This is a genomic window from Kribbella sp. NBC_01245, from assembly GCF_036226525.1.
GTDB lineage: Bacteria > Actinomycetota > Actinomycetes > Propionibacteriales > Kribbellaceae > Kribbella.
Window position 1 is genome coordinate 7,436,699 of the sequence record NZ_CP108487.1, and the last position, 56,268, is coordinate 7,492,966.

General features: G+C 67.7%; 56 protein-coding genes (2 of these 56 only partly in view). 42 read left to right on the forward strand and 14 right to left on the reverse strand.

What is annotated here, in order from left to right:
• From OG394_RS34065 to katG, 5 genes are all read left to right on the forward strand, one after another.
• On the forward strand, positions 1–247 hold the 3' portion of the coding sequence (locus OG394_RS34065; RefSeq protein ID WP_328991296.1) for a RidA family protein. Its footprint begins 191 nt before the window's first position; the window shows 247 of its 438 coding nt (coding positions 192–438); the start codon falls outside the window, past its left edge; the stop codon is at positions 245–247.
• A 177-nt stretch (positions 248–424) separates the two neighbouring features.
• Entirely contained in the window at positions 425–1,459 is a 1,035-nt protein-coding gene (locus tag OG394_RS34070; RefSeq protein ID WP_328991298.1) for a squalene cyclase, read from the forward strand.
• Between the two features lie 189 nt (positions 1,460–1,648).
• Positions 1,649–2,107: an SMI1/KNR4 family protein gene (locus OG394_RS34075; RefSeq protein WP_328991299.1), complete on the forward strand. Its 459-nt coding sequence runs from the start codon at positions 1,649–1,651 to the stop codon at positions 2,105–2,107.
• A 64-nt stretch (positions 2,108–2,171) separates the two neighbouring features.
• Positions 2,172–2,576, forward strand: a complete 405-nt coding sequence (locus OG394_RS34080; protein ID WP_328996896.1) for a Fur family transcriptional regulator — start codon at positions 2,172–2,174, stop codon at positions 2,574–2,576.
• Between the two features lie 25 nt (positions 2,577–2,601).
• A complete protein-coding gene (gene katG, locus OG394_RS34085) occupies positions 2,602–4,851 on the forward strand; it encodes a catalase/peroxidase HPI (RefSeq protein ID WP_328991301.1) in 2,250 nt (749 codons plus the stop codon).
• Positions 4,852–4,909: 58 nt separating this feature from the next.
• Here katG and OG394_RS34090 read toward each other — a convergent pair whose 3' ends face one another.
• Positions 4,910–5,398: a quercetin 2,3-dioxygenase gene (locus OG394_RS34090; protein WP_328991302.1), complete on the reverse strand. Its 489-nt coding sequence runs from the start codon at positions 5,396–5,398 to the stop codon at positions 4,910–4,912.
• A 62-nt stretch (positions 5,399–5,460) separates the two neighbouring features.
• On the opposite strand from OG394_RS34090, the gene OG394_RS34095 reads away from it, so the two are divergent.
• Positions 5,461–6,069, forward strand: a complete 609-nt coding sequence (locus OG394_RS34095) for a TetR/AcrR family transcriptional regulator (RefSeq protein WP_328991303.1) — start codon at positions 5,461–5,463, stop codon at positions 6,067–6,069.
• Here the strand turns inward: OG394_RS34095 and OG394_RS34100 are convergent.
• Positions 6,039–6,635, reverse strand: coding sequence for a hypothetical protein (locus OG394_RS34100; RefSeq protein WP_328991304.1), 597 nt, complete (start codon positions 6,633–6,635; stop codon positions 6,039–6,041). The genes OG394_RS34095 and OG394_RS34100 overlap by 31 nt on opposite strands.
• A 112-nt stretch (positions 6,636–6,747) precedes the next feature.
• Here OG394_RS34100 and OG394_RS34105 point away from each other — a divergent pair, with 112 nt between their 5' ends.
• The 6 genes from OG394_RS34105 (at position 6,748) to OG394_RS34130 (ending at position 13,314) form a co-directional block, all read left to right on the forward strand.
• On the forward strand, positions 6,748–7,299 hold the full coding sequence (locus OG394_RS34105; RefSeq protein ID WP_328991306.1) for a TetR/AcrR family transcriptional regulator: 552 nt from the start codon (positions 6,748–6,750) through the stop codon (positions 7,297–7,299).
• Positions 7,296–7,655: a hypothetical protein gene (locus OG394_RS34110; protein ID WP_328991308.1), complete on the forward strand. Its 360-nt coding sequence runs from the start codon at positions 7,296–7,298 to the stop codon at positions 7,653–7,655. Before OG394_RS34105 ends, OG394_RS34110 begins: the two co-directional genes overlap by 4 nt.
• A gap of 48 nt (positions 7,656–7,703) precedes the next feature.
• Positions 7,704–9,140, forward strand: coding sequence for a GuaB1 family IMP dehydrogenase-related protein (locus tag OG394_RS34115; protein ID WP_328991309.1), 1,437 nt, complete (start codon positions 7,704–7,706; stop codon positions 9,138–9,140).
• Positions 9,141–9,197: 57 nt separating this feature from the next.
• Entirely contained in the window at positions 9,198–11,465 is a 2,268-nt protein-coding gene (locus OG394_RS34120) for a hypothetical protein (RefSeq protein ID WP_328991310.1), read from the forward strand.
• A 152-nt stretch (positions 11,466–11,617) separates the two neighbouring features.
• Positions 11,618–12,490, forward strand: coding sequence for an ABC transporter ATP-binding protein (locus tag OG394_RS34125; protein ID WP_328991311.1), 873 nt, complete (start codon positions 11,618–11,620; stop codon positions 12,488–12,490).
• Complete coding sequence (locus OG394_RS34130) at positions 12,487–13,314, forward strand: ABC transporter permease (protein ID WP_328991312.1); 828 nt, start codon at positions 12,487–12,489, stop codon at positions 13,312–13,314. The genes OG394_RS34125 and OG394_RS34130 overlap by 4 nt, the downstream gene beginning before the upstream one ends.
• Here the strand turns inward: OG394_RS34130 and OG394_RS34135 are convergent.
• Positions 13,297–14,145 carry an alpha/beta fold hydrolase gene (locus OG394_RS34135; RefSeq protein WP_328991313.1) on the reverse strand — a complete coding sequence of 283 codons (849 nt, stop codon included), beginning with the start codon at positions 14,143–14,145 and terminating at the stop codon, positions 13,297–13,299. The genes OG394_RS34130 and OG394_RS34135 overlap by 18 nt on opposite strands.
• Positions 14,146–14,209: 64 nt before the next feature.
• Here OG394_RS34135 and OG394_RS34140 point away from each other — a divergent pair, with 64 nt between their 5' ends.
• The gene (locus tag OG394_RS34140) at positions 14,210–15,019 is read left to right on the forward strand and encodes a TetR/AcrR family transcriptional regulator C-terminal domain-containing protein (RefSeq protein WP_328991314.1); all 810 of its coding nucleotides are present in this window, start codon (positions 14,210–14,212) and stop codon (positions 15,017–15,019) included.
• Between the two features lie 8 nt (positions 15,020–15,027).
• Here OG394_RS34140 and OG394_RS34145 read toward each other — a convergent pair whose 3' ends face one another.
• The 3 genes from OG394_RS34145 to OG394_RS34155 form a co-directional block, all read right to left on the reverse strand.
• Positions 15,028–15,711, reverse strand: a complete 684-nt coding sequence (locus tag OG394_RS34145) for a pentapeptide repeat-containing protein (protein ID WP_328991315.1) — start codon at positions 15,709–15,711, stop codon at positions 15,028–15,030.
• A gap of 234 nt (positions 15,712–15,945) precedes the next feature.
• A complete protein-coding gene (locus OG394_RS34150; protein WP_328991316.1) occupies positions 15,946–16,830 on the reverse strand; it encodes an ROK family protein in 885 nt (294 codons plus the stop codon).
• Between the two features lie 18 nt (positions 16,831–16,848).
• The gene (locus OG394_RS34155; protein ID WP_328991317.1) at positions 16,849–17,700 is read right to left on the reverse strand and encodes an SDR family oxidoreductase; all 852 of its coding nucleotides are present in this window, start codon (positions 17,698–17,700) and stop codon (positions 16,849–16,851) included.
• 118 nt (positions 17,701–17,818) lie between these two features.
• Here OG394_RS34155 and OG394_RS34160 point away from each other — a divergent pair, with 118 nt between their 5' ends.
• Positions 17,819–18,211: a winged helix-turn-helix transcriptional regulator gene (locus OG394_RS34160; RefSeq protein ID WP_328991318.1), complete on the forward strand. Its 393-nt coding sequence runs from the start codon at positions 17,819–17,821 to the stop codon at positions 18,209–18,211.
• Here the strand turns inward: OG394_RS34160 and OG394_RS34165 are convergent.
• Positions 18,208–19,167, reverse strand: coding sequence for a helix-turn-helix transcriptional regulator (locus OG394_RS34165; protein WP_328991319.1), 960 nt, complete (start codon positions 19,165–19,167; stop codon positions 18,208–18,210). The two genes, OG394_RS34160 and OG394_RS34165, sit on opposite strands and share 4 nt — an antisense overlap.
• 60 nt (positions 19,168–19,227) lie before the next feature.
• Between OG394_RS34165 and OG394_RS34170 the strand changes: the two genes are divergently transcribed.
• The 5 genes from OG394_RS34170 to OG394_RS34190 all read left to right on the forward strand — a co-directional run bounded on the left by OG394_RS34170 (position 19,228) and on the right by OG394_RS34190 (position 23,712).
• Entirely contained in the window at positions 19,228–20,364 is a 1,137-nt protein-coding gene (locus OG394_RS34170) for an epoxide hydrolase family protein (protein WP_328991320.1), read from the forward strand.
• Positions 20,365–20,595: 231 nt separating this feature from the next.
• The gene (locus OG394_RS34175) at positions 20,596–21,078 is read left to right on the forward strand and encodes a MarR family winged helix-turn-helix transcriptional regulator (RefSeq protein ID WP_328991321.1); all 483 of its coding nucleotides are present in this window, start codon (positions 20,596–20,598) and stop codon (positions 21,076–21,078) included.
• Between the two features lie 116 nt (positions 21,079–21,194).
• A complete protein-coding gene (locus OG394_RS34180; RefSeq protein WP_328991322.1) occupies positions 21,195–22,133 on the forward strand; it encodes an ATP-binding cassette domain-containing protein in 939 nt (312 codons plus the stop codon).
• On the forward strand, positions 22,130–22,879 hold the full coding sequence (locus OG394_RS34185) for an ABC transporter permease (protein ID WP_328991324.1): 750 nt from the start codon (positions 22,130–22,132) through the stop codon (positions 22,877–22,879). The genes OG394_RS34180 and OG394_RS34185 overlap by 4 nt, the downstream gene beginning before the upstream one ends.
• Positions 22,876–23,712, forward strand: coding sequence for a DUF4097 family beta strand repeat-containing protein (locus OG394_RS34190; protein WP_328991325.1), 837 nt, complete (start codon positions 22,876–22,878; stop codon positions 23,710–23,712). Before OG394_RS34185 ends, OG394_RS34190 begins: the two co-directional genes overlap by 4 nt.
• 3 nt (positions 23,713–23,715) lie before the next feature.
• Here OG394_RS34190 and OG394_RS34195 read toward each other — a convergent pair whose 3' ends face one another.
• Entirely contained in the window at positions 23,716–26,850 is a 3,135-nt protein-coding gene (locus OG394_RS34195) for a BTAD domain-containing putative transcriptional regulator (protein WP_328991326.1), read from the reverse strand.
• Positions 26,851–27,309: 459 nt separating this feature from the next.
• Positions 27,310–28,296 carry a DUF5937 family protein gene (locus OG394_RS34200; protein WP_328991327.1) on the reverse strand — a complete coding sequence of 329 codons (987 nt, stop codon included), beginning with the start codon at positions 28,294–28,296 and terminating at the stop codon, positions 27,310–27,312.
• Positions 28,297–28,530: 234 nt separating this feature from the next.
• On the opposite strand from OG394_RS34200, the gene OG394_RS34205 reads away from it, so the two are divergent.
• The 9 genes from OG394_RS34205 (at position 28,531) to OG394_RS34245 (ending at position 38,173) form a co-directional block, all read left to right on the forward strand.
• Entirely contained in the window at positions 28,531–30,075 is a 1,545-nt protein-coding gene (locus tag OG394_RS34205; RefSeq protein ID WP_328991328.1) for an ABC transporter substrate-binding protein, read from the forward strand.
• Between the two features lie 2 nt (positions 30,076–30,077).
• Complete coding sequence (locus OG394_RS34210; protein ID WP_328991329.1) at positions 30,078–31,025, forward strand: ABC transporter permease; 948 nt, start codon at positions 30,078–30,080, stop codon at positions 31,023–31,025.
• A complete protein-coding gene (locus OG394_RS34215; RefSeq protein ID WP_328991330.1) occupies positions 31,022–31,834 on the forward strand; it encodes an ABC transporter permease in 813 nt (270 codons plus the stop codon). Before OG394_RS34210 ends, OG394_RS34215 begins: the two co-directional genes overlap by 4 nt.
• Positions 31,831–33,336, forward strand: coding sequence for an ABC transporter ATP-binding protein (locus OG394_RS34220; RefSeq protein ID WP_328991331.1), 1,506 nt, complete (start codon positions 31,831–31,833; stop codon positions 33,334–33,336). The genes OG394_RS34215 and OG394_RS34220 overlap by 4 nt, the downstream gene beginning before the upstream one ends.
• Positions 33,337–33,418: 82 nt before the next feature.
• Positions 33,419–34,123 carry a methyltransferase gene (locus OG394_RS34225; RefSeq protein WP_328991332.1) on the forward strand — a complete coding sequence of 235 codons (705 nt, stop codon included), beginning with the start codon at positions 33,419–33,421 and terminating at the stop codon, positions 34,121–34,123.
• Positions 34,120–35,175, forward strand: a complete 1,056-nt coding sequence (locus tag OG394_RS34230) for a pyridoxal-phosphate dependent enzyme (RefSeq protein ID WP_328991333.1) — start codon at positions 34,120–34,122, stop codon at positions 35,173–35,175. The genes OG394_RS34225 and OG394_RS34230 overlap by 4 nt, the downstream gene beginning before the upstream one ends.
• 188 nt (positions 35,176–35,363) lie before the next feature.
• The gene (locus OG394_RS34235; protein WP_442914245.1) at positions 35,364–36,122 is read left to right on the forward strand and encodes a phytanoyl-CoA dioxygenase family protein; all 759 of its coding nucleotides are present in this window, start codon (positions 35,364–35,366) and stop codon (positions 36,120–36,122) included.
• Positions 36,119–36,925 carry a Rossmann-like domain-containing protein gene (locus OG394_RS34240; protein ID WP_328991336.1) on the forward strand — a complete coding sequence of 269 codons (807 nt, stop codon included), beginning with the start codon at positions 36,119–36,121 and terminating at the stop codon, positions 36,923–36,925. The genes OG394_RS34235 and OG394_RS34240 overlap by 4 nt, the downstream gene beginning before the upstream one ends.
• Positions 36,926–36,943: 18 nt before the next feature.
• A complete protein-coding gene (locus OG394_RS34245) occupies positions 36,944–38,173 on the forward strand; it encodes an MFS transporter (protein WP_328991337.1) in 1,230 nt (409 codons plus the stop codon).
• On the opposite strand, the gene OG394_RS34250 is transcribed toward OG394_RS34245, so the two are convergent.
• Positions 38,121–39,380 (reverse strand): RNA polymerase sigma factor, encoded by a 1,260-nt coding sequence (locus OG394_RS34250; RefSeq protein ID WP_328991338.1) that lies wholly within the window; start codon positions 39,378–39,380, stop codon positions 38,121–38,123. The genes OG394_RS34245 and OG394_RS34250 overlap by 53 nt on opposite strands.
• The gene (locus OG394_RS34255; protein WP_328991339.1) at positions 39,377–39,745 is read right to left on the reverse strand and encodes a YciI family protein; all 369 of its coding nucleotides are present in this window, start codon (positions 39,743–39,745) and stop codon (positions 39,377–39,379) included. The genes OG394_RS34250 and OG394_RS34255 overlap by 4 nt, the downstream gene beginning before the upstream one ends.
• Before the next feature lie 205 nt (positions 39,746–39,950).
• Between OG394_RS34255 and OG394_RS34260 the strand changes: the two genes are divergently transcribed.
• Positions 39,951–40,631, forward strand: a complete 681-nt coding sequence (locus tag OG394_RS34260) for a DUF1707 SHOCT-like domain-containing protein (protein ID WP_328991340.1) — start codon at positions 39,951–39,953, stop codon at positions 40,629–40,631.
• 67 nt (positions 40,632–40,698) lie between these two features.
• Here the strand turns inward: OG394_RS34260 and OG394_RS34265 are convergent, their stop codons facing one another.
• Positions 40,699–41,847 (reverse strand): epoxide hydrolase family protein, encoded by a 1,149-nt coding sequence (locus OG394_RS34265; protein WP_328991341.1) that lies wholly within the window; start codon positions 41,845–41,847, stop codon positions 40,699–40,701.
• Positions 41,848–41,910: 63 nt separating this feature from the next.
• Between OG394_RS34265 and OG394_RS34270 the strand changes: the two genes are divergently transcribed.
• Positions 41,911–42,864: a helix-turn-helix transcriptional regulator gene (locus OG394_RS34270; RefSeq protein ID WP_328991343.1), complete on the forward strand. Its 954-nt coding sequence runs from the start codon at positions 41,911–41,913 to the stop codon at positions 42,862–42,864.
• An 82-nt stretch (positions 42,865–42,946) separates the two neighbouring features.
• Entirely contained in the window at positions 42,947–43,399 is a 453-nt protein-coding gene (locus OG394_RS34275) for an SRPBCC family protein (protein ID WP_328991344.1), read from the forward strand.
• Positions 43,400–43,637: 238 nt separating this feature from the next.
• Here the strand turns inward: OG394_RS34275 and OG394_RS34280 are convergent, their stop codons facing one another.
• A complete protein-coding gene (locus OG394_RS34280) occupies positions 43,638–44,294 on the reverse strand; it encodes a type 1 glutamine amidotransferase domain-containing protein (RefSeq protein WP_328991345.1) in 657 nt (218 codons plus the stop codon).
• Positions 44,295–44,366: 72 nt separating this feature from the next.
• On the opposite strand from OG394_RS34280, the gene OG394_RS34285 reads away from it, so the two are divergent.
• Both OG394_RS34285 and OG394_RS34290 read left to right on the forward strand, forming a co-directional pair.
• Positions 44,367–45,242: a LysR family transcriptional regulator gene (locus OG394_RS34285; RefSeq protein WP_328991346.1), complete on the forward strand. Its 876-nt coding sequence runs from the start codon at positions 44,367–44,369 to the stop codon at positions 45,240–45,242.
• A gap of 21 nt (positions 45,243–45,263) precedes the next feature.
• Positions 45,264–45,800: a hypothetical protein gene (locus OG394_RS34290; protein WP_328991347.1), complete on the forward strand. Its 537-nt coding sequence runs from the start codon at positions 45,264–45,266 to the stop codon at positions 45,798–45,800.
• A 13-nt stretch (positions 45,801–45,813) separates the two neighbouring features.
• Here OG394_RS34290 and OG394_RS34295 read toward each other — a convergent pair whose 3' ends face one another.
• Complete coding sequence (locus tag OG394_RS34295; protein ID WP_328991348.1) at positions 45,814–47,517, reverse strand: dolichyl-phosphate-mannose--protein mannosyltransferase; 1,704 nt, start codon at positions 47,515–47,517, stop codon at positions 45,814–45,816.
• A 487-nt stretch (positions 47,518–48,004) separates the two neighbouring features.
• Here OG394_RS34295 and rsmI point away from each other — a divergent pair, with 487 nt between their 5' ends.
• From rsmI to OG394_RS34340, 9 genes are all read left to right on the forward strand, one after another.
• Complete coding sequence (rsmI, locus tag OG394_RS34300; RefSeq protein WP_328991349.1) at positions 48,005–48,871, forward strand: 16S rRNA (cytidine(1402)-2'-O)-methyltransferase; 867 nt, start codon at positions 48,005–48,007, stop codon at positions 48,869–48,871.
• A 32-nt stretch (positions 48,872–48,903) separates the two neighbouring features.
• Positions 48,904–50,466 (forward strand): methionine--tRNA ligase, encoded by a 1,563-nt coding sequence (gene metG, locus OG394_RS34305; RefSeq protein WP_328991351.1) that lies wholly within the window; start codon positions 48,904–48,906, stop codon positions 50,464–50,466.
• 198 nt (positions 50,467–50,664) lie between these two features.
• Positions 50,665–51,258: a TIGR03086 family metal-binding protein gene (locus tag OG394_RS34310; protein ID WP_328991353.1), complete on the forward strand. Its 594-nt coding sequence runs from the start codon at positions 50,665–50,667 to the stop codon at positions 51,256–51,258.
• 184 nt (positions 51,259–51,442) lie between these two features.
• Positions 51,443–52,357, forward strand: a complete 915-nt coding sequence (locus tag OG394_RS34315; protein ID WP_328991354.1) for a TatD family hydrolase — start codon at positions 51,443–51,445, stop codon at positions 52,355–52,357.
• 1 nt (position 52,358) lies between these two features.
• Positions 52,359–53,285 carry a hypothetical protein gene (locus tag OG394_RS34320; protein ID WP_328991355.1) on the forward strand — a complete coding sequence of 309 codons (927 nt, stop codon included), beginning with the start codon at positions 52,359–52,361 and terminating at the stop codon, positions 53,283–53,285.
• The gene (locus OG394_RS34325; RefSeq protein ID WP_328991356.1) at positions 53,272–53,880 is read left to right on the forward strand and encodes a nitroreductase family protein; all 609 of its coding nucleotides are present in this window, start codon (positions 53,272–53,274) and stop codon (positions 53,878–53,880) included. Before OG394_RS34320 ends, OG394_RS34325 begins: the two co-directional genes overlap by 14 nt.
• A 233-nt stretch (positions 53,881–54,113) precedes the next feature.
• A complete protein-coding gene (locus tag OG394_RS34330) occupies positions 54,114–55,217 on the forward strand; it encodes a ubiquitin-like domain-containing protein (RefSeq protein WP_328991357.1) in 1,104 nt (367 codons plus the stop codon).
• A gap of 38 nt (positions 55,218–55,255) precedes the next feature.
• A complete protein-coding gene (rsmA, locus tag OG394_RS34335; RefSeq protein WP_328991358.1) occupies positions 55,256–56,161 on the forward strand; it encodes a 16S rRNA (adenine(1518)-N(6)/adenine(1519)-N(6))-dimethyltransferase RsmA in 906 nt (301 codons plus the stop codon).
• 3 nt (positions 56,162–56,164) lie between these two features.
• Positions 56,165–56,268: the beginning of a 4-(cytidine 5'-diphospho)-2-C-methyl-D-erythritol kinase gene (locus OG394_RS34340; protein ID WP_328991359.1), read on the forward strand. The gene runs 829 nt beyond the window's last position; 104 of the gene's 933 nt are visible here — the first part of the coding sequence; it begins with the start codon at positions 56,165–56,167; its stop codon lies beyond the right edge, outside the window.

A 56,268-nucleotide genomic window follows, 5' to 3' on the forward strand; every position in this document is an offset into this window, starting at 1 on the left:
CCTGGCAGAGGTCGGCGGCACGCTCGCCGACATCGTCAGCATGACCATCTACTTCCTGGATCGCGGCGACCTGCCCGCCATCCAGGAAGTGCGTGCCCGCCACTTCCCAGCGGCTACCGCTCCGGCGAGCATCCTGATCCAGGCCGCGGGGCTGGTCGCGCCCGAGTTGCTGGTCGAAGTCGTGCCGATCGCAGTTGTACCGCTGTCGCGATTCCGCGAACCCCAAGCAGGCGGCCGGCTCTCGTAAGGCATTCGGACGCGCGGACGTCCAGGTCCACGCGGTGACAGCTTTTGGCTTCGTTCGGCCTGTTTCGGCCATCGTGTGGACCTGGCGGTCCGTCCGACATGTCCCTTCACATCGCAGTCTGAGCACGGGATGGTCGGACAAACCTGTGGAGGGGCGGTTCGCCAGTAGCCTGGGGGTATGGGGCTTGATCAGGCGTTGGTCGACTGGTTGCTTGATAGCGATCCGGCGTTGCGATGGCAGGTGGAGCGCGACGTTGTGAGGGCACCGCGGCCGGCGTGGGAGGCGACACGGGCCCGGATCGCGACGGAGGGTTTCGGGGCGAAACTGCTTGCACTGCAGGATCCCGACGGGCAGTGGGCCGGTGGAGCGTACTTCCCAGGTAGTTCCGACGGCCCCGATGCGGCGGAGGCAACTCACGACCCCGAGACGACCGAGGCGACCGAGGCGGCGGGGGAGGAGGGGCAGCCTTGGACGGCGACGACGTGGACGCTGAATACCCTGCGCGACTGGGGCCTCGACGCGACCGCGCTCGCCGGCACGGCCGAGCTGCTAGCGGCGAATAGCCGGTGGGAGTACGACGACCTGCCGTATTGGGATGGCGAGGTCGATTGCTGCATCAACGCGTACACGCTTGCCAACGGCGCCTGGCTCGGAGCGGACGTCTCGGGCATCGCCCAGTGGTTCGTCGACCATCGTCTCCAAGATGGCGGCTGGAATTGCGAATGGGTGGAAGGCTCGACCCGCTCCTCGTTCCATTCCACGCTAAACGCCCTGAAGGGCTTGCTGTACTACGAAAACGCGACCGGCGGAAGCGACGCGTTGCGGGAGGCCCGTAGAGCCGGCGAGGAGTACTTGCTGGAGCGCCGCCTCCTCCACGCCCGGTCGACGGGGGAGCTCGTCGGGCCGTGGGTGACGCGGTTCGTCTACCCGTTCCGCTGGTTCTACAGCGTGCTGAACGCGGCGGACTACTTCCGCGAAGCAGCGCTGTACGACGGCATCACGCCCGATCCCCGCCTGGCGCAAGCGATCGAGGTGATCCGGGCCGCCCGCCTCCCCGACGGCACCTGGCTCCAGGAAGGGCGCCACCCGGGACGCGCCTGGTTCGAGATCGACGTACCGCCGGGCGAGCCTTCCAGGTGGCTCACGTTCTACGGCACGCGCGTGCTCACGTGGTGGGACGGCCAATTGCGCGTTAGTCCCATTCCCAAGTGATGCCGATGACGCCGGGGTCGGTGGAGGGGGCGACGACGTGGACGCGGCCGTCGGGGCTCATCATCAGTTCGCGGTTGACGGTGTCGGGGGCGCTCGTCCTCCGCCAAAGAAGGCGCACCACCTAGCCGGGCGCGAAGAGGCCCTTTCGACGAACCCGGGAAGGGCCTCTCTGTGCGCTATATAAGACGTGTGGCCAGTCATGAGCGCGTGCGGGAACTCGTCTATGGGGCGGTTCGGAGTCCTGATGAGCCAGGCATTCGGGGTGCCACGGCGCGGGAGTTGGTTGAGTTGGAGGCGCGTCTTGGTAGGGCGTTGCCGGCGGAGTTGGTGGAGTTTCTGGGCATTTGCCGGGGTGCCGTGATCGGGCCTGGCGGCGTGTTCGGTCATCGGCCGGATAAGTCGTACGTCGATCTCCCGGCCGTCCGCACGCTCTATCCCGAATGGCAGGCCGGCGACTGGTTGCCCATTGCCGGCGACGGGTGCGGCAACTACTACATGCTGCTCGCGGACGGAGCGGTCGGATTCGTTGACACGATGGCGGACCCGGGCGTGATCGAGGAAGTTGCGGCTCCCGATCTCTTCACGTTCATCGAAGGCCTACTGGCAAACGACCAGGCGCCGGAAGACCCCGCGACACACCCGGGTTAATCTTGACTCATTCCAGAAAACAGGTAAGACTTCGAAGGTGCCCACCACCCCGGAGTTAGAGCAGATGCTGCGCGGGGCCGCCATGCGGGTGACGCGTCCGCGGCTGGCTGTGCTGACCGCGGTGTACGCCAATCCGCACGCCGATACGGACTCCCTCATCGGCGCCGTGCGGACGGAGTTGCCCGCGGTTTCGCATCAGGCCGTGTACGACTGCCTGCACGCGTTGACCGCCGCGGGGTTGGTAAGGCGCATCCAGCCATCCGGTTCCGTGGCCCGCTACGAGTCGCGGGTCGGCGACAACCATCACCACGTCATGTGCCGGTCGTGCGGCGTCATCGCCGATGTCGACTGCGCTGTCGGTCATGCCCCGTGCCTGACCGCGTCCGGCGACCACGGCTTCGAGATCGACGAGGCCGAGGTCATCTACTGGGGCCTCTGCGCCAACTGTTCCAACGCAAGTACCCCCTGACCTGCCAATTCCCGGAAGGATCCTGATGTCTGAGAACCACCAGCCGCTGCCAGCCGAAGCCAGCGAGGAGAGCCGAGGCGAGGAGAACAACGCGAGCCAGGGCGGTTGCCCGGTCGCACACGGCGCCGGCGCGACGCACCCGACCAGGGGCAGCGCCAACCGGGGCTGGTGGCCGAACCAGCTCAACCTGAAGATCCTCGCCAAGAACCCCGCCGTGGCGAACCCGCTGGGCGAGACGTTCGACTACGCCGAGGAGTTCAAGACCCTCGACCTCCCCGCCGTGAAGCGGGACATCGCCGAGGTGCTGACCACCTCGCAGGACTGGTGGCCGGCGGACTTCGGCCACTACGGCCCGTTCATGATCCGGATGGCGTGGCACAGCGCCGGCACCTACCGGATCACCGACGGCCGGGGTGGCGCCGGTGCCGGGCAGCAGCGGTTCGCGCCGCTCAACAGCTGGCCGGACAACGGCAACCTCGACAAGGCCCGTCGGCTGCTCTGGCCGGTCAAGAAGAAGTACGGCCAGAAGCTCTCCTGGGCCGACCTGATGATCCTCACCGGCAACGTCGCGCTGGAGTCGATGGGCTTCAAGACCTTCGGTTTCGCCGGCGGTCGTCCGGATGTCTGGGAGCCGGACGAGGACGTCTACTGGGGTCCGGAGACCACCTGGCTCGACGACGAGCGCTACAGCGGTGACCGCGAGCTGGAGAAGCCCCTCGGCGCGGTTCAGATGGGCCTCATCTACGTGAACCCGGAAGGTCCGAACGGCAACCCGGACCCGCTGGCGGCGGCTCGCGACATCCGCGAGACCTTCCGCCGGATGGCGATGAACGACGAGGAGACCGTCGCGCTGATCGCCGGTGGGCACACGTTCGGCAAGACCCACGGCGCGGCCGACCCGGAGAAGTACGTCGGCGCCGAGCCCGAAGGCGCGCCCCTGGAGGAGCAGGGCCTCGGCTGGAAGAACAGCTTCGGCACCGGCAAGGGTGGCGACACGATCACCAGTGGTCTGGAGGGAATCTGGACGAACACCCCGATCGAATGGGACAACAGCTTCTTCGAGATCCTCTTCGGCTACGAGTGGGAGCTGTTCAAGAGCCCGGCCGGTGCGAACCAGTGGCGGCCGAAGGACGGCGCCGGCGCGGGCTCCGTGCCCGACGCCCACGACCCGTCGAAGCGGGTTGCGCCGACTATGCTGACCACCGACCTCTCGCTGCGCTTCGACCCGATCTACGAGCCGATCTCGCGCCGCTTCCTGGAGAACCCGGCCGAGCTCGCGGATGCCTTCGCGCGGGCCTGGTTCAAGCTGACGCACCGCGACATGGGCCCGATCCAGCGCTACCTCGGTCCGGAGGTGCCGGCCGAGACGCTGATCTGGCAGGACCCGCTGCCCGCGCGGACGCACGAGGTCATCGGTGACGCCGAGATCGACGCGCTCAAGGCGCAGCTGCTCGCGTCCGGCCTTTCCATCTCCCAGCTGGTCTCGACCGCGTGGGCGTCGGCATCGTCGTTCCGCGGCAGTGACAAGCGTGGTGGCGCCAACGGTGCGCGCATTCGCCTCGAGCCGCAGAACGGCTGGGAGGTCAACAACCCGGACGAGCTGCGTACGGTGCTGAGCACGCTCGAGGGCATCCAGACGTCCTTCAACGCCGGCGGCAAGCACGTTTCGCTCGCCGACTTGATCGTGCTCGGCGGCTCCGCTGCTGTCGAGGCGGCTGCCGGCAAGGCTGGGTACGACGTGGTGGTGCCGTTCACGCCGGGCCGGGTGGACGCGTCGCAGGAGCAGACGGACGTCGAGTCGTTCGTACCGCTCGAGCCGGCCGCGGACGGGTTCCGCAACTACCTCGGCAAGGGCAACCGCCTGCCGGCCGAGTATCTCCTTCTCGACAAGGCGAACCTGCTGACCCTGAGCGCGCCCGAGATGTCGGTTCTCGTCGGCGGTCTGCGCGTACTGGGTGCGAACTACCAGCACTCGCACGTGGGCGTTCTCACCGACAACCCCGGGTCGTTGACCAACGACTTCTTCGTCAACCTGCTCGACCTCGGCATCGAGTGGACGCCGACGTCCAAGGACGCGGAGACCTTCGAGGGCCGCGATCTCGCGACTGGTGACGTGAAGTGGACCGGCAGCCGGGTCGACCTGGTCTTCGGTTCGAACTCCGAGCTGCGTGCGCTCGCCGAGGTTTACGCGAGCGACGACGCGAAGGGAAAGTTCGTACAGGACTTCGTCGCGGCGTGGACCAAGGTGATGGAGCTCGACCGCTTCGACATCTGATCCCCGTAGTCAGATAGGAGAGGCCCTTCCCGAGCGAATCGGGGAGGGCCTCTTTGCGCTATTGATGCTGCGGGAACGGCGGCGGTCCGAGGATCTCGATCGCGCCGGTCTCGATCGCGGCCGCGCGAATCCGATCGAAGTCGACGGGTGCGGGCGGACCGCCGGCCACGAAGGGCTCACTCGCCATCCGGTAGAACGCCTCGTTGTTCCCGGGCGTCTGGAAGGCCAGCATCCGCGCCGTGGGTGACGTGACCATGAAGGCGTGCGGGATACCTCGCGGAATCGCCGCGATACTGCCGGTGCCGAGAGTTCGCTGGTCGCCATCGACGTCCAGCAGGACCTCGCCGTCGAGCAGGTAGAACGTCTCGTCGGTCTCGGGATGGAGGTGCATCGGCGTCACTTTGCCGAACTCCATCTCGTCCTCGAGGACGAGGAACATCCCGCCGCTTTCTTCGGCCGTCACCTTCCAGGTGAACAACCCGCCGCCGCAGAACCAGGCCCGCTCACCTTCGCCGCTCGCGCGCACCGTTACCGCAAGTGTTTTCATGTCAGCCCCCTTAGCTTAATGGGACTGGAGTCCCATAACGAAACTACGGTACCATCTGGAGTGTGTCAACGTCTTACGAGCAGTCGGGCCGAGTCCAGCAGAAGACGCGTACCCGCAATGAGCTGATCGCGGCAGCGCGTGAGCTCATTGCGCGCGGTGGCGCGACGCCGACGGTCGAGGAGGCGGCCGCCGCGGCGTCGATCTCCAGGACGACCGCCTATCGGTATTTCCCGAGCCAGAAGGCGTTGCTCGCCGCGGCCCATCCGGAGACCGAGGCGACTTCCCTGCTGCCGGAAGGTATTGGCGACGACCCGGCGGTCCGGCTCGATGCCGCGGTCGCGACGTTCGTACGATCGGTGATCGAGTCCGAGCGCCAGCAGCGGACGATGTTGCGGCTCTCGCTCGACACGGACACCGCGCCGCACGAACTGCCGTTGCGCAAGGGCCGGGCGATCGCCTGGTTCGAGGATGCCCTCAGTCCGCTGGTGCCGCGGTTGACCGCCGAGGGTGTGCACCGGCTTGCCGTCGCGCTACGCAGCGCGACTGGTATCGAGTCTCTGGTCTGGCTCACCGACGTCGGCGGCCTCAGTCGCGATGAGGCCGCCGAGACAATGAAGTGGACCGCTCAAGCCTTACTGCATCACGCGCTGACGGTCGCCCCGCCCGCATAAGTTGCCTGGTGCGACGTGCTCCAGAGCCAGACGGACAGCCAGCCGACCGCGAGGGCCAGGAGCAGCAGGCCGGCTTGCAGGGCTTCCTCCGGTACGGCGGCCCGCAGTGATACCGGCACGACGCCGACGGCCCACATGACCAGGGCTGCGCGCGGCGGGCCGTCCCGGTGCCAGAGCGACGCGGTGAACAGCCAGGTGCTGACCAGGAACAAGAGCGAGGTCACGGTGAGCGCGATGCCAAGAGGGCCTGCGCGGAGTTCGGTAACCGTGGCGCCGTCCAGCCGCGGGAAGACGAGATTGAGCACGAACTCGACTCCAACCAGCAGCGCGACCGCGGTGAAGTTCAGGCCGAACGCCACCGCGCCGAAGTGACCGCTGCGCCGGCCGACCCGGACGAAGAGGGCCATCACCAGCCCCAGCGCGAGGACTTGTGCCAGGGGAGCGACGAGTTGGGTCGCCGGACTCACCGGGATCACGCCTGCGCGTTTCGCGGTGTTGACCGTGATCACCAGCCCGCTCAGCAGGCCCGCGATCGCGGCTGTCCGGTAGAGCGTTGATGAAGTCATCTGGGTTCCGCCTCTCTGAATAACGTGCGTTATGGATAACGCTTGTTATAGTCAGCGCATCGGGTCTCGACCGCAAGGGCCGTGACCGGAACGTGTTGTGAACGGGAGTCCCATGCCGCGCAGTGACCAGCCCGATATCCGCGAGCGCCTGCTGATCGGTGCGGCCGACGTGTTGGTGGCAGACGGGATCGAAGGTCTGACCGTGCGCCGGGTGGCGGAGGCGGCTGGGCGTTCGACGATGTGCGTTTACACCAAGTTCGGCAGTCGGCGTGGATTGATGCACGAGGTCTTCGCCCAGGCCGAGACGAGTCTGGCGGCCGCGATGGAGAAGGCCAGACCGGTCGACGGTGATGCCGCACTCGGCCTGGCCGCGGCGTACCGGCGATTCGCCAAGCGCAACCCCGCGGCGTACGCCCTGCTCTTCGAACACCCCCTACCTACCCTCGACATCGACGAGTCCCTCCGCCGCGACGCGATCGCCCGCATCGTCACCCTTATCGGCCAGTCCAGCGCGGGGTTCGACGAGCAGTCGGCCGTCGCCATCTGGGCCCTGATGCACGGCCTCATCGCCGCCGAACGAACCCAACCAGCACCACCGGGCGGCTGGGAGTCCTACTACCTGACCTCGATCGGCAACGCGAACGGATCCGGAGTGCGAGCATGAAACTGACACGGGCCTGGATCTACGGCGGCGGTATCTACGTACTCGGCATCACCCTGTTGATGGCGATATCGACCTACTCCGACAGCCCGTCGCTCTACGTATGGGCGCTCCTGGCATCGCTGCCGCTAGGGGTAGTCGCGTACGTGCTCAGTTACTTCGCGTTCGTCGCTGTAATGCTGCTCGGCGTCGACCCGACGAGCAGCAGCCCGCTCTGGCTATCACCGGTACCCCTCTGGACGATCGCTGCCGCGGGCAACGTTGTGCTCGGGTGGCTGGCTTGGTCGGGTCTCAAGTCGTCCTGCCTGCCCCGCCTCCTGTCGTCTCGCTGGTGCCGGTCGGGTTTGCGGGTGTCGTAGTCTCGGGGTGTCCGTTGTGGTTGCCGGTCTGTGGTTGTGAGGTTTGACGTGCGCTTTCATCACGATCGGGTCCCTCAGCAGGACCTTGCGTTCAGTGACGTGTTCCTGGTGCCGAACCGTTCGGGGATCGCGTCCCGGCTGGACGTGGACCTCTCGACCAACGACGGCAGTGGTACAACGATCCCGGTCGTCGCGGCGAACATGACGGCGGTTTCCGGGCGGCGGATGGCCGAGACGATCGCCCGTTGCGGTGGACTGGCCGTCATCCCGCAGGACATCCCGGTCGACGTGGTCGCCGACGTCGTGGCGTGGGTCAAGGAACGGCACACGGTGTACGACACTCCGCTGACGATGTCGCCCAACGGCACCGTCGGCGAGGCGCTGAACCTGTTGCCCAAGCGCGGCCATGGCGCCGTCATCGTCGTCGACCAAGGCCGTGCGGTCGGCGTGGTGACCGAAGCCGACTGCCAGGGCGTCGATCGGTACACCCAGCTCGACGCTGTCATGTCCCGCGACCTGCTCGCGCTTCCCGATGGCATCGCCGCCGAGGATGCGTTCGGTCAGTTGTACGACGGTCGCCATCGCCTCGCGCCCGTCGTCGACGAAGGCGGCCGCATCGCCGGGATCCTCACCCGCCAACGCGCCCTCCGCTCGACCCTGTACCGGCCAGCCGTCGACGCGGCAGGCAAGCTCCGGGTCGGCGCGGCCATCGGTATCAACGGAGACGCCGAGCAAAAGGCGAAGGCCCTGCTCGACGCCGGTATCGACCTCATCGTGATCGACACCGCGCACGGTCACCAGGAGCGCATGCTCGACGTATTGCGCATCGTCCGATCCCTTGACCCGCAGGTGCCGGTCGTCGCGGGCAACGTGGCCACGGCCGAAGGCGTTGTCGACCTCGTGGCCGCCGGCGCCGACATCGTGAAGGTGGGCGTTGGTCCCGGAGCCATGTGCACCACGCGTATGCAGACGGCGGTCGGTCGCCCGCAGTTCTCCGCCGTACTCGAGTGTGCGACCAAGGCGCGAGAGCTCGGCAAACACGTCTGGGCCGACGGCGGCGTCCGGCATCCCCGGGACGTCGCGCTGGCCCTGGCCGCGGGGGCGTCGAACGTGATGATCGGGTCTTGGTTCGCCGGCACGTACGAGTCGCCCGGTGACCCGCAGCGTGACGGCGACGGGCGCATCTACAAGGAAAGCTTCGGCATGGCGTCGGCGCGCGCGGTGCATCTCCGTACGTCGGACGAGACGCCGTTCCAGCGTGCGCGCAAGGGGTTCTTCAGCGAAGGCATCTCCACGGCCCGGATGTACCTCGATCCCGATCGCCCGAGCGTCGAAGACCTGCTCGACTCCATCGTCTCCGGCATCCGCAGCTCCTCCAGCTACGTGGGCGCCACCACGCTCGCCGAATTCCACGACCGCGCTGTTGTCGGCATCCAAAGCGCCGCCGGCTACTCCGAAGGCATGCCCGTCGGCACGAGTTGGTAAAGGCCTAACTTTCCGGCTCCGCGCTGCATCGTGGGGAGTGAGGGAAGGGGCGGAGCCATGAGGCTTGTCGGCGTACTGGCGGTTGTCGGGCTGGGGCTTGCGGTGGCGGTGCCCGCGCAGGCTGATCCGGTGGGGTCGGTCGACCTGGATCGGGTGGCGAGCGAGCCGCCGGTCATCAGCGTGCTGGGGGCGTCCGCGGCCGGGGTGCTCTACCGCATCCAGACCATGGATCAGGACGTCCTTCGCGACGGGACGACCTGGGTGAAGCCCGCCGGGGCTGCGCCGTACCGGGTCGACAACAAGTTCAACCGGCTCTCCGGCAACAAGGTCTTCGGGCGGTTGGGCGTGGGGTATCCCGTCCAGTACCAGATCATCGGGACGCCGACGACGCTCCGGTGTGACGCCAGTCCGCAGCCGGCCAGTCCACTCGGCACCGTGTCGGACGTCTATGCGCCGTGGGGCTGGATCAGCGACGACGGCCACCGGGTCGAGGCGAGTGCCACCGGCTGCCAGATCACCGCGAAGTATGCCCAGCTCAGTTCGCGGAGTCTTGCCGCGGCCGACGACCAGGGCTTCGTGACGTTCGAGCCCGTCAACAACGTCAAGAAGATCGTCTATCGCACGTACGCCGACCCGACCACGCTCCACGTCGTAGCTGATGGCGGCAAGGCGCCCATGTACCCGCAGGGCTTTGCGTTGTCCGGTAAGACCGTGACGTGGAGCCAGCTCGACTACGACACTGTGCCGATCAAGGACACGTCGTTCGTCATCCGGTCGACCGTCGACGGCAGTGCCGCTCCCGTGGTGACGTTCCTGGACCGATTGGCCACGAGTACGTCGATCCTGGGGGACAAGACAGGTTGGGCCGGTTGCTACGACGGCTACAACTACCCACCGGCACGTTGCAGCGCTGGGACCTTGCTTGCCGACGGCAGCCGCACGGAGTCGCCTCTAGCCCGTACGGCGGTCTCTGACGGCAGCAGGTTCCTCTTCGACACGTACGGCGCTTCGCCCGGGATAGACGCCGGTACGACGATCAACGCCACCACGCGAACTAGGGTCATCACGGTCGGCCTAGTCGCCCCCGAGGCGTACGCCGTCGCACTAGGTGCCTCTGGCGTGGCGTACGTCGATACGCAAGGCCCGAGTGTCTCCGTAACCCGTCGGGCGTACAGCCGATCGGGTAGTTCCGTAGGCCTCTACCCGCAGGTGCAGGTAGTTCCCGAGACAGTGCAGCGTGACGTGGGCCGGGATGGCCGCAGGACGGCGTACGTCGACAAGAGCTTCAACGTCTGGGTAGTGACCGACGACGGCGTACGGACCAGGGTGTTCGCGGCAGCCGACGGAGTGGCTCGGGCGTCGACTGGTCTGACGTTGTCGGGTAGTCGACTCCTTTGGGCTAAGGCGAAGTACACGGGCATCCAGTGCGACCCGTCGCCCGTGTGCGGTCCGACGTACCACGACGTGGTCCTGATGCTGACGGATCTCCGCACCAACACGAGCACGCAGCTCGCCATGAACGCGTATGGCTCGCGCACCAGCTTGTGGGGCAGCTATCTGGCCTGGCGTGACAACAACAACGCCATCTACCGCAAGGACCTCTCGTCTGGGCAGGTGCTGCAGGTCAAGGCCGGCGGAGGCGTTGGAGTCAACAGCTTGGACGTCCACGGCGACTACGTCGGCTGGTCGACCTGTGACAACTCCTGGCCGTGTGGAAGCTCGGTGATCGCCTATCGCAACATGGCGACGCGTACGGCGGCAGTGGTTCTCGCGAGCTCTGGGACGAGCCGGGTGAAGTTGTCCGACGGACACCTCGCGTACGACGTTCAGACCGCGGGAACGCTTACTGCCACGCTGAAGGTGCTCCGGTTGGGAACACGTACTACCGGCGTCGTAGGCCCGATCTACATGGACAAGCCGTTCGACGTGTTCGACGAGACGTTGGCCTGGATCAACCCGGACGGCATCGCGCGGATCGGCCCCAACTCGCCGTACGTCGCTCCGCCCAGGTATCTCGGCAACGCGACGGGCGCCTCGACCTTCCGGCCGAGCGCGGGCCGGAGCTGGCAGCCGGAGTTCGCGATCAGCAAGGCCCTCCCGACCTGCGCGATCACCATCAAGTCAGGCACGACGGTACGGCGAACGCTGTCGTGCGCCACCTCGGTCGGCTCCGCCCGCGTCGTCTGGAACGGCCGGGACTCGTCGGGCCGCCTCTTGCCCGCGGGCAAGTACGCCTGGACCCTGACCGGCCGGGACGCCGACGGCACCCTGCGCTGGTGGAACGGCAACACGGCCCCCATCGCCGGCACGGTCACGATCAGCTAAGCATTCACCCTCATCTCATTGCAACAGGCCGTTTGCATTCACCGTCAAAGCCATTGCAATCGCCAACAAAACAAGGCGAATCAGCGTTTGACGCACACTCGAATGGCCCGTAGCCTTCAAGAAATTCTGAACGCTTGAAGGTGGGGTCGACAGTGAGAGTGCTGGACGTCGAGGGACTGCGAATGCGGTACGGCACGACGGATGTGCTGCATGACGTGACGTTCCAGGTCGAACGAGGAGAGGTGCTGGCATTACTCGGGCCGAACGGCGCGGGTAAGACCACCACGATCGAGATCCTCGAGGGATTCCGGATGCGCTCGGCCGGTCGCGTCGACGTACTCGGCACCGATCCGGCGTACGGCGACGAGCGGTGGCGGGCGGGCGTTGGCGTCGTACTGCAGTCGTGGCGGGATCACGGCAAGTGGCGCGTGCGGGAGCTCCTCGATCACCTCGGGTCGTACTACCGGGCGTACGCCAGTGCGACGGTCCAGCGGCCGTGGAACGCCGATGAGCTGATCGAGGCCGTCGGTCTGACTTCGCAGGCGAAGCAGAAGGTGAAGTTCCTGTCGGGTGGGCAGCGGCGACGGCTGGATGTTGCCATCGGCATCGTTGGCCGACCGGAGGTCTTGTTCCTGGACGAGCCGACGACCGGGTTCGACCCGGCCGCACGGCATGACTTCCATGACCTGGTGCAGCGCCTGGCTCGTGAGCAGGGCACGACGATCCTGCTCACCACGCATGACCTCGACGAGGCGGAGCGGCTGGCCGATCGCATCGTCATCCTGGCCGGCGGTCGCATCATCGCGGACGGCTCGTCCGACGAGCTCGCGCGCCGGATCGCCGGGCAGGACGAGGTCCGCTGGACTCGCGATGGCCAGGCGTTCCAGCAAAGGACGGGTGAGTCCACCGCGTTCGTGCGCGAATTGTTCAACCAGTACGGCGAATTGATCGGTGACCTCGAGGTCCGGCGGGCATCGCTGGAGGCCACCTATCTCAGCCTCGTCCAGGAGAGTGAGACCCGATGAACCTCAGGATCGGCTGGCGGCGCGGCCTGATCGAGCTGCGGCAGTCCTTCACCAACAGCGCGGACCTGGTCAGCCACTTTCTCTGGCCGACGATGATGCTGGTCGTCATGTTCTTCCTGCGGGACAACGACTTCGGCGATACCGGCTTCCTGCTCGGAACCCTTGCCCTGCCGAGCATTCTCGGGATGAACGCGGCACTCGGCATGGTCAGCATGAGCCAGCAGCTCACGGCCGAGCGCGAGGACGGAACGTTGCTGAGGGCAAAGGCCACGCCGGGTGGAATGCAGGGCTATCTCGTCGGCAAGGTGGTGTCCGTGGCCGGCTCGACGATCGCGGATCTGGCCATTCTGCTGATTCCCGCGCTGTTCATCGTCGAAGGGCTTTCGCTACAAGGCGGCTGGCTGACCTTCGTGTGGGTGCTGGTGCTCGGTCTGGTCGCGACGCTGCCGATCGGCGCGGTGCTCGGGTCGCTCTTCACCAGCGCGCGGGCGCAGGGCCTGGTGCAACTGCCCGTGCTCGCATTGATGGGGATCTCGGGCATCTTCTACCCGATCACCGCGCTGCCGGAGTGGGCGCAGTGGATCGCCCAAGGGACGCCGATCTACTGGCTGGGTCTCGGGATGCGCTCGGCCTTTCTCCCCGACAGTGCGGCCGCGATCGAGATCGGCGAGTCCTGGCGGCACCTCGAAACCCTTGGCGTACTTGGGGTTTGGGCGATCCTCGGTCTGCTGATCGCGCCGGTGGTGTTGCGCCGGATGGCTCGCCGCGAATCGGGTTCGACCGTCGCCAGTCGTCGCGAAAGAGCCTTACAGCGCGTCGGTTGAGCCCAGGTTTGTCTGCAGCCAAGGCGTGATGACGGGGAGGATCGTCTTGGCCTGCATGGTTTGCATGTGATCGAGGCCTGGCAGGATCTCGACCTGCCAGCCGAGTCGTTCCAGCTCCGCGCGGTTGGCGATGACCGGCGTGCCGATGGCGACGTGGGCGTTGCCCCAGCGCGGGCCGTAATCGATGTTGTCCGCCTCGCCGACCACGCAAAGCCGCGGACAGGTGATGCGGTCCTGGACGGCTCGATCGTCGAAGTCTCGCAGCGACTCGTACAGCGTGACGAACTGGCGAGTCTGCTCCTCGCTCAAAACCATGGTGGCGCTATCCCAATCACCCGGTACGGCCTCCGCCTGTTCCGCGGGCGGGTTCTTCGCCTGCTCGTAGGTGGCGAGCGTGACCTTCAGCATCGCGTCGTACGGCCCGTCGATCGGGGGATAGCCGCCCATCACCAAGGCGTTCAGCCGGTCGGTCCGGATGGCGAGTTGCAGTCCGGCGAGCGCCAGCCAGGAATAGCCGTAGTACGCGAAGTCGTCACATCCGGCGGCGTCGGCCACGGCCAGGAAGTCGTTCGCGATGGCCTCGGCGGTCAGCGTGTCGGCCTTCGGGTGCGCCTGGACGTGCCCCTCGTAGTCGAAGGCGATGACCCGGAAGTGCTCGACCAGGGTGTGCGTCAGCGTATGGCCGAGGGCCGGATCGGCACCCCAGGCACGCATTTGCTCGGCGGCTGGTCCTTCCTCCGCCGGGGCCGGGTTGACCGGCAGTAGTAGATCCGGGCCGGCGCCGTGGACCTCGAACTCGAGTTCGGCTCCATCGTGCAGAACGGCGATCACGTCACTCCAATCTCTTTACGCTGTAAACCGTTATACCCTAACACTTTACGACGTAAGGAGAAAGATGCCCGAGTACGCCGGCCAGGGTGATCCCGCCCGCACGCTTGCCCTGCTCTGGGGCCGGCCTGTCCCGGGCGCGCCATCGGGCGCATCGGGCGCATCGGGTTCATCGGGCAAGACGGCGGGCAGGCGCGGGCCGAGTCAGGGGTCGAGTGTTGCCGAGATCGTCGCGACCGCTATCCGGGTCGCCGATCGCGACGGCCTGTCCGGGCTCTCGATGCGGGCCGTCGGGCGGGAGCTGGGCCGGACCGCGATGTCGCTCTACACGTACGTGCCGAGCCGGGCCGAACTGCTCGATCTCATGTACGACGACGTGCACGGTTCGCTTGCCCTGGGCAACCACAAGCCGTGGCGCAAAGCGGCCCTCGAGTGGTGCCGTTCCCTGCGGGCCATCTACGTCGAGCATCCCTGGGTGTTGCAGGTGTCGTGGGCCCGGCCGGTGCTCGGGCCGAACGAGCAGACCGTTCTGGAGGCGTTGCTGCGGATTCTCGCGGCAGCCGGTTGCCCGATCGAGGCGCGTCCGGCGGCGACGAGCGCGCTGTTCAGCATCGTGCGAGGCGCTGCCCAGCAGGCGGCCGAGGCGAGTCGTGCCGCTGACGCGACGGGCCAGTCGGATCCGCAATGGTGGGCCGCGCGGGCTGCTGCCTTCCAGGAGGTCGCGCCGGATTTCGCCGAGAGGTTCCCCGAGTCGACCGCGATCGCCGCCCACCAGGCCAAGGGCGGCGGCGACGAGCCCTGGGTGCGGGCGGCCGAGCTCGCCTTCGAGGGCGCGGTATCACTGGTCCTCGACGGCATCACCAAACTCAAGCCGTGACACCGCGGCTAGAGGGCGTCCGGGTGGGCGAGGGTGATCTGGAGGGCTGACGCCATCGCGGCCGCGACGGCGAGGTGGTCGGTGGGGGAGGTGTTGGCGATCGTCGCGCCGCCGAGGCTGCCGATCCCGCGCGTACCTTCCCACTGGCACTCGACGAAGACGGCCTTGTTGGCAGTAGCGTTCGAGAATTCGGCACCACTCAGATCGCAACCGCGAAACACCGTGCCGCCGAGCTCGGCCGAGACGAAGTCCGCGTTGGTCAGCCGGCAGTCGATGAACTCGACCCGGCTGAACTTCGCGAACCGCCAAGAGCTCAGATCCAGAATCGAGTCCCGAATCGTCACGTGCTGCAGGGACATCGTCGGCGCGGACATACCGGTCAACCGGCAAGAGAGGAACTCCGTGCGCACCGCGGACGAGTCGGCCCAGCGCGCGTTCGCGAGATCGCAGTGGTCGAAGACGGTGTCCGAGATCGTCAGCTTCTCCAGCTCGGACCCGGCCAGCCGGCACTGCGTCCACCGGCAGCCGGTCATATCGACCAACCGCCCGGACGCCGCGCCAAGGTCCAGCTCGGTCAAGGCGAGATCCTCGAGAAACGCCTCATCGCCCAGCTCGTCAACCGACAACGCGACCGCCCTCAGCCCATCCCGCAACCTCGGCGCCGCCACCTTAACCACCCGTCGAGAAGCCATCGCCGACATCTTTGCATTCATTCGTCGGAATCCGCCCTCCAGCCAAGGCATGCCTGTGCAGGTCCGCCGGCGGAGGAGGGCGGATTCCGACGAATGAATGCAAAGTGTGGTGGGCGCTCGCCCTTTGGTCACAAGGGACCGATGAACCGCGACGCGCCGCGTCACAAGGGACCGATGAACGGTATACCGGCGCGCCGGCGCGCCGGTGGCCGGTGGCCGGTGGCGGGTGGCGGGTTAGCGGGCGGCGCCGACTATGGCGGAGTGTTCGGTGTTGGCGGTGACGGTGATCGGGATGGGGATGCCGAGGGCCGCTTCGAAGGCTGGGCGGGTTAGGTCGAAGGCGCCTGAGATTGCGCCTCCGAGGACGACTGCCTCCGCGCCGAAGGACTTGAGCCAGGGCGAAAGGGCTTCGGCTAGAGCGATGAAGGCCGTGTTGAGTACGTCGATCGCCTGCCGCTGGCCGGATTCCGCGCGCTCGGCGATCTCGCGCACGCCCGGCAGCTCCTCGCCGGTTGCCCGCTCGTATGCCGCCACGATGGCCCGATGTGACATGTGGTCCTCGATCGGTGGCGTTACCCGGAACAGCTCGCCGTTGGGCGGTACGTCGGACCCGGCGCGGATCGCCTTTCCCTCGCGGAGAAAGGCAGACCCGACGCCGGTGCCGAGTGTCACGCCCACGCACGACGTACGGCCTCGCGTTGTTCCGGCGGTCCACTCGCCGACGGCGAAGGCCTCGGCGTCGTTGACGAAGCGCAACGCCGTACCGGGTAGGTCGAGGGCTTCGGCGAGGCGCGCGCGGAGGTCAACGCCGTACAGCGCGTCGAACTTCTGCACCCCCTGGTACCAGGCGACGCCCGCCGTGTAGTCGAACGGTCCGGGCATCGCCAGCCGCAGCCCGTCGGTCAGCACCGCCCGCCCGGCCGCGGCCAGGTCGGCGACGAGCTGGTCGGCCGGCGCGTGTGGATCGAGCGACGAGCGCGCGACGATCTCGACGGACCAGTCGGACTGCCGGACCCGGGCGGCGGTGACATGACTGCCGCCGATCTCCAGCACGCCGACGGGAAGTCCGACTGGAACACCGACGGGAGCACCGGTGGAGGCTTCGGTAGTGAGGGGCACCAGGTAACTATTGCCGATCTACACGAGTAGATCTGCCACCGTGCCGGCGAGCGGCGTGGTCGGACGGCCGATCAACCGGCTGAGCTCGCCGCTGGTGTCGGCCAGGTCGCCAGTCGAGATGCCCTGATCCCAGCCGGCCAGCATCGCCGCGACCTCCGCGGGAAGGCCGAAACCGACCAGGGTCTCCTTGTGCGCGTCAAGCGTGAGGTTGTCGTACCGGACCTCGCGACCAGACGCCTTCGTCACCGCGGCGGCGAGGTCGGCCAGGGTGAAGCCGTTGTCGCCCGCGAGCTCGTAGACCTTGTTCTCGTGGTCCGTGCCGGTCAGCACCTCGACGGCCGCCGCGGCGTAGTCCTTCCGGGCGGCGCCGTAAATCTGGCCGTCACCCGCGCTGCCGATGATCACGCCGGTCTCGACGGACTGAGTGACGGGCTGGCCGTAGTTCTCGGTGTACCAGCCGTTGCGCAGGATCGTGCTGGTCAGACCGGAAGCCTGCAGGACCTTCTCGGTGGCGAGATGCTCCACCGCCAGGCTGAGCGTGCTGGTGTCGGCGTGCAGCACGCTGGTGTAGACGAGGTGGCCGACGTTCGCCGCCTTCGCCGCCTCGATCGCGTTCGTGTGCTGGGCGACGCGCTGACCGACCTCGCTGCCGGAGATCAGCAGCACCTTGTCGGCGCCCTTGAACGCAAGCGCCAGGCTCTCGGAGTCGGTGTAGTCGGCTTGGCGTACATCGACGCCCTTCGCGGCCAGGTCGGCGGCCTTGGCGGGATCGCGGACGGCGGCGACGAGCTGGTTCGCGGGCACGCGCTCCAGCAGGCCGTCGATGACAAGGCGGCCCAGCTGGCCGGTGGCTGCGGTGACGACGATCATTGGTGGCTCCTCATTCAAGGGGGTACTTGCTTCTAGACTGCACTAACTTTTAGAAAGTACAACCCATGAGTGAGCAGTGTCACAACCAGGGGTACGGCGGAAGGGGTACCGTGGATACATGGCCAAGACGAAGGAAACGACCGAACACGACGAGCTCGTGTTCGACGTCTTCGCCCGTGCCTGCACGTCGCGAGCGACGCTGGAGCACATCACCGGTCGTTGGGGCACGCTGGCGATGGTCGCGTTGCTCGAAGGCTCGCTGCGGTTCAACGCATTGCGCCGCCGCGTCGACGGCGTCAGCGAGAAGATGCTCGCGCAGACCCTGCACGCGCTCGAGCGGGACGGCTTCGTCTTGCGCGAGGCGCAGGCCACGATCCCGCCGCGCGTCGACTACAGCCTCACGCCCGAAGGCATTCGGGTCGCGAGCAAGCTGATGGAACTGATCGAGCTGGTCGAAGCGACGATGCCCACCGTGACCGAGGCCAACGTCCGGTACGACGAACGCGCCTAGGTCTTGATCGCTTGTAGGTAGCGATTACCGATCACGCGCAGATGCTCGACCAACTCGGCCGGCTCGGTCACCTGGAAGTCCAGCCCGAGCATGCCGATGTAGACGGCAACGACTTCGAGGCTGTCCGCGCCCGTGACCAGCACGCAGGTCGACTCGTCGATCGACTCGACCACGCCGACCGCCGCGTGGATCCGCGACAGCACCTCCTCGGCCGACGCGAACACCGTGATCCGCGCGTGCACCTTCCACCCCGTCGTCGCGACATCGCGCAGCACGAAACTCGTGTAATCCTCACCAGGTAAGGGCGTTGGCGTGAATCGCTGCCCGGTCGGCATCCGCAGCTCGATCCAATCCACCCGGTACGTCGACCACGCGCCCGACGCGGGATCCCGGCCGACGAGATACCAATAGCGCACCCAGCTCACCAATCGGTACGGCTCGATCCGCACCGGGAAATCCGCCGACGCGTACTCGAACCGAAGGAAGTGCCGGTCCCGGATGGCGCTCGCGATCGTCGCCAGTACGCCGGCGTCGACCTCGGGATCCGGCACGTTGCTGCCGGTGTTGTCCGGGCCTTTCGAGGTGGCGTCGTTCAACGCGGTGACCTGACGGCGAAGGCGATGCGGCAGCACCTGCTCGAGTTTGGCCAACGCCCGGGCGCTGCTCTCCTCGATCCCGGCAACCCCCGAGCCGGTACGCAACCCGATCGCGACCGCGACGGCCTCCTCGTCGTCCAGCAGTAATGGCGGCAGTTTCGCGCCCGCGCCCAACTGGTAGTAGCCGGCGGGTCCGCGGACGGCGTCGACCGGATACCCGAGCTCGCGCAGGCGGTCCATGTCGTTGCGGATCGTGCGGGTGCTGACGTCCAGCCGCTCGGCCAGTTCGGACCCGGTCCACGCGGGTTTCGTCTGTAAAAGCGACAGCAGTGACAGCAATCGGGACGAGGTTTCGCGCATGCCGAAAATAGTCTCACAATTAGGAATCTAACGTTCCTGTATGGGTTCTACCTTTTACGCATGACCGAGAACCTGAAGAACCTTCGCCCCTTCCGTGTCGAGATCGCCCAGGCCGACCTGGACGACCTCAATGAGCGACTCGCTCGCACCCGCCTCCCCGCTGCCGCGCCCGGCGACAACTGGGACCTGGGTACGCCGAACTCCTACCTGAGCGAGACCGTCGGGTACTGGCGGAACACGTTCGACTGGCGGAAGCAGGAGGCCCGGATGAACGAGTTCCCGCACTACCTGACCGAGATCGACGGCCAGACCGTGCACTTCATCCACGTGCCGTCCGCCGAGGCCGACGCGACGCCGTTGCTGCTGGCGCACACGTACCCCGGCTCGTTCGTCGACTTCCTCGACATGATCGGCCCGCTGACCGACCCGGTGGCGTACGGCGGCGACGCGGCCGACGCGTTCTCGGTGGTCGTACCGTCGATCCCCGGCTTCGGATTCAGTACGCCGCTCGTCGATCGCGGCTGGACGATGGCCCGGGTGGCGCAGACCTTCGACCAGCTGATGCGCGGCCTCGGTTACGAGCAGTACGGCGTACACGGCAGTGACGCTGGTGCGATGATCGCCCGCGAACTCGGTCTGATGAACCCGGACGGCTTCCTCGGACTGCACGTGCTCCAGCTGTTCTCGTTCCCCTCGGGCGATCCGGCCGAGTTCGAGAAGCTCGAGCCGAAGGACTACGCCGCCCTCGAGCACCTGGAGTGGTTCCAGTCGGTCGGCGGCTACAACGCGATCAACTCGACCCGGCCGCAGACCGTTGCCGTCGGCATCTCCGACTCACCCGTCGGGCAACTGGCCTGGAACGAGCTGTTCAACAACTTCGGCAACGGCACCAGCCTGGTCACCCGCGACCAGATCCTGACCGAGGTTTCCCTTTACTGGTTCACGAATACGTCCGCCGCGGCCGGCCGGTACCACTACGAAGAGTCGCACCGCGGGGCCGAGCCGGTGGTCAACCACGCGCGAACCGGCGTGGCCGTCTTCGCCGACGACTTCAAGACCATCCGTACTTTCGCCGACCGCGACAACAGCAACATCGTGCACTGGAGCGAATTCCCCGACGGCGGCCACTTCGCCTCCCTGGAACGCCCCGAGCCCCTGGTCTCCGACCTCCGCACCTTCTTCCACCCAACCGCCTAACCCCGACCCCACTCACTTTGCATTCATTCGTCAGAATCCGCCCTCTCCCATCGCTGACCTGTACTGGGCCGCGGTGGCCGAGAGGGCGGATTCTGACGAATGAATGCAAAGTGGAGGTCGGCGCGGGTGACTGACGCGTGGTTACAAGGGCCCGATGATTCCCGACACGCCGGGGTGGGAGGGCCCGATGAGTGTCTAGGGGACGTGTCACGGGGTCGGTAGAGTGGGGGGATGGTGCAGGGCGTGGTGGCGGGGGAGGTGCGGTGGCTGGATGCGCGGGAGGCGCGCGTTTGGCGGCTGTATCGCGACGTTCAGCGGGAGTTGGGTTCGGCGCTCGAGCGTCGGCTGACCGTCATTTCGGGTCTCTCCGGTGCCGACTATGCCGTGCTGGTGGCGTTGTCCGAGGCGCAGTGCGACAGCTTGCGTACCCGTGATCTCGGCCGGGCGCTCGGCTGGGAGCGCAGCCGCCTTTCGCATCAGGTGAGCCGGATGGAGAAGCGCGGGCAGGTCGTCCGGTTCGAGTGCGATACCGACGGCCGTGGCTCGATGGTCAAACTCACGCCGGCCGGGCGGGCCGCGATCGAGGCCGCCGCGCCGGACCACGTCGAGGCCGTTCGGGCGTACGTCTTCGATCGGTTGACGCCGGAAGAGCTCGACGCGTTCGGCGACGTACTGCAGCGCATTTTCAGCGGTCTTCCCCCCGCCAAGCCCTGATCACGTCCGCCGCCTAACCCACCCGCCAAGCCCCGACCCCGTGGGCGGTCGCGGTGTCAGGTGCCGTGTCAGGTCGGTGTCAGGGGGGTGGCGGGGCGGGCGCTGAAAGTACTCGCATGACTAGTTCAGCGATTGAGGCCTCAGGGCTGCGGAAGGCATTCGGGGACAAGATCGTCCTCGACGGTATCGATCTGGATGTTCGTGCGGGCACGGTCTTTTCGCTGCTCGGCCCGAACGGCGCAGGTAAGACCACAACGGTGAACCTGCTGACCACCTTGACCAAGGCCGACGGCGGTACGGCGCGCGTCGCCGGCCACGACATTGACACCGAGACGAAGGCGGTTCGCGCGGCGATCGGGGTCACCGGTCAGTTCGCGGCCGTGGATGAGCTGCTGACGGGTCAGGAGAACCTGCAGCTGATGGTCGACCTGAACCGGGCGGTCTCCGGCGACGGCAAGCGGATCGTCGCGGAGCTGCTGGAACGCTTCGATCTGGTGGAGTCGGCGAACAAGCCCGCTTCAACCTACTCCGGCGGTATGCGCCGGAAGCTCGACCTGGCGATGACGCTGGTCGGCAACCCGCGGATCATCTTCCTGGACGAGCCGACGACGGGACTGGACCCGCGCAGCCGTCGCACGATGTGGGCGATCATCCGTGACCTGGTGGCCGATGGCGTGACCATCTTCCTCACCACCCAGTACCTCGAGGAAGCCGACCAGCTCGCCGACCGGGTCGCCGTACTCGACAAGGGTCGCATCGTCGCCCAGGGCACTCCCGACGAGCTCAAGCGCCAGCTCCCCGGGACCCACGTCCGGCTCCGGTTCACCACTGTCGCCGAACTCGACGAGGCCGCGCGCCTCTTCACCGAGGCCACGCGCGACGACGAGGCACTGGCCCTGCGGGTGCCCAGCGATGGCGGCACGAAGTCGCTGCGGGCTCTGCTGGACCGGCTCGACGAGAACTCACTCAGTGCCGAGGAGTTCTCGGTGCACACCCCTGACCTTGACGACGTTTTCCTCGCCCTGACCGGCCACACCACGGAGGTTGCGAAATGAGCGCCAAATCCCACTCGATGGTCATGTTGCGCCGCAACTTCAAGCACATCGCCCGGAACCCGACCTCGGTCTTCAACGCGGTCCTGATGCCGATCATCGTCATGTTGATGTTCGTGTACATGATGGGAGGCGCCTTCAGTGTCGGCGTCGACTACATCGACTACGCGACGCCGGGACTGATCCTGCTCGCCGTCTGTTACGGGCTGGGGGGCACCGCGATCGCGGTGAACTCCGACATGACCAAGGGAATCATCAACCGGTTCAAGGTCATGGACGTCTCCCGTAGTGCAGTGTTGACCGGTCATGTCGTCGCCAGCCTCCTGATCAACCTGATCGCCATCGCGGCCCTCGTCGGGGTGGCCTTCCTGCTGGGATTCAACCCGGCGGCGAGTCTGCTCGACTGGCTCGGTGTGGTCGGCATGGTCGTGCTGCTAGGTGCCGCGACCGGCTGGATGACGGTCGCCTTGGGCCTGTCGGCGAAGACCCCGGAAACGGCCGGTATGGCCGCCGTGCCGCTGGTCATGCTTCCGTTCTTCAGCAGCGCGATCGTGCCGGCGGAGAAGATGGGACCGGGCCTCAAGCAGTTCGCCGAGTACCAGCCCTTCACGCCGATCATCGAGACCATCCGTGGGCTGCTCAACGGCACCCCGTCTTCCAGCGACGCGATGATCGCCATCGCCTGGTGCGCCGGCATCGCTCTGGTCGGCTACCTGTGGGCGGGCTCCACGTTCAAGAAGCGCGCATGACCACCTTCGAAACCCCCGGCCCCATCGCCGCGATCGTGGAGGTCGCGGGAGCCAAGGTGCGAGTCAGCGCCAGCGACCGGACCGACACCGTGGTGCTGGTCGAACCCATCGATGCCGCCAGCCGGAAAGACGTCAAGGTGGCCGAGAACACCAAGGTCGAGTTCGCCGACGGTCAGCTCTCGGTCAAAACGAAGACCGCCGGGGACAAGAACGGATCGGTCGCCATCACGATCGACCTGCCCACCGGCTCCAGCCTGGTCGCGCACCTGGCTTTCTCGGCGGTGCGCACCGAGGGCTCGCTCGGCGCGAGTGAGCTGCACATGGCCTCGGGGCAGGCCGAGCTGGATCGCGTAGACGCACTGAAGGCGAACATCTCCTCCGGTGAGGTCGCGATCGGGCACATCGCCGGCAGCGCCGACATCGATGGTGCCGCGTTCGCGCTGCGGATCGGCGCGGTCGCGGGAACCCTCGGGTACCGGGGCGCGGGTGGGCAGACCTGGATCGGCCACGCCGCGGCCGACCTCGAGCTCAGCAGCGCCACCTCCGACTTCGACATCGGGCGCGCCGACGGCAGCGTTACCGCCTCGACGGCCAGCGGCGCCATTCGGATCGGCCGGATGACGAACGGACAGGCGAAGCTGAAGAACGGCTCCGGCAACATCGAGGTCGGCATCAGTGCGGGCACCGCCGTCTCCGTCGACGTAGACAGCGAGCGCGGGGCGGTGCACAACTTCGTTGCCATGCAGGCCGAACCGGGCCCGTCCGACGCGAAGATCTCGGTCCACGCCCGCACGCGGCACGGCGACATCACTCTGCACCGTGTGGCGAGCTGACCGTCAGGACGCGAGCGTGACTTCGATCAGCTCAGACCAGCTCGTCTCCGCACCTTCCTGCGTCACCTCGGCGAACCGCGCGTCGCCGAGGTGGCGCCGCGCCGTCTGCTCGACCCTGGCCGTATCCGGGTGGAAGCGATCCGGTAATCCGCGGACACCGGCGCTGGCTGCGAGCAACCGAGCCGCCTGTTCGTACTGGTCGAGGCGAACTGCCAGGTCCGCGACCCCAACGAGGATCTTGGCGATCACGATCGGGGCTCCCGCCTCGGACGCCGCCTGCCAGGCAGCCACGCGATGGGTGCGGGACTCCCGGAGATCGTCGGCCAGGTAGCCGAGCAGGTCGTGGATCTCCGCGCGGATGAGCGGCTGCTCCGCGGCATCGCCCAAGAGGGTGGTCGCGAGGCCGAGTTGGCGGCGGGCCTCCACGGTGTCACCGCCCAGGCGAGCAAGCTCCGCCTTGGCGAGCGCCAGGTTGATCAGAGCGTACGGCCAGGTGACGCCTTCGGCGCTCCGCTCGGCCTCGGCGATGGCGGCAGCGCTGGCATCGCGATCGCCGTTGAGCCAGTACAGCAAGGCCTGCTGGGTCCGCACCTCGATGACATCCTCGACGGCGCCGATCTCGGTGACGACCGTGACCGCCTGTTCGTAGTACTCGCAGGCACCCGCGAGTTCTCCCCGTTTGGCGAGTTGGCCCGCCAGCTCGGACAGGGCCAAGAAGATCCCGAACCGTTCGCCGAGTGCCCGGAACTCCGCGAGCGCCTGCTTCACCCGGGCCTCGACCTCCTGGCCGCCCTGGCCGAACATGCTGCGCATCTTGGCGCCTTGCCAGCGACCCATAGCGCGCACCCAGGGGTCAGCGCTGTCCAGCAACGGCTCGAACGCGGTCACCGCTTCCTCCGGTGCCTGCAACAGGCGTTCCAGTGGGGCCGCGAACGCCAGCATCGGGTGGTCGTGCCGGCTCTGCCGGCTGAACCGATATGCCTTGTGAATCCATTCCGCGCCCAGGTGTTCGTCGCCCCGCCCGGAGGTCACGTAGAGAACCACCATCCCGTACGTCATAGCGCGGACGTCATCGGTCACCTCGCCCGGCAGGTTGGCGGCCGCGATCAGCAGCTCGAGGCCCTCGGTCCGGCGCCCACCCAGCCACCAGTACCAACCAGTGGCGGACGCGAGCCGCATCGCCGCCTGCGCGTCCCCGGCCGCGATCGCCCCCCGCAGTGCGGCGCTGAGGTTGTCGTGGTCGGCCTCGAGCGTGGCGAGCCATTCCAGTTGCTCGGCGCGGCGCAGATGTGGCTCCGCGGTCTCGGCGAACTCGGTGAAGTAGGCGAGGTGCGCCTGCCGGGCCTTGTCTGACTCTCCGGCCTCGGCGAGCCGGTCCGCGGCGTACTCCTTGATCGTGGTGAGCATGCGATAACGCGGGGCACCGTCGCCCGCGGTGACCAGCAGCGACTTCTCGGCCAGCGAGGTGAGCAACTCCAGCACTTGGTCGCGCTCGACGGCGTCACTGAGGCAGACGCGCTCGGCCGCTTCGAGGCCTGCCCCGCCCGAGAACACCGACAACCTGCGCAGCACTGTCCGCTCGGCATCGGTGAGCAACTCCCAGCTCCAGTCGACCACCGCGCGCAAGGTTTTGTGTCGCGGCAAGGCGGTACGGCTTCCGCTGGTCAGCAGGCGGAATCGGTCGTCGAGCCGGTTGGCGAGCTGCTCGACGGTCATGGTGCGCAACCGGGCGGCAGCGAGTTCGATCGCGAGCGGCATTCCGTCCAGCGAGCGGCAGATCCGTACCATCAACGCCTCGGTGTCTTCGTCGGTCCCGAGGTCTTTGCGTACGGCGCTCGCGCGGTCTCGCAGCAGGCGGAGTGCCGGCGAGGAGGCGGCCTCGGCCGGGCCGGCGCTGGTTGGCAGGGCCAGCGGCTCGACTTGCCATAACGCCTCGCCGGTGATGCCGAGTGGTTCGCGGCTGGTGGCCAGGATCCGTAGTCGGCGGCATTCGCCGAGGACGCGTTCGGCGAGCGCCGCCACTGACTCGATCACGTGCTCGCAGTTGTCGAGGATCAGCAGCATCTCCCGGTCGCGGATCGCGGCGATCAGGCCGTCGATGGGGTCCGCGCTGGGGGACGCGCCGAGGAGGGCATCTCGGAGGCCGAGTCCGGCGAGCGCCGTTTGGGCTACGTCGCCGTCGGTGCCGATGGGGGCGAACTCGACCAGCCAGAGTCCGTCTGGCAGGTCGCCGATCATTGTGCGTGCGGTTTCTGTGGCGAGTCTGGTCTTGCCGGAGCCGCCTGAGCCGATCAGGGTGGTCAGGCGGTGCTCGTTGATGAGTGCGCGGACCGCGGTGAGGTCGGTTTCGCGGCCGACGAAGCTGGTCAGCTCGGCGCGGACGTTGGTCTTGCGGTTCTCCTCGCGGCGGCCGACCTCGCCTCGCAGCAAGGCGACGTGTAAGGCCGACAGCTCCGGGGAGGGGTCGACGCCCAGGGCGTCGGCCAGGGCTTCTCTCGTACGCTCGTAGGTGAGCAGGGCTTCGGAGTCGCGTCCAGCGGCGACTAGGGCACGCATTTGCGCGGCGACTAGTCGTTCTCGGAGTGGATGGGCGGTTACGGCGTCGGTTAGTTCTGCGACGACCTCGGTGGCGTGGCCGAGGCTGACTTCTGCTTCGAAGCGGTCTTCCATGGCGGTTAGACGGAGTCCGTCGAGTCGGGTTGTGGCTGCGTCGAACGCTTCGCTGTCTTCCAAGCCGACATCCTGCATGGCGGTGCCGCGCCATAGGGCTAGGGCTTCGCGTAAAAGTCGAAGCTGCGCGAGGCCGTGCTCTTGGCGGGCCTGAGCGAGGAGGCGTTCGAATCGGAGGGCGTCGACGGCGTCGGGGGTCACCGCTAGCCGGTAGCCGCCTGTTTGTCCTTCGATCACGCCTCCGGGTAGCGCCTTCCGCAGCCGGGAAGCCAAGCGCTGCAGGGCATTCGCGGCATCGGCGGGCGGCCGCTCACCCCAGATCCAGTCGACAAGCGTGGCCTTCGGCACCACCCGACCCGCTTCAAGCGCCAGCGCGATCAACAACGCCCGCAACCGAGCCCCCGGCACGTCGGCCAAAACCCCATCGCCCGCACGAACCTCAAACGCCCCAAGCATCCCGATCTGCACCACCAAATCCTCCCACGCCCCCGCTCACCCCCACCCGCCACGTTGCGCCGACGGTCACCACCCACGACCGCGGCGAGCAACCGTCCACCTTGCGTCGATTGGTCTGGATTTGACCGCTTCAAGCGGCGGGTCAGGTCGATCGCCTACGGTCTGCGGGCAAATCCTGACCAATCGTCGCCTGCGTCCGCCACGCATCACCCGGTCCCGCGAAGCGTCGTACGGGATGTCTCGGCTTTGGTGATACCGGGCAGGCGATGGCGACGATTGGTCAGGATTTGCCCGCGGACTGTTTGTGACCACAGCGGGCCGCCGCGGCAGCGGGCAAATCCAGACCAATCGACGCAAGGTGGAGGGTTGCTCGCCGCAAGGTGGTGGGTGCTCGCCGCGGTGGTGGGTGGTGGCCCGACCGCGACCTGGGTGGTTGCTCGCCGTGGTGCTGGGCGGGTGCTGGCCGTGGGGTTAAGGGGTGGTGTGGCCCGTTAGGAGGGATTTGCCTAAGGGGGTGATGCTGTGGATTACGGCGCCGCCGTCGCGGACGCTGTTGATTAGGCCGGCGTTTTTGAGGATGGACGCCTGTTTGCTGGCCGTGCCGACGGACATGCCGAGGTGGCGGGCCAGGTCGCTTGTGGTCTGTGGCGTGCGGAGGAGAACCAAACAATCCGTACGCGTCGGGCTGAGCAACGGACCGAGGGCAGCCTGTACGTCGTGTTCGGAGCGCGCCGGTGCCGCACCGCGGTTGGTGGCCGGGAAGACCAACACGGGCGAGAGCTCCGGGTCGATGAGCGTGACCGGCATGCCGTGACAGAAGTACGACGGGATCAGGGTCACGCCACGGCCGCGGAGGTCCACCGTGTACTTGCGCGGATACGTCATCGTCAACACTCGCCCATCCCAATCGAGGGCGCCGGGCAATTGCGCGAGCAACTGACTAAGACCGTCATTCGCAAGGACCTGCACACGTTGATGCCGATCAGCCGTGACCGAGTGCCGGACCTGGGACCAGAACGGCGCCACCAGTACGTCGTACCCCTGGCGAACCGACTTCACCATCTGCTGGACCTGACCGGGATCGCCAGCGGCGAGTTCGCGGACCCAGCGCGGCCGTTGCCGGTCGCCGAAGACCTCCGCGAGATCCGTGCGCAACCGCGTGCCGGGCATGCGCGCCAGCTCGTCGCAGCCCTCGTCGACCGAGGTGATCAGCGGACGCGGCGTGAGGAAGTCCGGGAAGTTTCCGGCCGGTGGCACCAACGTGCAGAGGATCGAGGCCCACTGGCGCCAGGCCGGACCGGACGCGGTCAGGCGCCGGCGCACCGACTGCTCCCAGCCGTCCTGCTGGGTCTCGGTCCTGCCGGTCTGGAGCCGGTGCAGGCTCAGCACCAGCTCCCACAGCGGATCCGGCTCCGCGGCCAGGCGCACCTTTTGCAGGTCCGCCGAACCGAACACCATTCGCAATACCATCGGGCCCCCTCGGTGGAAAACTACGCGAGGTGGCCGCGCTCGAACAATGGGTAATCGCAAAATTCACCCCGGACACGCCGTCCGCCACCCGGCCTCAGGCGGAGCCGCCACAATGGGTAACGGCCCGGCTTCTAACCGTTGACGCGGCAATGAAGTTGACAACTATTTTCATTAACGGCAGGATCCGTTCGGCGACGACCCTCCACCGTGAAGGAAATGCGTATGTCCGATGCCCTGAACCGCCGCGGTTTTCTCGGCTTGGCCGGTGCCCTCGGCATCGGCGCGCTGACCGGATGCGGTGGTGACGGTGCGGCCTCGACGGGCGCGACCGGGACCCCCAAGACCGGGGGTGTGCTGCGCGCGGTCTTCGCCGGCGGCGGACCGAAGGAGGTCCTCGATCCGCACGTGCAGAGCCTGTTCGTCGACATCGCGCGGCACAAGGCGATGTTCGAGAAGCTGGTCGATCTCGGCCCGGATCTCAAGCCGATCCCACGCCTCGCGGCCAAGTTCGAGCCGAACGCGCAGGCGACGGTCTGGCGCTTCACCCTGCGCGACGCCGTCTTCCACGACGGCGCCAAGCTCACCAGCGAGGACGTGCTCTACAGCCTCGCGCGCGTCCTCGACCCGGCCGTCCCGGAGCGAGTGGCGCAGGTCGCGCTGGCAAAACTCGACCTCAAGCGCAGCCGGGCCGTCGACGCGAAGACGGTCGAGCTCACGCTGACCGCGCCGAACGCCGAGTTCCCGGCGCTGCTCGCCGGTATCGGCACGCACATCGTGCGCAAGGGGTACGCCGATCCCGCCAAGCCGATCGGTACGGGCGCGTTCCGGTTCGTCTCGTTCGAGCCGGGCCGGTCGATGGTCGCGAAGCGGTTCGACGACTACTGGGACGGCCCGGCGTATCTCGACGAGCTGCAGATCCTCTCGGCCGAGGCGGAGGCCCGCGGTAATGCGCTGCAGGGCGGACAGGCCGAGTACGCGAACGAGATGACCGCGACCTTCGCCCGGACCGCCGAATCGGGCAAGTCGATCAAGATCGTCGCCGCGAAAGGCAGTACTACCCAGGCCCTGGTGATGAAGACCGACCGGGCGCCGTTCGACAACCCCGACGTGCGGATGGCGTTCAAGTTGATCGCGGATCGCCAGCGCCTCGTGGACGTCGTCCTGTCCGGGCGCGGTCTGGTCGCGAATGACCTTTTCGGTAAGGGATTCCAGTACTACCCGCAGGACCTGCCGCAGCGGGAGCGGGATCTCGACGAGGCTCGCGCGCTGCTCAAAAAGGCAGGCGTACTGAACAAGCCGCTCGAGATCTACACCGCGGATGCCGCCGCCGGTTTCGTCGAGGCGGCGACGCTGTTCGCGGAGCAGGCGGGTGAGGCCGGGCTGAAGGTGAAGGTCACGACCGGCAACGCCGAGAGCTACCACAAGGACCTGCTGACCAAGGGCTTGATCGGCAACCACCGGTCCGGCGCGATGCCGATCCCGCAGTACATCACCGACCGGCTGCTCTCCACCTCGCCGTTCAACGCGACGGCGTGGCGACGGCCCGCGTTCGACGCGGCGTTCGCCTCCGCGCAAGTGCTGACCGACGAGCCGGCCCGCGCCGCGAAGTACGTCGAACTACAGAAGACCATTCATAATGAAGGTGGTCTCCTTGCCTGGGGCCATCCGGATTTCCTGGTCGGTATCTCGGCCAAGGTCCAGGGCGTGCAGGCCGCGCCGCCGAACACGTTGGACTCCGCCCGGTTCGACAAGGTGTGGCTCGGCTGAGCATGCGCTCGTATGCGGCCCAACGCGCGCTGCTGGCGGTCGCCCAGCTGGCGGTGCTGTCCGCTTTGGTCTTCCTGCTCACGGCCTTGCTGCCCGGCGATGCCGCGGACATGCGATTCACCGAGACGCTCACCCCTGAGCAGGTGGATCGCCTCCGCGAGCAACTCGGCCTCAACCAGCCCGCGCTGGAGCGATTCGCAAACTGGGCCGGCGGTGTCGTCACCGGTGACCTCGGGACCTCCCTGGTCAGCGGTGGTCCCGTGCTCGACATCGTCAAGTCCTCGGTCGGCGCCACGCTGGTGCTCACGATCGCCACGCTGGCCGTCGTGCTGCCGCTGGCCGTTGCCCTGGGCATCTTGGCCGGCACCCACGAAGGCGGCCGCATCGACCGTACGATCAGCTCGATCACGTTGGCGCTGAGCGCGATCCCCGATTTCGTCATCGCCGTCGTCCTGGTCGCGGTCTTCTCGCTCCGCCTCGGTCTGCTGCCCGCGACGTGGGTCGGTTCCACCGGCGCCGACCTGGTCCAGCAGCCCGCGCTGTTGGTACTACCGGTCGCCGTACTGCTCGGCCGTACGGTCTGCCTGCTATCACGCCAAGTCCGCGCGGGCACGGTCAACGCTTTGCACGCGGAGTACGTCGTCCAGGCGCGCCGCCTCGGCGTACCGCGACGACGGATCCTGCTGCGCCACGTCCTCCCGAACGCGGCCGTTCCCGGCGTCCAGGAGCTCGCCCGAACCGGCGACACCTTGCTCGGTGGAGTCCTCGTCGTGGAGGCCATCTTCGCGATTCCGGGCTTCGCGACGGCCCTCATCTCCGGTGTCGAAGCGCGCGATATCCCCGTGGTGCAAGGGCTTACGCTCGTCCTGGCCGTTGCCGCGCTCGTCATCAACCTCGGCGCCGACCTCCTCTGCAATCGCCTCGTGCCGCGAACCGAGCTGCTGCGATGAGGACGTTCCTACGCCGTACGCCGATGGCCGTCGCGATCATCCTGGTGGCCGTCCCGCTGGTGGTCGCCGTACTCGGGCCGGTCGTCGCGCCCAGCCTCGAGACCCGGCCGGGTCTGCCGTACATGCTGGGCGACGGGCACCTCCTCGGCACGGACGGCCTCGGTCGCGACGTACTGGGGCTGCTACTCGTCGGCGGCCGGACCGCCCTGGGGATGGCCGTTGGCGCTGTCGCCGTCGCGTACCTCGTTGGCGGCACGATCGGCCTGGTGGCGGCCTCGGCTCGGCATCGCTGGCTGGACGAACTCCTGATCCGGCCGCTCGACATCCTGCTGCCGTTGCCGTCGTTGCTGGTGATCAGCGTGGTGGCCGTCGGCTGGCGCGCTTCGCCTCTCGCTATCACGCTGGCCGTTGCCGCGGTCAACGTTCCGACCGTGGCGCGGCTGGTTCGGGCGGCGGCGCTCGACGCGGCCAGTAGTCCCGTCGTGGAGGCCTTGCGGATGCAGCGCGAGAGCTGGATCGGGATCCACTTGAACTATGTCGGGCGATCCGTGCTCGGCCCGGTCGCGGCGGATATCGGTACCAGGATCACGTTGGCCGTGTTCTTGGTTGCCTCGGTCAACTTCCTTGGCCTCGGGTTGAGCCCGACCGCGCCGGATTGGGCTGTCAGCGTTTCCCGCAACCGCGAAGGCCTGCTGCTCCAGCCGTGGGCCGTACTCGCGCCCGCGCTGCTGCTGGTGGCGTTCACCCTGGGGTTCAATCTGGTCGCGGATCGCCTGGTCACCCGCTCCCGCAAGGTGGTGGTGGGATGACCGTCGTGGTGTCGGGACTGACCGCCACGGCTGGTGACGCCGTACTGGTCGATGATGTCTCGTTCGAGGTCTCGCCAGGCCGGATCACCGCACTGGTCGGCGCCTCGGGTAGTGGCAAGACGACGTCCGCGCTGGCCTTGCTCGGTGAGGCCGGGCCGGGTGTTGCGCTCACGGGCGCCGTCGAAGTCGGGGGAGTCCAGGTCGTCGACGCCAACGGCCCGACGGCAGCGGCCGCGCAGGTCCTAGGCCGGGTGGTGGCCTACATGCCGCAACACCCGGGCAGCGCGCTGAACCCGGCTCGCCGAATCGGCGCGGGCCTGACCGAGCTCGCCCGGCTGCACGGTGGCGACGTTGCCGAGGCGATGCGGGCGGCCCAACTCCCGGGCGATCGGCCGGTTCTCAAGCGCTTCCCACACCAGTTCAGTGGGGGCCAAAGGCAACGAATCGCTCTTGCGCAAGCCCTGGTCTGCGGCCCCAAGGTGCTCGTCCTCGATGAACCGAGCACCGGCCTCGACTCGGTCACCCGCCTGCAACTCGTGGGCGAACTCGCGGATCTGGCCGAGCGTGGACTCGGCATTCTCCTGCTCAGTCATGACCTCGACCTGGTCCGAGCGCTGGCCGATCACGTCGTGGTCCTTGCCTCAGGCAAAGTTCAACGCAGCGGTCCGGCAACGACCGTGCTACCTCCGCACGACGCCCTCGATCCATCCTGGGGGAGGCCGTCCCTGGAACCCGTCTTGGCCGTCTCAGACCTGCACGCCGCACTACGCAGACGCGGCAAATCCCCTGTGTTGCAAGGGATTGACCTCGAACTCGCGCGTGGCGACTGCCTCGGCATCGTTGGTCGCTCGGGCAGCGGCAAGACCACGCTCGCGCGCTGTCTGGCAGGCCTCCACGAGAGGTACGCCGGACACCTCACCCTCTCCGGCGACCCGCTTCCGGTGCTGCGCAAACGCACGTCCGAACAGGTCCGGCGAGTGCAGTACGTCTGGCAGGAAGTGCGCGGGTCTTTCGATGACCGACGACCCGTGCTCGACCAAGTGGCCCGTACGGCGATTCGCCTGCGCGGGCTCTCCGTGGCGGACGCCCGCGCGGAGGCGGTGGACTTGCTGGCGCAGCTGGGAGTGGCCGAGTCGATCGCCTTGCGTACGCCTGGGTTGTTGTCCGGCGGCGAGTTGCAGCGTTCGGCATTGGCGCGGGCGCTCTTGGCGGCGCCGGACGTACTGATCTGCGACGAGATCACCACTGCCCTCGACGAGGAGGGCACGCGCAAGGTGCTCGACGTACTCGGCCGCCGAAAGGCCGACGGAATGGCCCTGCTCTGGATCAGCCACGACCTCGGCCTGGTCGCCGCCGTTGCCGACCACCTGCTCGTGCTGGCCGACGGCCGAGTGGTCGAACGCGGTGATCCCGACACCGTGCTGGCTCAACCCGCGGACCCCGAGACCCGGCGGCTGCTCGCGGCCACGCTGGTCGGCCGGGAACCCTTCCGCGCCGCCTGACTTGCCGGCCTGACCCGCCTGGCCCACTGATTTCCGCCCGTGCTGACCGTCCACCGGTGCCGACACGAGAGGTTCACCCCTGATGACCGAGCTGAGTATCGAGAGCCTTCCCGCAACCCTGTCCGTCGCCGAGATCCGAGCCGTGAATCCGCCCCGGCCCGAGTTGCACACCCACCGCACCTACCAGTGGAACGGCTGGGACTTCGACCTGCCACCGGGCGTCTTCCAGCCGGGTGAGACCAGCCGGCTGGTGCACGCACGACTGCTCGACCGCACCATCGACCTGGCCGGCCGGACGTACGTCGCGATGGGCGTCGGCCTCGGCGTGGAAGCCGTCATCGCCGGTGAGGTCGGCGCTGCGGAGATCGTTGCCGTCGACATCGATCCAGAAAGTGTCACAGCTGCCGCCGCGCATTTTCGCCGTATACATGGGGATTCGCCCGCACTGAAGCCGATCGTGTCCGACCTGTTCGAGGCCGTACCGGACGGGCCGTACGACGTGATCACCTTCAACCCGCCGGCCGTGGCGGAGCGAGTGACGGAGGATCCCGTTGCCGTGCGCAACTTCTGCGTCGGTGCCACCATCGCGACCCGGTTCTTCGACCAGATCGTGGCGCGGGATCTGCTCGCGCCCGACGGCGAGATCTTCCTGATCGTGTCGAATACGGCCGATCTCCGCGGCATCGCGCGGTACGCGGTACAGGAGGGGTTCCGGCTGGAGGTGGTCCATCACGAGGACTGGCCAGGGGATGACGTCGAGACCTTCCTGTTCCGGGTGACGCGATGAACGCACGACCGGCAGTGCTGTACGACCATCTGGCCGAGGCGATCAAGGATCCCGACGCCGTCCGGGTCGGGGATGACCTGATCTGCCTGCGGTTCGAGACGATGAAGGTCTACTCCGCGCTCGGCGCCGTCCGGCATCTGCTGGACACCGGCGTCGTCAGCCCGGGGGACACCCTGATCGACAGCTCGAGCGGCATCTACGCGCACGCGCTCGCGCTGGCCTGTCACCGGTACGGCATGAGGTGTCACATCGTCGGATCGACCACGGTGGACCGGACGTTGCGGATCCAGCTGGAGATCCTCGGCGCGACGGTCGAGCAGGTGCCGTCGTCGAACAACCTGCAGCTGGACCAGAACCTGCGCGTCCGCCGGATCGGGGAGATCCTGCGCGCCAATCCGTCGTACCACTGGATGCGGCAGTACCACGACGACATCCACTACCTCGGCTATTCGGCCGTCGCCGAGCTGGTCGGCAAACTCGTGCCGACCGGTCCGCTGTGCCTCGTCGGTGGCGTGGGCACGGGCGCGTCGACCGGTGCCATCGCGCAGTACCTCCGCGACCGCGGGCGTGACGTGAACCTGGTCGGCGTACAGCCGTTCGGCAGCATCACGTTCGGGGCCGAGAAGACGTGCGATCCGGACATGATCATCGCGGGCATCGGCAGCTCGATCGAGTTCCGGAACGTGCGGCACGAGTTGTACGACCGGCTGCACTGGGTCTCCTTCGAGTACGCGATGTCGGCCGCGGTCGACCTGTTGCGGTCGAGTGGCGTGTTCGCGGGGTTGTCTGCGGGGGCGGCGTATTTGTCCGCGCAGTGGGAGCACGCGTGCGACTCGTCGCGGAAACACGTGTTCATCGCGGCGGACACCGGCAATCGGTACGCCGAGTCGGCTTTCTCCCGTCATGCCGAGGCTTTCTCGATGGACGCGATGCGGCCGCGCGAGATCACCTCGCTGGACGACCTGGCCGTGCCGTGGTCCGCGATGTCCTGGGAGCGTCGCGGACCGGGCCTGCTGGCCGGTGCCCAAGTCGCCGAGGGAGTGCGTTCTTGAGGACGTCTTTGCATTCATTCGTCGGAATCCGCCCTCCGACCACAGCGTGCATGTGCAGGTCCGCCGGCGGGGGAGGGCGGATTCCGACGAATGAATGCAAAGACGCTGGGCGGGCCGCCACGGAGAGTGTACTTATGCGACCTAGTCGCACTAAACTGAACCCCGACAACTATCGGGGAATGGTGCGCGTGACGGGTTTTCGCTTACTGACGGGGCTTTTCGGGCCTGCGGAGGTGGAGCGGCTGCGCGCCGTGGCGGAGACCGTGCACAACGAGGTGGTCGCCGCGGCCGAATCCGGCGAGACCGAGCTGACGGTCTGGCCGGATGGTCACCGGCTGGAGCGGGTTCGCGGTACCACCGTGCACTGGGAGCCCGATGCGCCGGGCAAGGCGGTGCGCAGTCTCGCGCCCGTCTCCCAGCTCCACCCCGCGCTCGAGGCGTTGTGGACCGAGCCGCGGCTGACCGAGCCGATGAGCTCCTTGCTGGGTGTGGATCGGGTCGGGCCGTTCGTCTCGAAGTTGAACTTCAAGCGAGCTGGAGTCGGCTCGGAGTTCGCGTGGCACCAGGACTTCCCGTACTGGTACTGCTGCGCCGGGGACGCGGCGTACGACGTTGCCACGGCCATCGTGATGCTGGACGACAACTCGGCGGCAAACGGCGCGATGACGCTGATCCCGGGCAGCGCATTGAACGGTCCGGCCCGGCGTGATCCGCTGGAGCCGACCGGCCTGCTGGTCGACCCGCTGTCCGTCGACGTGGAGCTGGCGGTGACCGTCGAGGCGCCGGCCGGGTCGGTGCTGATGTTCCCGGGGCTGATGGTGCATCGGTCCGCGCCGAACCTGACCGCCTCGGACCGGCGGTCGTTGCTGTACTGCTTCCAGCCTGCCGGACGGGCGGAGCTTTCGACGTTCACCTACAACGCCGAGAGGCTGGCCGACCTGCGATGAAGACCGTTGCCGAACTCACCGATGCCGTTCTGTCCGGGGCGTATGGCCCGGACCCCGCCGATTTGCCCGTGATCAGCGCGTTTTGGTTGCATCACACCACCCGTCTGCCCGGTGCGGACGTGACCTATCGCAACTACTACGTGTTGTTGCGGGTCGGCGACGCCTTTGGCGCTTGCTCATTCGAGGCGGGCGAGCTTGATCCGTCGTCCTGCGCGGACGCCTCGGGCATGCCGCTCGCCTCGCTGATCGAGTCCGCGCCGGCGCCGGTCCGAATCGCCGCGCTCGACGCCTACCTGGCCTCGGTGGACCCACATCACCTCGCTGCTGGTGCGACCGAGATCGTGTTGCCGGCCGGGCCGCCGGACGTGCGCGCGAAGGCCCGGGATGCGGCTGTTGCCGGTTTGCTCGATATCCAGCCCGGTACGAAGGTGGCGTTGATCGGCGTGGTGAACCCGTTGGTCGACGCGATCACCGCTTTGGGTGGCGAGTGTTTGCCGTGCGATTTCAACCTCGCGGTGACGGCCTCGGGGTTGCCGGTTTCCCGCGATATGACGGCAGTTCTCGACCAGGCCGATGCCGTCGTCGCGACCGGAATGACCTTGAGCAACGGCAGTTTCGACGTTCTGCTTGATCGTTGCCTGCAGCAAGGAATGCCGTTGGCCGTCTATGCTCAGACCGGTAGCGCGGTGGCGCGCGCGTTCCTCGGTCACGGGGTGACCGCCTTGTCGGCGGAGCCCTTTCCGTTCTCCCAGTTCAGCGCGCGCCCAAGCAGCTTGTATCGCTATGTCCAATCTTCCGCTTAGGACGGAGTTGTCCTCATCGTGAGCACTGACCACCTGCAAGGCCGGAGCGCCCCTCCGGTCGATGTAGTCCCGCCGGACCTGCGGATGGCCCGCAGGCTCTGGCCGTTCCTCTTGGCGGCAGCCGTGAGTCTGCTGCCGTTCACCGTGTTCAGCACCTTCCTGGTGCCCATCGCGGCCGCGACCGGCGGCAGCGTGGCAGAGATCGGCGGGCTGCGGGGGCTCGGCGGACTGGCCGCACTGCTGGTCGGCGTGGCCATCGCGCCACTGCTCGACCGGATGGCTCGCGAGCTCGTAGCGGCGTACGGCCTTGCATTGCTGGGCATTTCGTCGCTATTGGGTGCTATTGGCAACATCTTCGCTCTTGCCGCCTTCTGCTTGCTGGTTGGCGCGGCCACGTCGGTGCTCGGGCCTTCGGTTGGTGCCGCGGCGGCTGATCGGTTCAAGTCGCAGGCCGCGGCCGGTCGGGCGGCAACGTTGGTCACGGCAACTACTTCGATGACCGCGATGCTGGCCGCGCCGGTGATCGCCGTGCCCGCGTTGTTGTGGGGTTGGCGAGGAAATCTCGTCGGCGTCGCCGTCGTCTCGCTTGCGTTGTCCGGCGCCTTCTTCTGGCGGGGTCGCGGCCGGAAGGCGCCCGCTATGGCGAACGGCCGGATCGGCTACATCGCGTCGTACCGGGCGCTCGGACGGATCTCAGGCGCAGTGCCGTTGCTCATCGTCGCGATGCTCCGAACGGCCGCGTTTATGGGCTATCTGGCGTATTTGGCCGCGTTCTACGACGAGCGGTTCGACCTGACGCCGGGGTTGTTCGCCCTGGTGTGGACTCTGAGTGGCGCGGCGTTCTTCTTCGGCAACCTGCTGTCCGGGCGTTACATCGCGATGGACCGGCCGTGGATCGGGCCGGAGCGGATGCTGGTGCTCGCCCTCGGCGTGGCCTTGCTGAGCGTGGTGGCGTTCTACTTCGCGCAGACCCTGCCGCTGGCCTTGTTGCTCACGGCAATGATGGGCGCGAGCCATGCCGCCGTGGCCGCGTGCGTAACCACTTTGCTGGTACGTCGAAGCGGCGATCTGCGCGGTTCCGCCCTTGGTGTGAACGCCGCCGGGATGAGCCTCGGCGTCTTCCTCGGCGCCGGCAGTGGTGGGCTCGGCCTCGGTCTCGGCGGCTACCCGGGTACGGCCGTTGCCTTCGGCACCATCACGTTGATCGCGGTTTGCGCGGCGCTTCGAGTGCGACCGCCCGCGCATTGAGGTGACGCCGCTCCGGCTGGCTGGTGGTCAGTCGCGCGGCCTTGAGGTAATGCTCGCGCGCTTCCTGGAGTTCACCCGCTTGCTCCAGGAAGTGCGCGCGGGCGGTCTCGAGCCGATGGTGGTTGGCCAGGCGCGGGTCTTTGCCGAGCTCGTCGAGGAGGTCGAGCCCGGCCTTGGGGCCAAGGACCCGCGCGACGGCGACGGCCCGATTGAGCTGGGCGATCGGATTGTCCGACAGCTTCAGCAGCAGGTCGTACAGCCCGACGATCTGCCGCCAATCGGTCGCGTCCGTCGTCTCGGCTTCGTCGTGCAAGGCCGCGATCGCCGCTTGCAACTGGTACGGGCCCAACGCCGTACGGCTCATTGCATCCGTGACCAGGGCGGTGCCTTCGGCGATGTACGCCCGATTCCACTTGGCGCGGTCTTGCTGGTCTAGGGGTACTAACTCGCCGTCGTCGGTCCGAGCGGCACGCCTCGCATCGGTCAGCAGCATCAACGCCAAGAGGCCAGCGACCTCGCCGTCATCGGGCAGTACGGCGTACGCGAGGCGGGTGATGCGGATGGCCTCGTCGGCGAGTTCGGACCGGTCGAGGCTGGTGTATCCCTCGTTGAAGATCAGGTACAGCACTTGCAGTACGGCGGCGAGTCGTTCCGCCCGCTCCGCGGCTGGTGGCAGGCGGAACGGTAGGCCGGACTTCTTGATCGTCTGTTTGGCTCGCGTGATCCGCTTGCGAAGGGTCTCCTCGGGGACGAGTAGGCCGCGGGCGATCTCCTCAGTGGAGAGACCGCCGACCGCTCGGAGCGTCAGTGCCAGTTGGGACGGCCTCGGCAGGCTCGGGTGGCAGCAGAGGAAGAGCAGGATGAGAGCGTCGTCCTGGTCTTCCGGCTTGCCGGCCGCCTCGCCCTCGGCCGACGGGGCGAGGTAATGGTCGAGGGGGACCTGGGTGGCGACGGTCTCCTCCCGGCGGCGGCGGGCCTGCTCGCTGCGCAGCTCATCCGTCAGCCGCCGCGAGGCCACCCGGATCAACCAGGCGAGCGGATTGTCCGGGAGCTCTGTCGGCCATTGCTGGGACGCCGCGAGCAGGGCCTCCTGGACGGCGTCTTCGCAGGCGTCGAAGTGGCCGTAACGCCGGACCAGCGCGCCGAGAACCCGCGGCGCGAGTTCGCGCAGCAGGTCCTCGATGCGTTCCACCGTCGGTGCGGTCATACGTCGCCGGCGTCGCCGTCCATCAGGGGCCGGATCTCCACGGTGTCGCCGACCGCGTCCGTGATCCGCGCGCCGATCTCGAGCGCCCGATCGAGGCTCGCGCAGTCGATGATCCCGAAGCTGACCAGGACTTCCTTGACCTCGGCGTACGGTCCGTCGCTGGCAACCGGCCCGGTGTCGGTCTTCCGGATGGTCCGTGTGTGGGTCGGATCGCCGAGGCCGGCCGTCGAGACGAACTCGCCCGACTCGGTCAGCTCCTTGCCGAGCTGCTCGTAGAAATCACAAGCCGCTTGGACGTCGGCCGGGTCGAAATCGCCTGAGGCCCAGCTCTCGGCGTTGGTGTAGGCGAGCATGATGAACTTCATTTCCGCACTCCTTGTCCGGTGCCACCGGCGGGCACCTCTGACCCGGATGTCGGAGCCGAAGCGCGCGGCGGGACATCCCTGCCGACATTCTCCCGCCCAGCCCGGTCCACGGCCATGCGCTGCTGGGCCCGGGCGGATTCCCGGGGGAAGATCCGGGACCTCCCTGCTTCTGGCGTCGGCCGATTCGGGGATATCGTTCCGGGTCATGGAGAACCTGCCCGAGCGCCAGAATCCGAATGCCCACGTCCGGGCCTCCGACGTGGACCGCGACCGGGTCATCGAGGTGCTGCGGGACTCGCTGATGACGGGCCGGCTGGACCAGGACGAACATGCCGAGCGGCTCGAGCAGGTGCTGAACGCGAAGACCCTCGGCGAGCTCGAACCGATCACGCATGACCTGGTCGTGCCCGGCCAGACCGCCGGCGCTTCGTCTGCTGCGGCGACCGGGCAGTCCGTCGTACCGATCGAACCGCCCGCGAACCCGGACGACAACGGCGACTTCGTGGTCGGCATCTTCGGTGGCGGCGAGCGTTCGGGCCGCTGGCGGGTGAAGCGCAAGACCACCGCGATCTGCGTCTTCGGCGGGTACGACCTGGACATGACCGATGCCGTGTTCGAGGGCCGCGAGGTGGTCGTGCGGGCGTTCGCGATCTTCGGTGGGGTCGACATCACCGTTCCCGACGGCGTTCAGGTCCGGAACCACGGCGTCGGGATCTTCGGCGGTTTCGGTGGTTGGGGTGGCGGCGGCGACATCGACCCGAACGCTCCGACCGTCGTACTGAAAGGTCTCGCTCTCTTCGGCGGCGTCGGCGGCCAGCCCAGCAGCAAGCGCCACCGCAACCGCGGCAAGGGTGGCGGCCACCACGGCGGCCACCACTCCCACTGACCCTTCTCCTTACCTCTCTTTGCGACGAGTGGACGGGTCCACTCGTCGCAAAGAGAGGGAGGATGGTTCAGCGGAGCTTGCTGAAGAACGCCCGGACGTCGCCGATGAGCAGGTCGGGGGCTTCCATGGCGGCGAAGTGGCCGCCGCGGCCGAATTCGGACCAATGCACGATGTTGTGTTCGAGCTCGATCGTGCGCCGGATCGACACGTCCAGGGGGAACACCGCGACCCCGGTCGGTACCGTCGAACGCTCACTCGCGCCCCAGGCTCCGGCATGCGCGGTCTCGTAGTAGCTGTTGGCCGAGGACCCAGCCGTGCCGGTGAGCCAATACAGCATCACGTTGGTGAGCAGTAGATCCCGATCGACCGCGTCCTCGGGCAGCTCGGCGGCCGGATCGGTCCACTCCTTGAACTTCTCCACGATCCAGGCCAGCTGCCCGACGGGGGAGTCGTGCAGCCCGTACGCCAGAGTCTGCGGCCTGGTGATCTGGATCATCACGTAGCCGGAGCCCTCAGTCTTCAAGTACTCCAGGTGCTTCAGCCGCGCCTGCTCGGCCTCGGTCAGCGTCTCCACGTCGCCCGGGTCGGTGAACGCGGAGAGCCCGTTCGCGTGGACGCCGACGACCTTGTCGGGGTTGAGCCGGCCGAGCCCCGGCGAGACGACCGCGCCGGTGTCGCCGCCCTGCGCGCCATAGCGGTCGTAACCGAGCCGGTCCATCAGTTCGGCGAACGCTCGGGTCACGCGGTTGGTGTCCCAGCCGGCCTCGCCGGTCGGCCCGGAGAACCCGCTGCCCGGGATCGACGGGATCACCAGGTGGAACGCGTCCGCCGCGTTGCCGCCGTACGCCTTGGGGTCGGTCAGCGGGCCGATGACGTTCAGGAATTCCACGATCGAGCCGGGCCAGCCGTGGGTCAGGATCAGCGGCAGCGCGTCCGGCTCGGGCGAGCGCACGTGCAGGAAGTGGATGTTCTGCCCGTCGATCTCGGTGGTGAACTGCGGGTACTTGTTCAGCTCCCGCTCGTAGGTACGCCAGTCGTAGCCGTCGCGCCAGTACTCGGCCAGACCCTTGAGATAGCTGACCGGCACCCCGCGGCTCCAGCCGACATCGGGCAGGTCCGCGGCCCACCGGGTCCGGGCGAGCCGGTCTCGCAGGTCGTCCAGGTCAGCCTGGGGAATGTCGATGGTGAAGGGCCGGATCTCGCTGTTGGTCTCCATACCAAGAACTCTATTCGCCGGTTAGGACGACTTCAGTCCTAGGCTCGTGACAGACTTTTAGCTATGTGGGAAACCTCGGCAAGACTGCTGCGATTGCTCTCGCTCTTGCAGACCCGACGCGACTGGTCCGGCGCCGAACTGGCCGAGCGACTGGAGATCACGCCGCGCACCGTGCGCCGCGATATCGACCGGCTGCGCGGGCTCGGCTATCCCGTACTGGCCACCGCGGGCACCGCCGGCTATCGGCTGGGCGCGGGCGCGAACGTGCCGCCGTTGCTGCTCGACGACGACGAAGCCGTCGCGGTCGCGATGGGCCTGCGTACGGCGGCCGGCGGCTCGATCACCGGGATCGAGGAGACCTCGGTGCGGGCCTTGGCCAAGCTCGAGCAAGTACTGCCGTCCCGGCTGCGCCATCGGATCAACGCCCTGCAGTCGGTGACGGTGCCGATGACCAACACAGGGCCAACCGTCGATCCGAGCACGCTCACAGCGATCGCTGCCGCCTGCCGTGACTCGCACCGCCTGCGCTTCGACTACCGCACGCATGACGGAACCAGCAGCATCCGTACGACGGAGCCGCATCGGCTGGTGCACACGGGGCGGCGTTGGTACCTCATCGGCTGGGACGTCGACCGCGAGGACTGGCGGACGTACCGCGTGGACCGGCTCGACCCGCGCACGCCTACCGGCCCGCGGTTCACTCCGCGTACTCCGCCAGACACCGACATCAGCGCCTACACCTCGCGCGCGATCTCGACGTCGGCCTACCACTACCAGGCCCGATTCACCCTGTACGTCAGCGCCGAGACGGCCGCGGAGCGGATCACCCCCACCACCGGCGCCCTCGAGCCAATCGACGCCCACACCTGCACCCTCCGCGCCGGCTCCAACTCACTGGACGAACTAGCCATCTACGTGTCAGGCAAAGGCTTCGACTTCCAGATCCACGAACCCCCGGAACTGGTCGAACACGTCAAAACTCTGGCAGCCCGTCTAACCCGCGCAACCCAAACCTGAGCCGCTATCCGCGCCAGACGCTGCTCTTTTGCTGCATCGGGCCCGGTGGGATGCTGTGGCTAGTCATAACGGGGAGCACGTCATGGTTACCAACAGCATTGAGATCGATCGTCCTGCTGGTGAGGTCTTCGCCTACCTCGAGCAATTCGAACGCCACAGCGAGTGGCAGCCCTCGCTCATCGCCGCGGAGATCAAGACACCCGGTCCGATTCAGGTGGGCACCAGGGTGGTCGAACGGCGGAAGACGCCGGTCGGCATCCGTGACATTCCGTTCGTGGTCACCGAGCACGATCCGCCGTACTTGCTGTCCTTCCGCGGTACCACCGGACCGGTTCGGCCGGTCGGAACGGCCACCGTTGAGGTGTTGAGCGAGTTCAGCTCGCGGCTGACCTTCGAGGTGGAGCTGGAAGGACGCGGGATCGGCAGGCTCATCGCACCCCTCGCGCTACGCCAGACGGCGAAGGAGATCCCGATGAGACTGCGCGGCTACAAGAAGGCGATCGAGGACGGCACTCCCGGTCCAACCCCGCGCTGACGTCAACCTCCTCTTTGCATTCATTCGTCGCAATCCGCCCTCACCAGCCGCGTGCCTGGACTGGTCCTCTGAGGGACAGAGGGCGGATTGCGACGAATGAATGCAAAGAGAGAGACGGCGGCACGCTCTGGGGCGTTGGTCAGAAGCGACCGATGAACCGGCGACACGCCGCGTCACAAGGGCCCGATGACGCACCCCGGCGCCCCGGGCAGCGTTGGGCGTCCGGGGCGCCGCGTGCTCAGGTGAGGAGGGTGCGGACGGCTTCGGCGGTGCGGTGGGCGGACTGGGGGTTTTGGCCGGTTACCAGGCGGCCGTCGACGACGACCTGGTCGGTGAAGTTGGCGGCCGGGTGGTGCTTGGCGCCCTTCGACTCGAGGGCGTCGGCGAGCAGGAACGGGACGACGTCGGTGAGACCGACCGCTGCCTCCTCCTCGTTGGTGAAGCCGGCGACGTTCTTACCGTCGACCAGGTACGAGCCGTCGGACAGCTTCAGCTCGACCAGGGCCGAGGGGCCGTGGCAGACGGCCGCGACCACGCCGCCGCGTTCGTAGATGCTCGCGGCCAGTCCGGCGAGATCCGTCGCGGCCGGGAAGTCCCACATGGTGCCGTGCCCGCCCGCGTAGAAGATCGCGTCGTACTCGTCGGCCTTCAGGTCCGAGGCCTTCGCGGTGTTCTCGATGTCGACCGCCGCCAGGAATGCCTGCTGGATCTCGTCCGACACGTCGAGGCCGTCGGCGGGCGCCTTGCCACCGGCGACGGAGACCAGGTCGACGTCGAAGCCGGCGTCGGTGAAGACCTTCCACGGCTCGGCCGCTTCGGAGACGTAGAAGCCGGTCTTCTTACCGGTGTCGCCGAGGTCGGAGTGGCTGGTCAGTGCGATCAGGATGCGTGTCATGTGTTCATGGTGACTGGTCGGACCCATAGAAAACCAATAGGACTCCTGGGGTTGTGTCATAAGATTTCCGATGTGTTGTCCCTCGACCTGCTGCGCAGCTTCCTGGCCGTCCACCGGGCCGGCTCGATCACGGCCGCGGCCGAGGTGCTCGGGCTGTCCCAGCCGACGGTGACGGCGCACCTGCGTTCGCTGGAGCAGACCCTGGATCGGCCGCTTTTCGACCGGGTCGCGCGTGGGGTCGTGCCGACCGCTGCCGCGCATGAGCTGGCCCGTCGGGTGGCCGGGCCGATCGACGCGCTGCAGGCGTTGGCCCGGGACGAAGTGGGCGAGTTGCTGGGGGAGACCGTGCACCTCGGCGGGGCGTCCGACTTCCTCTGTCATCAGGCACTGCCCGCACTGGCTGGTCTCGTGGCGGACGGTCTGCAGTTGCGGGTCCAGTTCGGCCTGCCGGAGGCGATGGTGGACGAGCTGCTGGGGCGGCGGCTCGACTTGGTGCTCAGTTCGATTCGCCCGCGCCGTTCCGGGTTGGTCGTGACGCCGTTGTACGACGAGACGTTCGCCCTGGTCGCGGCACCGTCGTACGACCAGGTGCCCGAGGCGGCGTACGGGCCGGACGTGTTGCGCGCCGTACCGCTGGTGGCTTATGCGGAGGAGGCGCCGATCCTGCGGCGGTATTGGCGCACGGTTTTCGGCGTACGGCTGTCGCGGCCGGTGGACCTGGTGGTGCCGGATCTGCGCGGCGTACTCGAGGCGGTTCTGGCCGGTGCCGGGGCGAGCGTGCTGCCGACGTACTTGTGCGAGCCGCAGTTGGCCGCGGGGCGATTGCGCCTGCTGGTGGAGCCGGAGTTGCCGCCGCTCAACACGATCTACGTGGTGACCCGGGCGGACGCCGGGCCGCGCAGTCCGGTTGGCCAAGTACGGCAGGAGCTTCTTCGCGCGTTCGGGTGACCGGGATGGGACCATGACGAGGTGGATAGCGCGCATGATCAACCCCTGCTGCCGTTCATCGGCGGCATGGCCCTGGTCGTCGCGGTTGTCGGCGGCATCATTCTCGCCGACAAGCTCCCGGAGCAACGGCTGGCGTCGAACCTGTTGCGCTCGGGTTCACCCGCCACCGCGACCGAGGTGAGCGTGCTGATCGTGGAGCGGGAGAAGGGGCCGGAGCTGAACCGGGTCCGGGTGACGTTCGAGGAGTTCAACGGGCGGATCGTGCGGGCCGAACTCACCGGCGCCATCACCGAGGACGACGACGCGCGACCGGGCTGGCACGCGCCCGCCGAGTCCTCGCGCTACGCCGAACCCGAGCTGCGTCTGCGCTTCGATCCGGACGATCCGACTCAGGTGATGTCCACGGCCGACGCGAAGGTCCGGGCCGGGCAGACCAGCACGCTGTTCATCTCCGGCGGCATGCTCGTCGGTGGACTGGCCACGGCGGCGTACGTCTTCGTTGCCCGCCGCCCCACCAGACCCGGCCGCGGCGAACTCAAACCGCCAGCGGCCGCCTAGCCCCTGCTGATGGTCAGATCCAGGTTTTGAACCACATTCGGCTCAGCCAGTCGGGATGCGGCAGCACCTGGTCGGTCAGCACCGGCCAGAGATAGGCGAAGTTCAGCACGACGAGTACGACGAACGCGCCCACCGCGGCACTGCCGATCAGCCGGCGCGCGCTCGACCCATACGTCACGCCGCCATCCTCGACCACCGGCGTCCGGGCCGGCCCGAGGATGTGCCCGAGGCAGAGCGCCACCGCCACCACCGTGAACGGGATCATCGTGACCGCGTAGAAGAAGAAGATCGGGCGATCGGTGTACATGAACCAGGGCACCCAGCCGGCCACGAACCCGGTCAGCGCGACGCCGAATCGCCAGTCCCGCTTGCCGATCCACAGCACCGCCGCGGCGATCAGCGCGAACACACCGGCCCACCACAGCAGCGGCGTACCGATCGCGGAGATGACCGACAGGCACTTCGTCGGCGCCTTGGCCTCGCAACCGGGCGAACCCGGCGCGATGTCGTTGACCGCGTCGAACCCGATCGGGCGGGCCAGGACCGGCCAGCCGCCCGGGTGCGACGAGTACGGGTGGGTGGCGTTCTTGATGTAGTCGCTGGTGTGGAAGTCGAGAACTTCCTTGTGGTAGTGCAGCAACGAGCGGAAGTCGTCCGGTACGACCTTCATCACCCCGTGCGCCGGGTTCTTCGAGGCGTAGTCATGCCCGTACGAGTTGTCGTGCAGCAGCCAGCCGGTCCAGGTCGCGGTGTACGTCACGACGGCCACCAGCACAATGCTCAGGAACGCCGGAATCCCGTCCCGCACGGCCGATCGCCAGACCGCGCCGCGAGCGCCGAGCGCCCGGCGGGCACCGATATCCCACGCGAACGTGAGCAGGCCGAAGACCGCGACGAACCAGATCGCGTTCCACTTCACCCCGAGCGCCAGACCGAAGCAGACCCCCGCCGCGATCCGCCACGGCCGGAAGACCAGCGCCTTGCCGAAGCCGCCAGGGGTGTTGTCGTCGAGCGAACGGGCCAGCCGCGACCGCATCCAGTCGCGATCGCAGACCAAACAGGCCATCGCACAGACCAGCCAGAACGCCAGGAAGATGTCGAGCAACGCGACCCGGGACATGACGAAATGCAGGCCGTCCACCGCGAGCAGCAGCCCGGCGATACCGCCGATCAGCGTCGACCGGGTCATCCGCCGTACGGCCCGGATCAGCACCAGGATCGTCAGCGTGCCGGCCAGCGCGGGCACGAACCGCCAGCCGAACGAGTTCATCCCGAACAGCTGCTCGCCGGCCGCGATCATCCACTTGCCGACCTCGGGGTGCACGGTCAGGCTCGGGGTGTCCTTGAAGACGTCGAGATTGCCCTTCAGGATCTCCTTGTCGGCGATGCCCTCGGAGCTGTCGATGAACTGCCGGGCATACCCGAACTTCAGCAGCGAATAGGCGTCCTTGGCGTAGTACGTCTCGTCGAAGACGAACTTCACCGGCGTGCCGAGATGCCAGAACCGCAGGATCGCGGCGAAACAGGTGATCGCGATCGTGGCGATCCACCCGTTGTCGAAGTCGCGCGGCATCGGCGGGTAAAGCCGCTGCTTCAGCGGGGGCAGCCGCCGCCCGAGCACGTCGCGTCCCAGCGTCTCGCGCGGCTCCTCGGCCGGTCGGGATGCGGGCGCGGAGCCGACGGTGTCGTCATCGATCACGGCAGTCACGCACGCCATCGTACGGATCCCCCAGTCCCACCGCCGCCGCCCACACCTCGTCCTTTGCATTCATCGGTCCCAATCCGCCCTCTCCCGTAGGCAGACCTGTACCTGCAGGAGATGGTCAGAGGGCGGATTGGGACCGATGAATGCAAAGGACGAGAGCCGCGATCTCTGCCACGGGTGGTCACATCTGACCCCTGGCGCTGGGCCCGCCAGAGTCGTGCAATTGGGCCGGTGAGCGGACCGCCAGCTACACACGAAGGCGGTTTGCGGCCCGTTTCGGCCGTTTCGAGGCCGTCGTGTGGTGCTGGCGGTCCGCCCAGGCGGTCAAGCACCACAACCCGGCGACGATCGGACGCGAAATGCGGCACCTGGTGCGCGATCACTCGCGAGAGGCCAGGTCGGCGAATGCAAAGACAGGCGGGCGCGGCTCCTAGACTTCCGGTATGACCTCGCGATGGGACGGGCCGTTGGACTCGCAAGAGCAGACGGATGTACGGCGATGAGTGAGGGCGTTGGGCGGTTGGTGCTTGCGGGGACGCCGATTGGGGATCCGGGGGACGCGACGCCGAAGTTGGCGCGGGCGTTGGCCGAGGCGGATGTGGTCGCGGCGGAGGACACGCGGCGGCTGCGCAGGCTCACGAGCGACCTGGGGATCACCGTTACCGGGCGGGTGACGAGCTACTTCGAGGGCAATGAGCGGCAGCGGACCGACGAGCTGGTGCAGGCGCTGACCGAGGGCCTGACCGTGCTGGTGGTGACCGACGCGGGCATGCCGAGCGTGTCGGACCCCGGCTACCGGCTGGTCGCGGCGGCGATCGAGGCGGGGATTCCCGTCACCGCCGTCCCCGGGCCGTCCGCCGTACTGACTGCCCTGGCGTTGTCCGGATTGCCGGTGGACCGGTTCTGCTTCGAGGGGTTCCTGCCGCGGAAGGCGGGCGAGCGTTCGCGGCGGCTGGACGAGCTGAAGAAGGAACAGCGCACGATGGTCTTCTTCGAGGCGCCGCACCGGCTGGCGGTGAGCCTGGAGGCGATGGCGGAGGCGTTCGGCCCGGATCGGCGTACGGCGGTGTGCCGGGAGCTGACGAAGACCTATGAAGAGGTCAAACGCGGCGGCGCGGCCGAGTTGGCGAAGTGGGCCGCGGAGGGCGTACGCGGCGAGATCACCGTGGTCGTGTCCGGCGCGGACCCGGCCGATCGCGAGCTGGGCCCGGCCGAACTCGCCGCCGAGGTGGCCGCTGACGAGGAGGCGGGTACGCCGCGGAAACAGGCCATCGCGGACGTGGCCAAGCGCCTCGGTGTACCGAAACGGACCGTGTACGACGCCGTCCTGGCCGCCCGCGGTGATCAGCCGAAGGCGCCGCGGTAAAAGCATTGCCCGGGCCCACCTAGAATTCCCGTATGTCCGAGAAGGCCTTCTACGTCACCACCCCGATCTACTACGTCACGGCGCCGCCGCATATCGGCAGCGCCTACACGACGGTGGCCGGGGACGTCCTCACCCGCTGGCACGCGCAACGCGGCGAGCGGAAGTGGTACCTGACGGGTACCGACGAGCACGGTGAGAAGGTGATGCGCAGCGCTCAGGCGCAGGGCATGAGCCCGCAGGAGTGGACCGACAAGTTGGTCGAGGAGTCGTGGAAACCGGCCTGGGCCGACGTCGACATCGACTACGACGACTTCATCCGGACCACCGAGAAGCGGCACACCGAGCGCGTCCGCGAGTTCTGGCAGACGCTGTACGACAGCGGTGACGTCTACAAGGGTGAGTACGAAGGCCTCTACTGCGTCGGTTGCGAGGAGTTCAAGCTGCCGACCGATATCAAGGTCGACGAGGACGGCACCAAGCGCTGCGTCATCCACGGCACCGAGCTGGAGATGGTCTCCGAGACCAACTACTTCTTCCGGCTGTCGAAGTACGGCGACAAGCTGCTCGAGCTGTACGAATCGCAGCCGGACTTCGTCGCGCCGTTGAGCGCGCGCAACGAGGTGATCGCGTTCGTCAAGCAGGGCCTGCAGGATCTGTCGATCACGCGCTCGACCTTCGACTGGGGCATTCCCGTGCCGTGGGACGAGAAGCACGTGCTGTACGTGTGGATCGACGCGCTGCTCAACTACGTGTCGGCCGCCGGTTATGGCACGGACCCGGAGCGGTTCGAGGAGCTTTGGCCGGTTGACGTACACCTCGTCGGCAAGGACATCCTGCGCTTCCACGCGGTGATCTGGCCCGCCATGCTGATGGCCGCCGGCGTCGCCGTACCGAAGCAGGTCTTCGCGCACGGCTGGCTGCTGGTCGGTGGCGAGAAGATGAGCAAGTCCAAGCTCACCGCCATCGCGCCGAAGGAGATCACCGACCACTTCGGCTCGGACGCCTTCCGCTACTACTTCCTGCGCACGATCCAGTTCGGGTCGGACGGGTCGTTCTCGTGGGAGCACCTGAGCGCGGTGTACACCTCCGAACTGGCCAACGGCCTGGGCAACCTGGCCTCCCGGATCGCGGCGATGGTCGGCAAGTACTTCGACGGCGTACTGCCCGAGTCGGTCGACCACGGCCCGGCCGAGCAGGCGCTGGCGGACCGGCTCGCGACCGAGGCGCGGATCGCCGACACCGCGATGGACAAGCTCGAGTTCCACGACGCGCTGGCCTCGATCAACGACCTGGTCGGCGCGGTCAACGGGTACGTCTCCGAGCAGGAGCCGTGGAAGGTCGCGAAGGACCCGGAGCTCAAGGGCCGGCTCGCGACGATCCTCTACACCTCCGCCGAGGTGCTGCGGGCCGTCGCGGTGCTGCACCACCCGACGATGCCGAAGGCCGCGGCCAAGCTGTGGACGTTGCTCGGCGCCGAGGACAAGCTCGGCCCGCTCGCCGACCAGCGCATCCAGACCGTCGGCACGTGGGGCCAACTCCCCACCGGCGCGGTCCTGGTCAAGGGCGACGCCCTCTTCCCCCGCCTGACCGACTGACAGCTAGGGGTTCTGGCTACCGCCTTTTGCATTCATTCGTCGGAATCCGCCCTCTCAGCCACCGCGGACCAGCACAGGTCAGCGGACGGAAGAGGGCGGATTCCGACGAATGAATGCAAAAGGCGGCTGTCGTTTTTGTCCAATCCTCTGCGGGTACCGGACGCCTACGGTCGGGGTAATTCGATACTTGGAGGAACCATGACCAGCGGAAAACTCATGCCCGCCGCCGCCGAGATGACCACTCGGGTGGTTGCCGGTGTGACCCCGGAGCAACTCGACGGGCCGACACCTTGCCCCGAGTACGACGTCCGGACCCTGGTGAACCACATCGGCCACTGGACCGGCGAACGCGCCGAAAAGGCAGCCCGCAAGCAACCACAGACACCCCTGGATCCGTCGTACGACCCGATCGAGGCGGTCGGCGGCCTCGACAAATGGTCCGAGCTGTACGACGACCAGGCGCGCGCCGCCGCCGAGGCCTGGACCGAGCCGTCCGCCTCGGAAGGCGAGACCGGTGTATCGGGTGAGGGCAAGATGCCGGCCGGGATGATCGCGGGCATCCTCTTCGCGGAGTACCTCCTGCACGGCTGGGATCTCGCCGTCGCCACCGGTCAGCCCTTCGACCCGGAACCGCCCCTGGCCGAGGAACTCCTCACCCAAATGAACGCCTTTGCTGACATGGCCCGCGCAGGCGGATCCTTCGGCCCGGCCGTCGAAGTCCCGCCCGACGCCCCACCCTTCCACCAGGCCCTAGGCCTAGCCGGCCGCACCCCCACCTGGCAGCCCAGCTAGCCCTGCCTGCCTGGGGTTTTGCATTCATTCGTCGGAATCCGCCCTCGTCCGTCCGCTGACCTGTACTGGACCGCGGTGGCTGAGAGGGCGGATTCCGACGAATGAATGCAAAGACTTGCGCCGCGTCGCAGCGGCCCGATGGACGGAGGGAGAGAGCGCCGGGGAGACGGAATAGGGTGGGGGTATGGGTTTTGAGGGTGCGGAGGTGGAGCGGCCTACGCGGGAGCGGGCTGCGGTGAGTGAGGACGGGCGGTCGCGGGATCGGACCAGGCCGGCGTTGCCGGATCCGTTGCCGATGAGCGTGGTGGACGCGCATTGCCACCTCGATATCGCGGACGGCGAGGACGGTAACTGGCTGGGCGCCGCCGAGGCGATCAAGCTCGCGAAGTCCGTCGGCGTGACGCGGATCGTGCAAGTCGGTTGCGATCTACCCGGCGCGGCCTGGGCGGTCGAGGCGGCCGCGACGTACAAGGGCGTGATCGCGGGCGTCGCCCTGCACCCGAACGAGGCGCCCAAACACGCCGAGGCGGGCGACCTAGAAGACGCGCTGGCGGAGATCGAGCGGCTGGCCAAGAGTTCCGAGCGGGTGCGGGTGATCGGGGAGACCGGGCTGGACTACTTCCGGACCGGGCCCGAGGGACGCGCCGCGCAGCACGAGTCGTTCGCGGCCCATATCGAGCTGGCCAAACGCCTCGACAAGACCCTGATGATCCACGACCGGGACGCGCACGACGACATCCTGAAGATCCTCGACCGCGAGGGTGTGCCGGAGCGACTCGTCATGCACTGCTTCTCGGGTGATACCGAGTTCGCCCGCGAGTGCGTCAACCGCGGGGCCTATCTCAGTTTCGCGGGCGTGGTGACGTTCAAGAACGCGCAGTCGCTGCGGGACGCGCTCGCGGTGACTCCGCTGGACCGGGTGCTCGTCGAGACCGACGCGCCGTACCTGACGCCCTCCCCGCACCGCGGCCAGCCCAACGCGTCGTACCTGATCCCGCATACCGTGCGGAAGATGGCGGCCGTACTGAACATCTCCGTCGCCGAGCTCTGCGCCGCGCTCAACGAGAACGCCGACAAGGTCTTCGGCGGCACCTGGTGACGTGACCCAACGCCATCCGACGGTGATCACCGACCAGGAGATCGCCATCGGGCTCACCCCGGCAAGAGGCGCCTCCTGGATGCGGGAGGCGTTGGTCGACGCGCACCACGGACGCCTCCACACGCCGCCCCGGGTCAGCGCCGACCTGGGCGACGGCCGGCTCGTCTTCACCGCGGGCGCTCTCGACGGCGAGTGGTACGGCTTCCGCTCGTACGACTCCTTCGGCCGGGACGCGGGCGACCAGGTCATCGTCATCCACGACTGGTACGACGGCGCGGTCAAGGCTGTTGCCATTAGCAACGAGCTCGGTCCACGCCGGGTCGGGGCGATCGGCGCGGTCGCGGCCGACGTACTGGCCAATCCCCTCGCGACCAGCCTCGGCCTGATCGGCAGCGGCGTGCAGGCGCTCGCGCAACTCCAGGCCGTCGCGGCCGTGCGCCGGTTGACCGATATCGCGGTGTTCGGACGTGATCCGGTACGACGTGAGGCCTTCTGTGCAAGGGCGAACGCGTTGGGGATCGGCGCCTATCCGGTCGAGTCGGCACGTGACGCCGTGGCCGGGAAACAACTGGTGCTGGTGGCAACGAATAGCGCGACGCCCGCGATCGACCCGGCCTGGATCTCCCCGGGCGCGTTCGTCACGACGCTCGGGCCGAAGCAGCAAGGGCGCGCCGAATTCGGTCCGGACCTGATCGCCCGGGCGGATCTGGCCGTCACGGACTCCATCGCGCAGACGCATGCGTACGATCCGCCGTACGTCCTCGCCGGCACTCCCGAACACCAGCGGCTCGTCAGCCTCGGCGCGATCGTCGCGGGGGAGCGGCCGGGCCGGATCGATCCGGACCAGGTCGTGGTGTTCTGCTCGGTCGGGCTCGCGGGCACCGAGGCATACCTCTTGAACAGATTGGTCGAGCATGGAGTTCAGTGAGGTCGTACGCCGTCGCCGGATGGTGCGGGATTACGACCCGGACCGGCCCGTACCGCCCGAGATCCTGGACCGGATCCTGGCGAACGGCCTCCGGGCTCCGTCGGCCGGCTTCAGCCAGGGCTGGGCGTTTCTCGTGCTGGAGAAGCCCGACACGGATCGGTATTGGGCTGTCGCCGCGCCGGACCCGGACCCGAAATACGTCCAGTGGATCGAGGGGCTTCAGCGGGCGCCGGTGCTGGTTCTGGCGTTCGCGCACAAGGACACCTATCTAGACCGGTACGCCGAGAAGGACAAGGGGCTGACCGATCGCGACGAGTCCCGCTGGAGTGCGCCGTACTGGTATATCGACACCGGGATGGCCGCGCTGTTGATGCTCCAGACGGTCGTGGATGAGGGGCTCGGCGCGTGCTTCTTCGGTATGCCGACCGACCGGATTTCCCTTATTCGCAAGGAGTTCGGCGTTCCTGAGGGGTACGACGCGGTGGGCGTGATCTCGATCGGCTACCGTGCGCCCGATCGGCCGTCGCCGTCGCTCAAGCGGGGCCGCCGAACTCCCGCGGAAGTGGTGCACCGCGGCCAATGGCGTGAGGGTTGATATCACTTAATGCAACCGAGCCGTTACTGTAATTTCACGCATTCGGCGAGTGGTTTGGCGTTTCGTGACGTTCTTCGTTACTGTCTCGTGATGTTGGCCGGGATCGGGGAAGATCCCGGACAGCACGCCCCTCGGCGAAGACCGTGTCCTCCAGGCCCTGAATCCCTGGCGAATCGCGGCGTTCGTCAGTGCTGTCCCTCCCCGTGCCCGGGTAGCTCTATCTGGGAGCATTTGTGCGTAAGTCCATCATCGCTGTCGCGGCTGCCGCGACTGCGATTGCTGTCGCGGGCGGAAGCGTTGCCTACGCGACGAAGAGCAAGACCGTCACGCTGTCGGTCGACGGACAGGTGCAGAAGGTGCACACCTTTGGTTCCACGGTCGCCGACGCCCTGAAGGCGAAGAAGATCACCGTCACCGATCGGGACCAGGTCGCGCCCGCGCTGGATGCCAAGCTGCAGGAAGGCCAGGAGATCGCGGTGCAGTTCGCCCGTCCCCTGACCGTGAACGCGGATGGCAAGAAGAAGAGCTTCTGGACCACCGAGGACACCGTCAGCGAGGCGCTGACCGAGCTGAACCTGCGGTACGCAGCCGGCGCTCAGCTATCCACCAGCCGTAGTGCCTCCATCGGCCGCGAGGGTCTAGCCCTGACCGTCCGGACGCCCAAGACGGTGTACTTCGTTCGCTACGGCAAGACGTTGCCGTTCAAGACCACTGGTACGACCGTGGCCGAGGCGATCGACCACGCGAACGTGAAGGTCGACGGCGACGACCGGGTCACCCCGGCCGTGACCACCGCGATCAAGTCCGGCACCCGGATCGTGATCGCGAAGGTCGACCACAAGCGCAGCACGAAGGTGGTGCCGGTCCCGTTCGAGAAGACCGAGACCAAGAGCGCCACCCTGTTCGTGGGCGACAAGAAGACCACCCGTCCGGGCGTAGCCGGTAAGCGTCAGGTGCAGCTGGTGCTGTCCTTCGTGAGCGGCAAGCTGGTCGCCACTCGCGAGGTCTCCAGCAAGATCCTGGTCAAGCCGGTGGCCGAGCTGGTCACCGTCGGGACCAAGCCGAAGCCCGAGGAGACGGACCCCGTGATCGGTGGCACCGCCGCCTGGGACCGGATCGCCGAGTGCGAGTCCGGTGGCAACTGGGCGACCAACACCGGCAACGGGTACTACGGCGGCCTGCAGTTCAGCCACAGCACGTGGCTCAACTATGGCGGCGGGAAGTACGCCAACAACGCGCACCTGGCGTCGAAGGCACAGCAGATCGCGATCGCCGAGAAGGTCCGTGACGCCGAAGGCGGCTACGGCGCCTGGCCGGTCTGCGGTAAGCGCGCCTGATACCCGGCAATTGCGCGACATAAGCGAGACTGGGCGGCGTGACCGCTCATGAGACACCCGCATCCGCCGGACCGAGACTGCTCGGTCCGGCGGATGTGCGTTCGCTGGCCGCACGGCTGGCGCTGCGCCCGACCAAACAGCGTGGCCAGAACTTCGTCATCGACCCGAACTCGGTCCGCCGGATCGTGCGCGCCGCCGGCCTGGCCGAGACCGGTGAGACCGTGCTCGAGGTCGGGCCCGGGCTGGGCTCGCTGACGCTGGCGCTGCTGGCCGATGGTCACCGGGTCACCGCTATCGAGATCGACCCGCTGCTCGCCGGGGCACTGCCCGACACGATCGCGACGTACGCCCCGGCGCAGGCCGACCGCCTCACCGTCGTACTGGCTGATGCGATGACCGTGACGTCCGAGCAGATCGGCGCTCCCGACGCCTGCGTGGCCAACCTGCCGTACAACGTGGCCGTGCCGGTGTTGCTGCATCTCCTGTCGATCGCGCCGACGATTCGCCATGGGCTGGTGATGGTCCAGTCCGAGGTGGCCGACCGGTTGGCGGCACCGCCTGGCTCACGCACGTACGGCATCCCGTCCGCGAAGGCCGCTTGGTACGCCGACGTGCGCCGGGCCGGTCCGGTCGGGCGGCAGATCTTCTGGCCCGCCCCGAACGTCGATTCCGGGCTGGTCGGGTTCGAACGGCGCGAGCCGCCGGCCACCGAGGCCAGCCGCGAAGAGGTCTTCGCCGTGATCGACGCGGCCTTCTCGCAGCGGCGTAAGACCGTGCGTTCGGCGTTGGCCCGCTGGTGCCCGGATCGCGAGGTGCTGGACGAGGTGCTGCGTGCTGCCGGGGTCGATTCCGGTGCCCGTGGTGAGGTCCTCGGGATCGCCGACTTCGCCCGGATCGCGGGAGTTCGCGCTCAGATGCCGGGTCCCGATCCGGTCAGCCCCTAATCTGTGCCCGTGCCTCCTGCCTCCCAGGTCACCGTCCGGGCCCCGGCGAAGATCAATCTCGGTCTGTCCGTTGGTGCGCCACGCTCAGACGGCTTCCATCCGCTCGC

Bases quoted from the DNA above. Each gene is read 5' to 3' on its own strand.
- OG394_RS34225 (WP_328991332.1), top strand. From the start codon at position 33,419: ATGACCGAGCTGAGTATCGAGAGCCTTCCCGCAACCCTGTCCGTCGCC.
- OG394_RS34180 (WP_328991322.1), top strand. From the start codon at position 21,195: ATGACTAGTTCAGCGATTGAGGCCTCAGGGCTGCGGAAGGCATTCGGG.
- OG394_RS34165 (WP_328991319.1), bottom strand. From the start codon at position 19,167: ATGCGCGAAACCTCGTCCCGATTGCTGTCACTGCTGTCGCTTTTACAG.
- OG394_RS34260 (WP_328991340.1), top strand. From the start codon at position 39,951: ATGGAGAACCTGCCCGAGCGCCAGAATCCGAATGCCCACGTCCGGGCC.
- OG394_RS34080 (WP_328996896.1), top strand. From the start codon at position 2,172: ATGCTGCGCGGGGCCGCCATGCGGGTGACGCGTCCGCGGCTGGCTGTG.
- OG394_RS34185 (WP_328991324.1), top strand. From the start codon at position 22,130: ATGAGCGCCAAATCCCACTCGATGGTCATGTTGCGCCGCAACTTCAAG.
- OG394_RS34155 (WP_328991317.1), bottom strand. From the start codon at position 17,700: ATGATCGTCGTCACCGCAGCCACCGGCCAGCTGGGCCGCCTTGTCATC.
- OG394_RS34070 (WP_328991298.1), top strand. From the start codon at position 425: ATGGGGCTTGATCAGGCGTTGGTCGACTGGTTGCTTGATAGCGATCCG.
- OG394_RS34100 (WP_328991304.1), bottom strand. From the start codon at position 6,635: ATGACTTCATCAACGCTCTACCGGACAGCCGCGATCGCGGGCCTGCTG.
- OG394_RS34315 (WP_328991354.1), top strand. From the start codon at position 51,443: ATGGGTTTTGAGGGTGCGGAGGTGGAGCGGCCTACGCGGGAGCGGGCT.
- OG394_RS34170 (WP_328991320.1), top strand. From the start codon at position 19,228: ATGACCGAGAACCTGAAGAACCTTCGCCCCTTCCGTGTCGAGATCGCC.
- OG394_RS34280 (WP_328991345.1), bottom strand. From the start codon at position 44,294: ATGACACGCATCCTGATCGCACTGACCAGCCACTCCGACCTCGGCGAC.
- OG394_RS34140 (WP_328991314.1), top strand. From the start codon at position 14,210: ATGCCCGAGTACGCCGGCCAGGGTGATCCCGCCCGCACGCTTGCCCTG.
- OG394_RS34210 (WP_328991329.1), top strand. From the start codon at position 30,078: ATGCGCTCGTATGCGGCCCAACGCGCGCTGCTGGCGGTCGCCCAGCTG.
- OG394_RS34325 (WP_328991356.1), top strand. From the start codon at position 53,272: ATGGAGTTCAGTGAGGTCGTACGCCGTCGCCGGATGGTGCGGGATTAC.
- OG394_RS34205 (WP_328991328.1), top strand. From the start codon at position 28,531: ATGTCCGATGCCCTGAACCGCCGCGGTTTTCTCGGCTTGGCCGGTGCC.
- OG394_RS34275 (WP_328991344.1), top strand. From the start codon at position 42,947: ATGGTTACCAACAGCATTGAGATCGATCGTCCTGCTGGTGAGGTCTTC.
- OG394_RS34145 (WP_328991315.1), bottom strand. From the start codon at position 15,711: ATGGCTTCTCGACGGGTGGTTAAGGTGGCGGCGCCGAGGTTGCGGGAT.
- OG394_RS34160 (WP_328991318.1), top strand. From the start codon at position 17,819: ATGGCCAAGACGAAGGAAACGACCGAACACGACGAGCTCGTGTTCGAC.
- OG394_RS34270 (WP_328991343.1), top strand. From the start codon at position 41,911: ATGTGGGAAACCTCGGCAAGACTGCTGCGATTGCTCTCGCTCTTGCAG.
- OG394_RS34310 (WP_328991353.1), top strand. From the start codon at position 50,665: ATGACCAGCGGAAAACTCATGCCCGCCGCCGCCGAGATGACCACTCGG.
- OG394_RS34230 (WP_328991333.1), top strand. From the start codon at position 34,120: ATGAACGCACGACCGGCAGTGCTGTACGACCATCTGGCCGAGGCGATC.
- OG394_RS34175 (WP_328991321.1), top strand. From the start codon at position 20,596: ATGGTGCAGGGCGTGGTGGCGGGGGAGGTGCGGTGGCTGGATGCGCGG.
- metG (WP_328991351.1), top strand. From the start codon at position 48,904: ATGTCCGAGAAGGCCTTCTACGTCACCACCCCGATCTACTACGTCACG.
- OG394_RS34215 (WP_328991330.1), top strand. From the start codon at position 31,022: ATGAGGACGTTCCTACGCCGTACGCCGATGGCCGTCGCGATCATCCTG.
- OG394_RS34240 (WP_328991336.1), top strand. From the start codon at position 36,119: ATGAAGACCGTTGCCGAACTCACCGATGCCGTTCTGTCCGGGGCGTAT.
- OG394_RS34200 (WP_328991327.1), bottom strand. From the start codon at position 28,296: ATGGTGTTCGGTTCGGCGGACCTGCAAAAGGTGCGCCTGGCCGCGGAG.
- OG394_RS34190 (WP_328991325.1), top strand. From the start codon at position 22,876: ATGACCACCTTCGAAACCCCCGGCCCCATCGCCGCGATCGTGGAGGTC.
- OG394_RS34120 (WP_328991310.1), top strand. From the start codon at position 9,198: ATGAGGCTTGTCGGCGTACTGGCGGTTGTCGGGCTGGGGCTTGCGGTG.
- OG394_RS34105 (WP_328991306.1), top strand. From the start codon at position 6,748: ATGCCGCGCAGTGACCAGCCCGATATCCGCGAGCGCCTGCTGATCGGT.
- OG394_RS34090 (WP_328991302.1), bottom strand. From the start codon at position 5,398: ATGAAAACACTTGCGGTAACGGTGCGCGCGAGCGGCGAAGGTGAGCGG.
- OG394_RS34265 (WP_328991341.1), bottom strand. From the start codon at position 41,847: ATGGAGACCAACAGCGAGATCCGGCCCTTCACCATCGACATTCCCCAG.
- OG394_RS34250 (WP_328991338.1), bottom strand. From the start codon at position 39,380: ATGACCGCACCGACGGTGGAACGCATCGAGGACCTGCTGCGCGAACTC.
- katG (WP_328991301.1), top strand. From the start codon at position 2,602: ATGTCTGAGAACCACCAGCCGCTGCCAGCCGAAGCCAGCGAGGAGAGC.
- OG394_RS34130 (WP_328991312.1), top strand. From the start codon at position 12,487: ATGAACCTCAGGATCGGCTGGCGGCGCGGCCTGATCGAGCTGCGGCAG.
- rsmI (WP_328991349.1), top strand. From the start codon at position 48,005: ATGAGTGAGGGCGTTGGGCGGTTGGTGCTTGCGGGGACGCCGATTGGG.
- OG394_RS34220 (WP_328991331.1), top strand. From the start codon at position 31,831: ATGACCGTCGTGGTGTCGGGACTGACCGCCACGGCTGGTGACGCCGTA.
- OG394_RS34110 (WP_328991308.1), top strand. From the start codon at position 7,296: ATGAAACTGACACGGGCCTGGATCTACGGCGGCGGTATCTACGTACTC.
- OG394_RS34255 (WP_328991339.1), bottom strand. From the start codon at position 39,745: ATGAAGTTCATCATGCTCGCCTACACCAACGCCGAGAGCTGGGCCTCA.
- OG394_RS34295 (WP_328991348.1), bottom strand. From the start codon at position 47,517: ATGGCGTGCGTGACTGCCGTGATCGATGACGACACCGTCGGCTCCGCG.